Source organism: Ruegeria sp. AB5, from assembly GCF_056542645.1.
In genome coordinates this window covers 1-56,856 of record NZ_JBQGAE010000017.1, presented here as the reverse complement: position 1 = coordinate 56,856, position 56,856 = coordinate 1, and the positions used below count along the sequence as shown (strand labels likewise).

Sequence of the window (56,856 nt, the reverse complement as noted above, 5' to 3'; positions counted from 1 at the left end):
GCAACTCGTTGTTTGCAACATCTTCCCACCAATAGCGAAAATCTTCCGAGGTAAAGGGCGACCCATCGGACCATTTGTGCCCTTCGCGCAGGTGCAGGGTGAATTTTCGATTGGCGTCAACCTCGAACGAGGCCAGCAGGTCAGGTACGATCTTGTAGTTCTCATCGAACCCGACCAGTCTGGCGTATCCATACACCACCATCTGGCGGATATCCTTGGAGCGGGTCACCATGGTCCGCAGCGTACCGCCGGGCGTTCCGAATTCCCGTCCTTTGGCGACCAGATCAACGACCAAAGGTTCTTTGGGCAGGCGCTCTGCCACTGGCGGAAGATCACCGGCATCCACTTCATTGGACCAGAATGCGCTTTCTTGTGGCGTAGGCGTCTCGGCATGCGCCGAAAGCGTCCAACCGAAGGCCAGCAAACTGGCCAGGATCAAAGGGCGAGTGGTCTTAAACATGGCAGCGTACCTTATGGCCCGGTTCCAATTCCACAAGCGAGGGTATCACGGTGTCAGAGAAACGGAAGGCTTCATCCCAACTGTCCGGCGCGCCGGCTCCCAGCGAGACCAGTTGAAGGTTGATCGGGCGGTTGATGTCGGGTTCGGGTTGAGCGGCAATCAGCGCCTTGGTGTAGGGATGGCGGGGATTGTAGAACAGCGTTTCGGGCGGGGCCTGTTCGACGATCAGTCCCCGACGCATCACAGCCACCTCGTCAGCGATGCGCGCGACCACGGCCAAATCGTGAGAAATGAAGAGGTAGGACAAGGTCAGGCTGTCTTGAAGATTTTCCAGCAAGGTCAGGATTTGCTCCTGTACGGAGACATCCAAAGCCGAGGTCGGTTCGTCACACACAATAAGCTGCGGGTTCAGCATCATGGCGCGAGCGATAGACAGACGCTGACGTTGCCCGCCGGAAAAAGCGTGTGGATAGCGTTTGAGCATATCTGCGTTCAAACCCACGCGTTGCAGCATCTCGGCGGCCTTGTCTCGCTGTTCGGAAACGGAACCGATCCGATGAATTTCCAACGGTTCGGTCATGGCATCCTGAATGCGCATACGGGGACTGAGCGAGCTATAGGGGTCCTGAAACACCATCTGTGCCTTGCGCTGAAACGCGGTGCGCTGCGCGCGGGTCATCTGGTGCACCGTGATCGGCGCGTCGCCTTGTGCGGTGCAAAACAGCACTTCTCCACCGGGGTCGGGCAGTTCTGCGCCCAAAGCTATTCGTGCCGCGGTGGTCTTGCCCGAGCCGCTTTCCCCTACGATCGCCAGTGTCTTGCCACGCGCGAGCTTCAGGTCGACGCCACGACAGGCGTGGATTTTCTTGTCAGACTGCCAGCCTTTGCTGGACCGCATCGTGTATGTTTTCGACACGCCCTTCATTTGCAGGATCAGGTCTTCGTCCGGCATCGGCAAGCCGACGGCGTCCTGATCCGGGATCGTTGGGGCTGCATCGAACAACTGCTGGGTATAAGGGTGTGCAGGAGCGGTCAGGATGGGCGCAGCGGGACCTGCTTCCATCACCCGGCCTTTGTGCATGACGACCACTTGCTCAGCCATATTTGCCACAACGCCCAGATCATGTGTGACAAGGATCAGGGCCATGCCGGTTTCACGCTGGAGTTCTTTGATCAGCCCCAAAACCTGCGCCTGCGTGGTTACGTCCAGCGCGGTTGTGGGCTCGTCCGCGATCAAAAGCTCTGGCCTTGCCACCATGGCCATCGCGATCATGGCGCGTTGGCGCATGCCGCCGGACAGCTCGAAAGGATAGGAGTCATAGGCGCGTTGCGGGTCCGGGAACCCGACGCGTTCGAACTGGGTCAGAACCTCCTTGCGGGCCTGCGCCTCGGACGCGCTGCGATGCAACCACAGCACTTCGCTGACCTGATTGCCGATCTTGTGAAGCGGAGAAAGCGAGCGCATCGGTTCCTGAAAGATCATCGCGATCCGGTTGCCCCGAATGCCACGCATCTCGCGCTCACCGATTTGCGTCAGATCCGCCACGCCATTGGAATCGTTCAGAGTAATCGAGCCGCTGCGAATCTGCGCGGTGCGGGGAAGAATGCGCAAGGCCGCGCGGCACGAAATCGTTTTGCCCGACCCCGACTCGCCCACCAATGCAAGCGTCTGTCCAGCCTCAACATCGAAATTCACATCTTGAACAACAGAGCTGCCCGTGCCAAAGCCGATGCTGAGGTCTCTGACGGACAACAACGCATTCATGCGGGTTTTCCACCCGTTTGGCCGCAAACTGGCATCGGCAGTGTTAGCTCCCCGTTTTTTGACACAGTGTCGCGCGGTTACACCCGACTCGTCAAATACGTTCTTAGGCTGAAATGTCGCGGCAATGTGAATCTTTCGTGTCCGAAGCTACACAATTACTTGCGTTTTTGTCATCAAGCCCTGAGCTTGCCGGTTTTATGCTGGCGCCAGGTATCAAAGAGAGAGGTCCCCGTGTCCGAAAACCAAAGCCGTCTGGATCTGTTTATCGACCGCATGGTGTCACAACGCACCTGCCTGGATTTTGCAATCGAAAAGACCGCAGGGATGGCCGGTCCGGTGTTTGAGTTGGGTTTGGGCAATGGCCGGACTTACCACCACATGATCCAGCATATTCAGAACCGCCCGGTTTTTGTGTTCGAGCGCGCAGTGGCGTCGCACCCAGACTCGACGCCGCCCGACGACCGCGTGATTCTGGGAGATGTGCGCGATACCTTGCCCGCCTCTGTGGAACGGTTTGGGGCAACTGCCAGTCTGATCCATGCCGATTTGGGTGGGCACAATCGCAAAAAGAACGATGCGTTTGCCCGCTTCGTATCGCCCCTGATCGAGCCGCTTCTGGCCCCAGGCGGGCTGATGGTGTCGAGCGACAGGATGTATTTTGACGCGCTCACCGAACTGCCCCTTCCGGAAGGGGCAGTTGAGGGGCGCTGCTTTATTTACCAGCGTTGAACCGATTGGCTTCGGCCCGGGTGATGGTGGCAGGACGACAACAACAGGAGGAACGTGATGCAGGCAATCCTGACACTGAACGCAGGCAGTTCGACCATCAAGTTCAGCGTCTATGGCGCCGGGGCCGAACCCTCATTGCTGTTGCACGGACAGGTGGACAATCTGGGTCCGGTCGCTCAGTTGGAACTGTCGGGCGACGGTCTGTCTGAAACGCGCGAGATCGGACCCGCCGACCACGCGGCCGGTGTTACGGCGATTTTGCAGGCGGTCGAGCCGTTGATACAGTCGCACCATATCGTCGGAGTGGGGCACCGCATCGTACATGGCGGTCAGACCTTCGACGGGCCCGTGGTTCTGAATGATCACGTGTTGACCCAACTTGATGCGCTGTCACCGCTGGCCCCGCTGCATCAACCCCACAATCTGGCGGCGGTGCGCGCGGCCCGCACGGCCTTTCCGAATGCGGTGCAGATCGGGTGTTTCGACACGTCCTTTCACGTCGGCCATCCTTTTGTGAATGATGCCTTTGCCATCCCGCGTCGTTTTTACGAGAAAGGCGTTCGCCGATACGGGTTTCACGGGTTGTCCTATGATTACATCACCGGAAAACTGGCTGAGGAATTCCCGGACTTGGCCGCGGGCCGGGTTGTGATTGCGCATTTGGGCAATGGGGCGTCGATGTGCGCCGTTTCCAACGGGAAAAGCATCGGCTCGACCATGGGCTTTTCCGCGCTGGACGGATTGCCAATGGGCACCCGCTGCGGTCAGCTGGATCCCGGCGTATTGCTGTACATGCTGCAACAGGGCCATAGCGTCGAGGCGGTCACACATATCCTCTACAAAAAAAGCGGTCTTCTGGGCCTGAGCGGGATCAGCCATGACATGCGTAGCTTGCTGGAAAGTGATGACCCGCATGCGCGCGAAGCCATCGCCTACTACGTCTTTCGGATCAAGCGAGAGCTGGGGGCAATGGCGGCCATTCTGGGCGGGCTGGATGCCATGGTGTTCTGTGGCGGCATCGGTGAAAATGCTGCGCCGATCCGCCAAAGCGTGCTTGAAGGGATGGAGTTCTTGAACATCCGCCTGAATGCCGATGCCAATGACAGCAATTCCACCGTGATCTCAGATGGCGGTGTGCCATTGCTTGTGATTCCAACGGACGAAGAACGGGTGATTGCGCGTGCCGTAGCCCGGGCGTTGACGTGAGTGCGCGAAAGGAGGAACCCGATGATCTTTTATGACTGCGCGACCGCTCCGAGCCCGCGCCGGGCACGTATGTTCATCGCCGAGAAGAAGTTGGACATCGAAACCCGACAGATATCCATCGCAGACGGAGAGCAACTGAGCGATGCGTTCTGCGCTGTCAATCCCAGAGCAACGCTGCCGGTTCTGGTGACGGATGAGGGCACAGTTCTGACCGAAAACCTGGGCATCGCGGCGTATTTGGAAGCGCGCTTTCCCAACCCCCAATTGATGGGGCGCACACCTGATGAGAAGGGCCTTGTCCTGATGTGGAACGCCATTGTCGAACAACACGGCGGTGCGCCCATTGCCGAAGCGCTGCGCAACGGTCATCCCGCGTTCAAGGATCGCGCTATTCCCGGCCCTGCACGTCACGCGCAAATCCCGGATCTGGCACAAAGGGGCCGGGACAGGGCGGCGGCGTTTTTCGACATGCTCGAGATGCGCCTGCAGGACAGCCCGTTTGTGGCGGGTGACATCTTTACCCTCGCGGATATTTCGACCTTTGTGTTTGTCGATTTCGCGCGCGTGATCAAAATGCGTATCCCCGAGACGCACGCGGCCACACTCGCGTGGTTCGACGGTATCAAAACCCGTCCCAGCGCCAGCCTTTGACCGGACTGCAATGCAACAGGCGGCGGTCAGCCCGTACTCGATACTGTACAGAAATGTCTAGACAGAGGTGAACAGTGCCTCTAGCGTCTCCTCAGAATCTGCTTGGGGAGGTCGGGATGAAGTCCCAGTATCGTGTCGTGATCATCGGGGGCGGCGTTGTAGGCGCCTCGGTTCTGTATCATCTGGCCAAGTTCGGCTGGTCGGATGTTGTGATGTTGGAGCGGCGGCGCCTGGCTTCGGGCTCGTCCTGGCATGCGGCGGGCGGTATTCACGCGCTGAACGCTGATCCGAACATGGCGTCGTTGCAGGCCTATACCATCGATCTACTCAGCGAGATCGAAAAGGAATCGGGTCAGAATATCGGATTGCACATGACCGGTGGCCTGACGCTGGCCGGAACGCCGGAACGCTGGGAGTGGCTGCAGGCGAACTATCGAATTTTCCAGTCCATCGGTATTGACGATTGCGAATTGCTAACACCGCAAGAGGCGCAAAAACGCTGTCCGATCATGTCGACCGACGGCGTTCTGGGTGCGATGTGGGCGGACCGTGAAGGATACATTGACACGACCGGCACCGTTCAGGCCTACGCGACGGCGGCGAAGAAACGGGGGGCTGAGTACTACGAAGAGACAAAGGTCGAAAGCCTTACGCAGACTGCGGATGGTTGGAAAGTTGTTACCGACAAAGGCACCATCACCTGCGAGCATGTGGTGAACGCAGCAGGCCTGTGGGCCAAGCAGGTCGGTCGTATGGCCGGGGTCGAGCTGCCGGTATCGCCGCTCAAGCACCATTACCTGATCACCGACAGCGTGCCCGAAGTGGCAGAAGCTGAGTTCGAGATGCCGATGACTGTGGACCTTGAAGGGTTCACCTATATGCGGCAGGACCAGAAGGGCGTTCTGGTCGGCATCTACGAGGTCGATCATGAACACTGGGCGATGGATGGTGCGCCCTGGAACTATGGTGAGGAGCTGTTTCAGGAACAGCTTGATCGGATCGAGAACGAGCTGACGCTGGGCTTTGAACGCTATCCCTCGATCCAGAACGTCGGCATCAAGACATGGGTGAATGGCGCGTTTACCTTTTCGCCCGACGGCAACCCTTTGGTCGGTCCGGTGCCCGGCAAGCGCGGCTACTGGTCGGCTTGTGCGGTTATGGCGGGCTTCCTGCAGGGTGGCGGCGTCGGCAAGACGTTGGCCGAATGGATGATCCATGGTGAACCCGAGGCCGACGCGTGGCCGATGGACGTGGCGCGCTATGGCGATTTCGCCCAGAACAAACGTTATATCCGCGAAACGACCGGCCAGTTCTATTCCCGCCGGTTCGTGATGACATACCCCAACGAACAGCTGCCCGCAGGCCGTCCGCTGAAGATGGCGCCAGCCCATGATGCGATGACCGAGGCGGGCTGCAAATGGGGTGTCAGCTGGGATCTTGAGGTGCCGCTTTACTTTGCCCCGAAAGGATTTGAAGAGACGCCGACGCTGAAACGCTCGAACGCGCACGATATCGTCGCCGAGGAATGCAAGGTGATCCGCGAAGGTGCCGGCCTTTTGGATATTTCCGGGTTCTCGCGGTTCGAGGTCAGCGGGCCGAATGCCGAAATTTGGCTGGACAAGGTCATGGCCTCGAAATTGCCCGCTCCGGGTCGTGCCAAGCTGGCCCCGATGTTGGGCGACAATGGACGGCTCAAGGGGGATCTGACCGTGCTCAACTGGGGTGATGGCACCTGGTGGATCATGGGCAGCTATTATCTGCGGGCCTGGCACATGCGGTGGTTCGACGACCATATGATTGATGGTGTGTCCCTGCGTGATCTGGGCGAGGAATACTGCGGCTTTGCCGTTGTTGGCCCTAAATCTCAGACGGTGGTCGAGAAGATGGCGGAACAGGACATCTCGGACCTGAAATTCATGGGCTGCGGTGATTTTGACATAGGTCTGGTGCGTGCTCGCGTTGCACGCATGTCGGTGACCGGTGAAAAAGGGTACGAGATCAACTGCCGCTATGGCGATCATATCCAACTGCGGCGCATGCTGCTTGAGGCCGGGGCCGAAGAAGGCATCCGCGAGTGCGGTTTCAATGCCATGTTGTCAACCCGGCTGGAAAAGAGCTTTGGCATCTGGTCGGCGGAATTCACGCAGCTTTACACGCCGGGCATGACCGGTATGGATCGCTGGATCGACTGGGACAAGGACTTCATCGGCAAAGATGTTGCTGTGGCCGAACGTGACGGCAACGGTCCCGCGCAGGTTCAAGTGACGCTGGAGGTGGACGCGCAGGACGCGGATGCCAGCGGGTATGAACCGATCTGGTCCGGAGACGAACGTGTGGGTTTCGTGACCTCGGGTGGTTACGGACACTATACTGGCAAGTCGCTGGCAATGGCGCTGGTCAACCGCGACAAGGCTGCGCCGGGGACAGAACTGACGGTGCATGTGGTTGGCGTCGAACGTCCAGCGCGAGTGGTTGCTCCGTCGCCCTACGATCCACAGGGCGCGGCGATGAGAGGCTGAGGATGATGTCGCAAACCTCTGAACGCGGGCGGCGACGGCGCCGGCGCGGGGCTGAGGCCGGGCCTCCACCCCAGCGCGATGTGAACTATCGCCAGCTCAGAAACCCATTCCCGCAGATGGAGGTGTTCCCGGCGGATCAGATCGCGGACATGCACGACACCGCGCTGAACACGCTTGAAGAGCTGGGCGTCAAGGTCTTGCTGCCGGAAGCCCGGGTTCTGTTTGCCAAAGGGGGCGCACGGGTCGACGAAGACAGTGAGATGGTCTTCATCGGGCGCGACATGGTCGAGGCAGCAGTGGCCTCGGCTCCGAAATCTATTGCCTGCAGGGCTGGCGCGCGCCGTCGCGATTTCACGCTGGAACTGGGCAGCCTCGTGTTCCAGCCCGGGGCCGGAGCCCCAAACGCCACCGATCTGGAACGGGGCCGACGTCCCGCAACCGGACAGGACTATCTGGAGTTCCTGAAGCTCACGCATCATTTTGACGTTTTCCAGATGATCTCACCACAGGTCGAACCGCAGGATGTGCCAACCCATCTGCGCCACTACTTTACGACCAAAGCGCAGATGGAGTTGACGGACAAATTTCCGTTCTTTTTCTCGCGCGGGACGCCGCAGGTGATGGACTGCTTTGAGATGCTGGCAACGGCGCGCGGGTTGTCGGATGATGCGTTCCAAGCCAATCCGCACTGCTACACGATCATAAACACCAACAGCCCCCGGACGCTGGACATCCCGATGGCGCAGGGTCTGATCGACTTTGCACGTCACAGTCAGATGTCGATCATCACGCCCTTTACCCTGATGGGGGCAATGGCGCCCATCACCGTGGCCGGGGCAATCACGCTGTCTCATGCCGAGGCTCTGGCTGCCTTGACCCTGACGCAGCTTACCAACCCCGGTGCGCCGGTCTGCTACGGTACGTTCACCAGTAATGTGGACATGAAATCGGGGGCGCCTGCGTTTGGAACGCCCTCGCATTTTCAGGCTTCGCTGGCGGCAGGGCAGTTGGCTCGGCATCTGGGCCTGCCATGGCGATCTGCTGCTGGGTCGGCGTCGAACATAAATGACGTGCAGGCCGCGAATGAAAACCAGTTTGGCCTTTGGGGGTGTCTGATGGCCGGGGCGACGGTGATCATCCATTCTGCCGGGTGGCTAGAAGGTGGGCTGACCGTGTCCTTCGAAAAACTGGTCTGCGACGCCGAAGTCCTGAACATGGTCGCGGAACTCTGTGCGGGCGCGCAGGCCGGGTCCGCTGAAATCGGTTTTGATACGGCCCTGCGCGAGGTTGAGCCCAGTGGCCATTTCTTCGCCTCAAGCCAGACGATGGCGCGCTACAACACCGAGTTCTACCAACCTCACGTCCATGACTACGCCAATTTTGGCACGTGGACCGAGCGTGGGTCGGTCGATGCAAATCACCGCGCCACCGGCGTTTGGAAAGGTATTTTGAACGACTTCAAACCGCCTGCAGGCGATAGTGATCGTCTAGGTGCGTTGCACGACTTTATCGAGCGGCGTACTGCAGAAGGCGGCGCACCGCCGGAGAGTTGAATGCCTACCAAACCGATCCTGCACCGGGACGACCCCAAAGCCGAACCCTTGGTAGGCAACGTCAAGGTCACACGTGAGGACTGGCTGAACGTCGCGATGGATGTGCTGATCTCGGACGGGGTGGACCAGATCAAGGTTTTGAACCTGGCCGAGCGAATGGCCGTCTCGCGGTCGTCGTTCTACTGGTACTTCAAATCGAGACAGGAATTGCTGGACGCGTTGCTGGCGCGCTGGCAGGCCACCAATACGGCCGCCTTGATCGCACAGGCCGAAGCGCCGGCAGAAACGATAACCGGTGCGGTGTGCAATGTGCATCGGTGTGTCGTGAACACCAATCTGTTCGATACGGCGCTGGATTTTGCCATTCGGGACTGGGCTCGCAAGTCGGGCAAAGTAAGGCGTGTGCTGGATCAGTCGGATGCGCGTCGGCTTGAAGCGTTGCACGCGATGTTTGCGCGCTATGGCTATTGCGAGGCTGAAGCCGAGACCCGGGCTCGGGTGCTGTATTACATGCAGATCGGTTACGATCTGGCGCAACTCAACGAACCCATGGAAACGCGGCTGTCACTGGTGCCGCACTATTTGTACGCCTTTACCGGAGTCCAGCCCCGGGATGAAGAAATCGAAGAATTCAGCGCCTATTCAAAGCGCTATTGGGAAGGAGACACAGAATGAGCCAACCAGACGCAATCATTATCGGCACCGGTGTCATCGGTGCTGCAATCGCGTTCGAAATGGCCAAGGCGGGGTGGAAAACCCTGTCTCTGGACCGCAACAGCCAAGTCGGCCATGGCTCGACCGCCGGGTCCTGCGCGATCATCCGAATGCACTACTCGACCTTCGACGGAACAGCCTTTGCGTGGGAGGGGTATCACTACTGGCGCGATTGGGCCAAATATCTGGGCCTGCCCGCTGATGCCAATCTGGCACAGTTCCGTGAAACCGGGTGTCTGGTGATGAAGACAGATGCCAACGGGATGCTGGAAAAGCACATGAAAAACAGTGCCGATCTGGATTGCCCGTTCGAAGAATGGTCGCCCGATAAAATCACCGACCGCCTGCCAGTCTATTCTCTGGACAGTTTTACCCCGCCGAAACGCATGGATGACCCTGAGTTTGGTCAGCCAAACGGGCGCAGGATGCAGGGCGGCGTATTCTGGCCGCAGGCGGGCTATGTGACCGATCCGGCCTTGTCGGCACAAAACCTTATGGACGCTGCAAAACAGCACGGGGCCGAAGTGCGCACCGGGGCCGAGGTGGTCGAAATTCTGATCGAAAACGGGCGCGTTATGGGCGTCAAGCTGGCCTCGGGCGAAGAAATCCGGGCCAAGGTTGTGGTGAACGTTGCCGGACCGGGATCTGCCATCATCAACGGAATGGCGGGGGTTCTGGACGATATGACCATCGAAACCCGACCCCTGCGGCAGGAGGTGGTCCATGTTCCGGCGCCCGAGGGGTTCGATTTCGAAAATGACGGAACCATCGTGTCGGACAGCGATATCGCCTGCTACTGTCGCCCCGAGCATGGCAACCACATTCTGGTCGGGTCGGAAGACCCCGAATGCGATCCGCATCAATGGTGTGAAGACGACAAAAACTATAATCACGACTTTACCGATCAATGGACCACACAGGCGATGCGCTATGCGCAGCGGGTCCCCAGCCTTGGCATTCCATCCAAGACCCGTGGGGTTGTCGATCTGTATGACGCGTCGACCGACTGGATTCCGATCTATGATAAATCCAGCCTACCAGGCTTTTACATGGCCTGCGGAACCAGCGGGAACCAGTATAAGAATGCGCCGATCGCAGGCAAGATGATGGCGGCCCTAATCGACTATTGCGAAAGTGGCGCGGATCACGACACCCAGCCGCTGCAATTCGAATTGCCTTATATCAAGCGCATGATTGATGTAGGTTTCTATTCCCGCAATCGCCCCATCAACGAAGAAAGCAGTTTTTCGGTCTTGGGGTAGTCAATCCGCCAAATGGCCCTAACATCACGTGGACGCGCAACTGAACGGACACGTGATGACCGAATTGCAGAACCGGGTTCTGATCCTTGGCAGCGCCCCGTCCGCGCTGTGCGCACGTGATTGGGCGCGTACGCCGTTCACCCATATCGTTGCGATCAACAATGCCTGGCGCATTCGCCGGGACTGGGATTTCCTGATCCACCCCGAGGATTTCCCACAGGAGAACAAACCGCAGTCTTTGACTGCAGATCAAAAAATCATCACTGCCCTGGACTATGTCCCTCGGCAGAACGACTACGGCGGTTTTGTCTATGCGGGTGGCACCATGGCCTTCACGGCCGGGTATTGGGCGTTGTCGGTCCTGAGCCCCTCGGTCATCGCTTACTGTGGCTGCGATATGGTGTACCCGGGATCGGGCCAGACACATTTTTATGGCACTGGTGCTGCTGATCCGCTGCGGGCGGACGTCACTTTGCGATCCCTCGAGGCCAAATCCGCCCGGCTGGGTGTTTTGGCGGCGGCTCAGGGCTGTCGTACCGTGCGCCTGTCCGGTGGGGAAAGCCGATTGTTGTTTCCATCTGTTCGCGCGGATCAGATGCAAGAGGCGCCGTTGCCTCCGACAAAGGGGATGCGCGAGGCCTTGAGGATTGAGGCTGATCTTGGCTACTACGTGCCTTCAGGCCGGTATTGGGATTGTGATCAGAAATTCGATACCGGCAGAATTGATGCGTTGGACCAAATTTGGCTGTCGGCGTATCGGGGTCTTCCGCTGGATCGTGTCGCCTGAGCTACTAGACTGCAAAGGTCAGCCATGCCCAAACCATCGCGATATAGGTCAGGCTGTGCATCAACTGGTCCAGCCCGGTCGCACGCCAGAACGCTGCTTGATTGGGTTGCAGCTTTTTCTTGTCCGAATAGCTTGCCTTCGCGAAATCTATGTTGAAGTGAATGATCCATTCGAGCGCAGAAACAATCAGGATGAAGGAAAACGGTGCGCCAAACATCAGAAAAACGATAGCCGTACCCGCAACATGCACCGCAGCATGCTGCGCGCGCCCGGCGTGTAAATATTCGCCCCGCCCAGCAAGCATCTTGGGCGTCTGAAGATAAAAGTCCGCGAACATATGTTTGATCTGCAACAGGCAGAGCAACAAGAGCACGGCACCATAGCTGGCGGGCAAAAGGATCCTCCCGAAATCGTCTTACGTCGAACCTTAGGCGTTAAAAAGCGCGTAGGCAAATGAACTAGCTCACACAGGCCAAAGATTGACGTGAGGTCGGAAAATATTTGCGTATACCGGCAAGACTACTGTAAATTCAGGCTGTTAAAATTCCGTGCACCGTTTCAAAACCGGATCATTGAACAAAATCAGGGACAGGTTCCATAGAACGCACGATATTCCGATTTATCTGGAAGTATTCCAAGCGCGATCAGCTGATATTGCTGGCCGTGACGTCGACGCTGTTCCCGCTGCTGTACCTCACGCTGGAACTGCCCAAGCGCATTATCAATGACGCGATCGGGGCCACCAGCAGTATCGTTGATGTGTGGGGCTACAGCCTGCCGCAGACCAGCTTTCTGATCATTCTTTGTTTTGCATTTCTGGCCGCGGTTCTGAGCCATGGTCTGATGAAAATGCGCATCAATACGATGAAGGGCGTGCTGAGCGAACGGATGCTGCGACGGTTCCGATATCTGTTGATCAGCCGCGCCCTGCGCTTTCCGCAACCCTATTTCGAGCGGGTCAGCCAAGGCGAGATGGTGTCCATGATAACCGCCGAAAGCGAACCGATGGGCGGATTGATGGGGGATGCGATCAGCCAGCCGGTATTGCAGGCCGGGCAGATGATCACCATCCTGTCTTTCCTGTTTCTGCAAAGCGTCTGGTTCGGTTTGGCAGCCGTTGCCCTGATCCCTGTTCAGGCTTGGTTGATTCCGAAACTGCAACGTCAGATCAACCTGTTGAACAAAAAGCGTATTCAGGAAGTGCGTATTCTGGCCGCTCAGATTGGCGAGAATGCAGCCGGGGCTTCGACCCTGCGCGCAAATGGCGGGTGGCGGTATCGCCGTGCGATGGTTTCGGATCAGCTGGGGCGGCTGTTTGGTATCCGGTTCGAGATCTACCAGAAAAAGTTCTTTATGAAGTTCATAAACAACTTCATCTCGCAGTTGACGCCATTCATGTTTTATTTGGTCGGTGGTCTGTTGGTCTTGCAGGGCTCGGTTTCTTTGGGGGCATTGGTTGCGGCGCTGGCCGCATACAAGGATCTGAGTTCCCCGTGGAAGGAACTGTTGACCTACTACAACCAGACCCAGGATATGTCGTTGCGCTGGGACGTGGTGATCGAACGTTTTGCGCCGTCCGGGATGACGGATGAGACGCTGTTCGAAGGCGAGCCTGACACCCGTCCGCATTTGACCGGGGACATCGTTCTGGACAAGGTTTCAGTCCGGGATATGGATGGCAATCAGGTGCTGGATGATCTGGACCTGACCTTTCCACATGGCCAGACGATCGGCATCGCGGCACCCAGCGAAGAAGATCGCCGCGCCGTTGCGGAAATGTTGACGCGCGAGATTCTGCCCAGCGCGGGCCGCGTCAGTATCGGGGCGCAAAACCTTGCAGATCTGCATCAGGCGGTTGTTGCTTCGCGGATCGGATATGCTTCGTCGCGCCCGGTTATGTTTCAGGGGTCTTTGGGCGACAACGTGATGATGCCCATGCGCTTCAAACCGCTGTCGTCGACCTCTGAAGATCCGGATTTTGCCGAAACATTGCGGGCGGGCAACAGTGAAGACCCGTTCAAGACAGAGTGGCTGGACCCGTCTCTGGCGGGGTTGGACACTGCGGATGCCTTGCGGGACTGGTGGTTGCAACTGATCGACGGGATGGGCTCGGGGGCAGCTTTGTTCCAGCGTGGCGCAGAACAGGTGTTCGATGTGGCGTCGCATCCCGAACTGGCGCAGAAACTTGTCGAGTTGCGCCCGGTGGTACAGCAGGCGGTGCGGCAGGCGGGGCTTGAGCAACAGGCCCTGATCTTCGACAAGAATACCTATAACCCAGCCTTGCCTGTGGCTGAAAACCTGCTGTTTGCAACGCCACGCGTGCCGGTCACACAAGAGCTGCTGGCGCAGCAGACCGTCTTTCTGGGACAACTGCGCGAGCTTGGGCTGGATGAGACCCTGATCGCTCTGACGCGCGATGTGATCGATATGCTGCGGCAAATCTTCGGGCTGGACGGAACAGACCACCCGCTGTTTCGCAAGCTGGGTCTTGAGGCGCAGACTTATGAAACAGCTGTCGAACTGGTCGAACGCACGCGCAAGGAAGGGGCGCTGGGACTGGATGATCAACAGCTTGCGACCCTTCTGGCCGTGCCTTTGGTCGTGTCGGCCGAACAGATTGGGCCTGCCTTCTCGGACGAGTTGAAAGACCGCATTCTGGAGTTGCGCCATAGCCATTCCGAAAAGCTTCTGGAGCGGCTGCTGGATGTCTTCGTACCTCTTGATCCCGAGGCGGTTGCGCCCGGTTTGACCGTGATGGAAAATGCGCTGTTCGGTAAAGTCAGCCAGATCGGTGGCGCGCGTTCGGACGACGTGCGACGGCTTATTGTGGACGCATTGGCCGAGAATGGAGCCCGTCCCCTGGTGGTCGAGCTGATCTATGACGTGCCAGTGGCGCTGGGCGGCCAGAACCTTCCGGCTGTGTTTGCCGAGCCGCTGGCGTTCGTCCGCGCCACGATCAAGAAGCCCGATATTCTGATCCTCGAGAACGCTTTGGCCAGCTACGACATGCAAACCCAAGTGGCTGTTTACAAGAACCTCCGCGAATTGTTGCCCGGCACCACGGTCATCTATCTGAACGATCAGTTCGAGAACCCCGATGTGTTCGATATGTTTGTCGAAATCCGTCAGGGCCGGGTGGTTTCGGACGAAGGACCAGCGGATGTCGAAGAGGACAGCGCAGCATCCGCCGATCTGGCGCGCAAGCTGCGTGCGCTGGAACAAACCCCGTTGTTTTCTGGACTCGACCGGCGACAGCTTCGCCTGTTGGCGTTCGGGGCTCGCTGGTTCGACGCCGCTGCCGGGCAGATTGTCTTCCTCAAGGATGACCAGCCGACGGACGGTGCCTATGTCCTGCTTGACGGAGAGGCGGGGTTGTATCTTCCCAAGATCGACGCGCCCGACGAACTCATACTGCGGGTCGGGCCAGGTGCTTTGGTGGGCGAGTTGGGACTGATCCGAAAAGAGCCACGCGCGCTGAGTATGGTGGCTGAAACCGACCTGTCCTGCCTGCGTATCGGGGAAGAGGAGTTTCTGGCTGTTGTGGAAAACGACGCTGCGACGGCTTTCAAACTGTTGCAGGTTGTTGCGGGGTATGTCTCGAACTAGAGCCAGGCGGCGTGTGAAAGCGTTTTCAGAAACGCAGCGGCACCGGTGGTATATGTTTCGTACGCGCCAAAGCGTCCGATGCAGTGGGTCGCGCAGAGCTGATTGCCAGTCTCAACCCAAGTCATGTCATCACTCTTCGGTCGCCGGAGCACCGCCCTGAAACGCATTGCCGTTGACGTAGTCGCAGGGCTCTTCCTGCATCTGAAGGTGCAGCCCATCACCGGCATACGGATGCGCCCGGGCCAGCGCCTCGTCCACGTCGATCCCTAGACCGGGCGCGGTCGGTGGCGTCACGAAGCCGTCCTTGACCTGTATCGAGCCTTTGATCAGTTGGTCATGGAACGGGGTTTCAATGGTTTCCAGCAGCAACAGGTTGGGGATGGAGGCCGCCAGATGGATATTCGCGGCCCATTCCACCGGCCCGGCGTAAAGATGTGGGGCCATCTGCGCGTTGAACACCTCGGCCATCGCGGCGACCTTTTTCATTTCCCATATTCCGCCCGCGCGGCCCAACGCCGGTTGCAGGATTTCTGCAGCGCCCGCGCGCAGAACAGCGCCGAATTCAGCCTTTGTAGTCATGCGCTCTCCGGTGGCGACGGGGATGCGGACGTTGCGGGCGACGCGGGCCATATCCTCGATCATGTCCGGGGGCGTCGGTTCCTCAAACCAAAGCGGTGCGTAGGGTTCCAGTGCCTGACCCAACCGGATGGCCCCAGCGGTGTTGAACTGGCCGTGGGTTCCAAACAGCAGGTCGGCCCTGTCGCCGACCGCCTCTCGGATCGCCTTGCAAAAAGCCACGGACAAAGAGATGTCGGACATCGCAGGCATATGACCGCCCCTAATCGTATAGGGGCCGGCGGGGTCGAATTTGACGGCGGTATAGCCGCGATTGACTGCGGCGGCGGCGGCTTCGGCTGCTTTTTCCGGGGATGTCCAGAAATCACTCAGATCATGTTGGGGCAGGGGATAAAGGTAGGTATAGGCGCGAATGCGTTCGTTCACCTGCCCGCCCAAAAGCGCATAAACCGGGCGGTCGCGATCCTTGCCCAAAATGTCCCAACAGGCGATTTCCAGCCCTGAGAACGCACCCATCACAGTCAAATCCGGGCGCTGAGTGAAGCCGGAAGAATAGGCGCGGCGGAACATCAGTTCGATGTTTTCGGGGTTCTCGCCCTGCATGTGGCGTTCAAACACGTCCTTGATCACATGGCGCATGGCGTCGGGACCGACGGATGAGGCATAGCACTCTCCCCAGCCGGTGATGCCCGTGTTCGTGGTGAGCTTAACCAAAATCCAATAGCGCCCGCCCCAGCCCGGCGCAGGCGGGGCAGTGACGATGATGTCTAGTTCCTGCAGTTTCATCGAATGCCCCCTTGGTCAGTCCCGGTTGAACAGGATCACGTTGCGTTTGGCCGATCCGGTTTTGGTATCTGCTATCGCCTCGTTGATCTGATCCAGGGACCAGCGACCCGAGATCAGCTCATCTAGTTTCAGGCGTCCTTGCTCATAAAGGTCGATCATCCACGGTATGTCCCGCTGGATGACCACATCACCCATTTTCGATCCCACGAGCCCTTGACCCAAAGCGGCGAGGATCACCGGCTCATAGCGGGCCTCATCCCCGGAATGTGGCATCCCGATCATGACGGCCCTGCCACCCGGCCCCAGATACCGGGGGGCCTGATCATATGCTGGTATTGCACCAACGGTGATCAGGGCTGCGTCGGCACCGCGCCCTCCCAGCGCCTGATGTGCGGCTTTCCAAGGCTCGCCCTGACTGGCGAGCACGCCATGTGTTGCGCCGAACTCTTTGGCGATATCCAGCTTCTCCTCGGTCATGTCCACGGCCACGATGCGCCGCGCGCCTGCGATCCGGGCGCCCTGTATGGCGTTTAGACCAACACCCCCCGCACCGATCACCACGACGTCCTGGCCGGGGCGCAGACCAGCGGCGTTGATCGCCGCGCCGACGCCGGTAATCACGCCGCAGGACAAAAGGCTGGCCAGCTCTTTGGGCAGGCTCTCGGGTATCCGAACGATCTGCCTGTGGCTGACAACAACCTTTTCGGCGAACCCACCGCATGCCATGGCCTGTTCCAGAGGACCACCGTCACCGGTACGCAAAGGACCCTTGACCGTGTCATAGGGTGTCTCGCAGGTTGTCGGCTTGCCGCCTGCGCAGGATGGGCAAGACCCGCAGGCACGAATCAGGGTCACGACGACCGGATCACCTACCTGGAAATCCCCTGCCGCGTCGCCCACAGCGCTGACCACTCCGGCGGCCTCATGGCCGTAGACGGCAGGCAAGAACCCGCCCCACGCGCCCTCTGCATACGAGATGTCAGAGTGGCAGATGGCAACGGCGTCCAGCGTGACCTCGACCTCACCTGTGCCGGGGGCTGCCAGCTGTATCTCTTCGATGACCAGAGGTTCCCCGAACGCCCGGCACACCGCAGCTTTGATGGTTTGCATGTTTTCCCTCGTTCCGTTTGCGCCACGGTGGCGCGGGAAGAAAATTCTCGCAAGGCGGAAACCGCCATGATGATGTCGTTGTTACGCCACGGTAGCGCGCGGACGCAGGAAAAGAACCAACCCCGCTGCCATCAGGATCAGCGCCAACAGGAAAGGCGCTCCGGGTAGATAGAGCGGCGTTTCGGGACGGATGAACCATGCAAAAACGCTGGTCATGAACAGAGGTGAGATCACCATGGACAATGCATGAAGCGAGGTCAGGACGCCCTGTAGTTCACCTTGTTGCGAATCCGGCGTTGCGCGCGATGTCAGGGCTTGAAGGGCAGGTGTGATGACAGCCCCCAGCGCAGTGATCGGGATAAGCATCAGGGCAATCGTACCGCTGGTCAGGAATGCGAGCAGGGCGAAGCTGATGATCTCGAAGACCATGCCACAGACGATAGTCACCCGTTCACCAAGATACCGAGTTGCGGGGCGGATCAGACCGCCCTGAACAGCTGCCATGGCGATACCGTAAACGCCCAGCGATAGCCCGATCATCTGCGGGGACCAGCCAAAACGCTCGGTCGTGAAATAGGACCAGATTGCAGGGTAGACATAGATCGAGACCGAATAGAGGAAGTAAACGACCAACAGAGGTCGAATCCCGGGCAGGGCCGCCACGGCGCGCAGTGAGTTGACCGGGTTGGCACGGCGCACGCTAAAGGCGCGTCTGGTTTTGTCCGTGACCGTCTCGGGCATCACGAGCAGGCCGAGGCCGAATGTTGACGCAGAGAGCGCAGCGGCGGCCCAGAAAGGCGCGCGCGTGCCGTATTCGCTGAGCAACCCGCCCATGACCGGCCCCAGCACAAAGCCCATGCCAAAGGCTGCGCCAAGCAGGCCGAAATTGGCGGCTTTTTCATGCGGTTTCGAAACATCCGCCACAAAGGCAGCGGCCGTGGCATGGGTTGCGGCGGTGACGCCCCCGACAAGCCGCCCGAGCAGCAACAGCCAGATACTGCCCGCTATCGCCATGACCACATAGTCCAGCGCCATCACGAACAGCGACACCAACAGCACAACCCGGCGACCATACGCATCCGACAGGTTGCCAAGGATCGGTCCAAAGACAAACTGCATCGCCGCAAAGGCGGTGCTGAGCACGCCGCCCCAGACGGCTGCATTGGCCAGCGTTCCGCCCTGCACGTCGACGATAAGCTGAGGCATGATCGGCAGCACAAGGCCGATCCCCATCGCGTCAATCATGACGGTGCCAAGAACAAAGACAAAAGGCAGACGCATGGAACCTGCTTGAGTAACCCGTTGCGCGCAGACTAGTGGCCTATGGCGTGTCTGGAAAGAGATCAGACACTCCAGCTTGCCTGACGTTTCGTCATGGGTAAGAGCGGTTTACAGCTTTTCTGCAAGCTCACTCAGCAATCGGGCCAGTTGGTGTGGATGTGAAAAAAATGCCGAGTGCGAACTGTCAATTGTTCGGCGCATCTCGGGTGGGATCAGGTCGCTCATCTCCTCCTGATACGCGGTCGGGACGGTTCGGTCATCGGTACTGCGGATATAGGCTTTGGGAATATGGGCGAAGCGGTCGCCAAGCGGCAAAGGCGTGTTCTGAGGTCTGATGGCTTGCGGGCAGAGCCGGGCCAGCGCATAAGGCACGATTTCAGGCGCGCAATCATGGTAGAACAGCTTTTGAACGTGGTTGGGATGGACGGTGTAAGACAACCCGTCCAGAGACTTTTCGACCGCGTCGACGATGGTTTGTACCGGGCCGCGCTTGCGCATCTCGACCATCGACAATCCGTCATGCGGGACATAGGCGCTCAGATAAATCAGGGCGCGCATTCCCTTTGGGTTCGCCTCGGCTGCGGCGCTGATCGGATAGCCACCCCAGGAATGACCCACGACAATAGAATTTGGCGTGGCCGCAGCCAGAACAGCATCGCGGCAGGACCCCAGCGTAACATCGCGGATAGGAGTTGGATCAGACCCGTGGCTGGGCATGTCAATGGCGCGCGCGGTGTGGCCCAAGGCCTCAAGTGCAGGTTGCAGGTCGCGCCAGCACCAGGCGCCGTGACAGGATCCATGAACCAATAGGAATTCGGCCAAGGGAAGGCTCCTTCAGATATGACCGATTTCGGTCAGAAACTGCCGTAGAAGGGCGGCGTATTCGACGGGTTTTTCGACGCAGGGCAAATGACCCGCCCGGCGCATCAGTTCGAAGCGTGAGCCGGGAATCAATTCAACCGTCTCGCGCACCAGATCCGGCGGAGTCGAGCCATCCTCGCTGCCCGCAATGCCCAGAGCAGGCAGGCGCAGGCCGCTGGTGGGGGTGTAGAAATCCGTGCCCGCAATGGCTGCGCAGCAACCCAGATATCCCTCGACCGGCTGGCGGACCATCATCTCGCGCCACGCAAGATGATGGTTGGCGGCCCGGAAATCGCGTGAGAACCAGCGCTCCATTGTGGCATCGGCGAGGGCGTCGATACCGCCTTTGCGTACAGCGTCCATGCGCTCTTGCCAGAGCGGCGGCGTGCCAATCTTGGCAGCCGTGTTCGACAGCACCACGGCCCGGACCTGATCCATCCGTTTCACGGCAAGCCCCTGCGCAATCATGCCACCGATGGACAGGCCGACAAAAACGCAATCGCGTATGTCCAGATGGTCCAGCAACGCTTCGGCATCGCGGATCAGGGCACCCATCGAATAAGGCGCAGGCGGGACCGAGGATTGGCCGTGTCCACGCTTGTCATAACGTATGATCCGCAACCCCTCGGGCAGGTGCGGCATCACAGCGTCCCACAGATGCAGGTCGGTGCCCAGAGAATTGGCAAAGACAATGGGCGCGCCGTCTGTCGCACCATCGATCCGGTAGTGCAGCTGAACGCCGCCCAGATCAGCGATCTTCATGACGTGTTTCCTTGCTAGACTTCAAGTGCAGTGTGCACGGGTCCGATATGGGTGTCAGGTCAGGAATTCCAACGCGCGGGCAAAGTCTATTGGATCGACATTTCCCCCCGAGGCTACAACGACCACATCCCTGCCTTCAATTTCGTCCGAGCGGAACAGAGCCGAAGCCAATGCCACCGCGCCGCCGGGTTCCAGCACGATTTTGAGGCGCAGAAATGCCAAGGCCATCGCGCGCAGCGCTTCTTTTTCGGTCACCGACAACCCGGGGCCGCAGAGGCGATGCAGGATCGGGAAGGTTATGGCACCGGGTTGCGGGGTCAGAATCGCGTCGCAAATATTGCCCGAGCTTTCTGCGTTGCTCTGAATCCGACCCGTAGCCAAAGAGCGTTTGACGTCGTCGAACCCGTCCGGTTCGCAGGGGCGGGCCCGCAGACCCGGAGCGTGGGCCTCAAGCGCCAACGCGATTCCGGATGTCAGCCCGCCGCCGCCGCAGCATACCAAAACATCGGCGTCGGTCACGCCCATAGCCGCGGCCTGTCGCGCGATCTCCAACCCGGCAGTGCCTTGCCCGGCAATGACCTGCGGTTCGTCGTAGGGGCGGATCAGGCTCAGGCCGCGTTCTGATGCCAACGCTTCACCAATTTCTTCGCGGCTTTCCGTGGCGCGGTCGTACAAAACGACTTCGCCGCCCAAAGTGCGCGTGTTGTCGATCTTCAGCTGCGGCGCATCCGAGGGCATGATGATGACCGACGATACGCCATGTCTCGCCGCCGCCAAGGCAATGCCCTGCGCGTGATTGCCCGAGGAATACGCGATCACGCCACGCTGCCGGTCTGCTGCGCTCAGCGCCGAGATCGCCGACCATGCGCCGCGGAACTTGAAACTGCCGGTATGTTGCAGACATTCGGGTTTTACCAGCACCCGCCGACCTGCAAGCTCGTCCAGAAACGGTGACGTCAAAAGGGGCGTTTCAACAACATGCCCATCTAGTCGTTCAGCGGCGGCTTCGATCAGGTCTATCGTGCTCATACTGTGTCCAGAATTTTGCGGATGATGTTTAACGACTGTGGTTCGTCCAGAAAAGGGGCGTGGCCGCGGTCGGGGACTTCCGCCGAGATCAGATTGGCATGACGGGTGTGCATTTCAGCGCATGTTTCGGGGCTGAGAATGTCGGAATTCGCTCCACGCAGAACGCCGGTCGGGATGTCGCGAAGCGCCTCGAAGAAGGGCCACAAATCCGGGACCTCACCGGATGCGGCTTGGTCCAGCAGTGCTGTGCGCAGCGCAGGGTCATAGCGCAATGCCAATCGATCAGGGTGTTCTTCGTACTGGTTTTCCGCCTGCACGCGCCAAACTTCCAAAGGAACACCGGGGAAATGCGGCTCCATCACCGCTTTCAGGGCAGCAGCTGCCTGGTCATAGGTTTTTGCAGTAGGTGGTGCGCCAACATACTCCATGATCCGCGCGATACCTGCCGGTTCAATCACTGGACCCACGTCATTCAACACAACACCCGCCAGCCGGTCAGGATGGCTGGTGGCCAAGGTCATTGCCAGCATCCCTCCGCGCGACGTTCCCAATACCACCGCTTTGTCCAGGTTCAGGTGATCCAGCAATTCCAGGGCATCCAGAGATTCGCGCAGAACGTTGTAGTTCGTGTAATCAGGATCGTGGTCTGACCGCCCGCGTCCCCGCGCATCCAATGCGATCACGCGCACATCTGTCATATGTGGCGCAAGCAGCGAGAAATCGCGGCTGTTGCGGGTCAGCCCGGCCAGACACAGAACGGGCGTGCCCGCGCCAGAGTCTTCGAAGTAGAGGCGCTTGCCGTCAGACGTCGTGAAATCAGCCATCAAAGCCCGGCCAGCTTGGGGATCGAGGTCAGATCGGACAACACATGGGCAGGTGTCCATGGCAGCCGATCCATCGGCTCACCCATCCGATTGACCCAGGCCGTGACAAAGCCGTATCCGCTGGCTCCTGCGGCGTCCCAGCCATTGGAACTGACGAACAGCACCTGATCGCGGGCGCAGCCGAATCTCTGCTGTACCAGATCATAGACCTTGGCATTTGGCTTGAAGATACCGACGCTTTCCACCGACAGCACATCGTCCAACACGTTGCCGATGCCTGCCGATTGCACCGCGCCATCCAGCATGGGCGGTGATCCATTCGACAGAATTGCTGTTTGCAGACCGCCCTGTTTCAGAGCCTGCAGCATCTCGGGCACTTCCGGGTAGGCCCGTAGTTCCCAGTAGAGGTCCAGCAGCCGTTGGCGCAGTTTGGGATCGCGCTGCAAACCCGTTGCCTCCAACGCCCAGTCCAGCCCGTCCTGCGTGACATCCCAGAAATCGGCATGCGCGTCAGCCACGGCCCGCAACCATGTGTATTGAAGCTGCTTCAGGCGCCAGTGGCTGGCCAGTTCGGGCCATGTGTCCCGAAGTGCCTCGAACCCTGGCTCGCCAGCCGCCTGACGCGCGGCGGCTGCCACGTCGAATAGCGTGCCATAGGCGTCGAAGACGCAGGTTGTGATTGCCATCTGCTCTCTCCTCTGTTCCGGTCGCAAGGTTGCACAGGAACCCGGGACGTAAAAGGCCCAAGACTTTACAACACCGTGTGAGGTCCTAGGGTTGGCCGCTATAGCTTTCAACGGGCAGGAGGCCCCCATGACCGAAATCAAGCAAGGCGACACGGTTCGCATTCACTATACCGGCACGCTGTTGGACGAGACGGTCTTTGACAGCTCGGAAGGGCGCGATCCGCTGGAGTTTGTTGTCGGCTCGGGACAGATAATCCCTGGTCTTGATGGCGCCATGCCGGGTCTGATTGTCGGAGACAAGAAACGGGTCGAAATCGCCTGTGTGGATGCTTACGGCCCGATCAACCCCGCGATGCGGCAGGATATCCCGCGTGAAGGCATTCCGGATGACATTCCATTGGAACCAGGCACGCAATTGCAGATGCAAACGCCCGACGGTCAGGCCATGCCCGTGATCGTCGTCGAAGCAAATGAGGCAACGGTAACGCTGGATGCCAATCATCCTCTGGCCGGGCAGGACCTGATCTTCGATATCGAGGTTGTCTCGGTAAACTGAGTATTGGGGGCCGGTAGACCGGCCCTTATCCCAAAAGCCCGTCCAGTGCGGCGCGCACCTGTGGCTGTGTGAATATTACAAACACCACAAGCAGTGTTGTCAGGGTCAGCAGAAGGATACGGGCGCGGGGGCTCAGAAAGCCTGTCTTCCGTTTGCTCTGAAAGCTGCGCGCGTTGCTGGCAATGATCTGGTCGGTTTTGCTCATGCCGATATCCCTGACGCTGAAAAATGGTCAAATCTTGGCGGCGTCAGGGAAAGATATGGTCACATGAAATCCGGCTGTGGCATTCCGAGCACGTGGAAGCCCCCATCTACACGAATAATCTCGCCCGAGGTGCACGCACCGGCGTCCGAGGCCAGGTAGACGGCTGTGCCGCCGACGGCCTCAAGCGTGGCATTCGACCGCATTGGCGCATTCTGATCGCAGAATTTGTAGGTCCGGCGCGCACCGCCAATAGCGGCCCCCGCCAGTGTCTTCATCGGTCCCGGCGAGATGGCGTTGACGCGAATGCCTTCGGGACCAAGATCATTGGCCAGATAGCGGGTCGCGGATTCCAAGGCGGCCTTGGCCACGCCCATGACGTTGTAGTTTGGAACAACCCGGTTGGACCCCTGATAGGTCAGGGTCAGAATAGTCCCGCCATTGTCTTTCATCATCGGATGAGCCCGGCGCGCGACCTCGACAAGTGAATAGGCTGAAACATCCATCGAGTGCTTGAAATTGGCGCGGCTGGTGTCCAGAAAGCGGCCCGCCAGTTCGGATTTGTCCGAATATGCGATTGCGTGAACGACAAAGTCGATCGTCGGCCAGCGCGCGACCAGCTCCGAGAATGCGCGATCCAGCGACGCATCATCGGTGACATCCGCATCCACCATGAAATCACTACCAAGACTTTGGGCCAGCGGTTCCAACCGCTTGCCGAATGCCTCGCCCTGATAGGTGAATGCCAGTTCTGCGCCCGCTTCGTGCATGGCTTTGGCTATACCCCAGGCGATTGAGCGGTCATTGGCCACGCCCATGATCAGGCCGCGTTTCCCTTTGAGAAGTTCCGACATCTTATTCACCCGTATACTTGGACAGAACCATGGATCCGTTCGTGCCGCCAAAACCGAAGCTATTGGTCATCACGCTGTCCAATCCTGCTTTTTCGACAACTTGAGTTGCGATTTCACCGGGCAGGATGCCTTCGGCAAGAGTGTCGACATTGATCGACGGTGTAATGAAGTCATTGTCCAGCATCAGCAGGCAGAAGATAGCCTCCAACGCGCCAGCCGCCCCTTGTGCATGTCCGGTCATCGACTTGGTCGAGGAAATCGGGGGCACATTGCCTTCACCAAAGATGCGGCGAACGGCTTCGACTTCACCGACGTCGCCAACCGGGGTCGACGTGCCGTGGGCGTTGATGTAACCGACTTTTCGACCTTTCGGAATTGTCGACAGAGCCAGACGCATGGCGCGCTCACCGCCTTCGCCGGACGGGGCCACCATGTCATGGCCATCCGACGTTGCGGCGTAGCCGGTGACTTCGGCATAGATCTTGGCGCCGCGGGCCAGCGCATGGTCCAGATCCTCAAGCACGACGATGCCGCCGCCTCCCGAAATCACGAACCCGTCGCGATCCTGATCGAATGCGCGCGAGGCTTTCTCGGGAGTGTCGTTGTATTTGGACGACATTGCGCCCATCGCGTCGAACAGGCAGGACAGGGTCCAGTCCAGTTCTTCTCCGCCACCCGCGAACATCACGTCCTGCTTGCCGAGCATGATCTGTTCCGCCGCGTTGCCGATGCAGTGCAGCGACGTCGAGCAGGCCGATGTGATCGAGTAGTTGATACCCTTGATCTTGTATGCGGTCGCCAGATTCGCGGAAATCGTCGAACACATGCATTTGGGGACAGCAAACGGTCCGATGCGCTTGGTTGCGCCGTTTTTCAGCACTGTCTGATGTGCGGTCAGCATGGCGCTGGTCGATGGACCGCCCGATCCCGCCACAAGGCCGGTCCGGGGGTTGACCACCTGTTCTTCAGTCAGACCGGAATCTTCAATCGCCTGGCCCATCGCGATATGAGCATAGGCAGCACCAGGCCCCATGAAGCGCAGGGTGCGTTTGTCCACGTGTTCGGACACGTCGATCTTGAGCGTTCCGGCAATCCGGCTGCGAAAGCCGTGTTCAACCATCTGCTCATTGGCCTCGATGCCGGATTTGCCTGCTTTGAGCGAGGCGAGAACCTCTTCGGCATTGTTCCCGATCGAGGAAACGATCCCCAGACCGGTGACGACGACGCGACGCATATGCGTACTCCTGTGTTCCGTTCCCTATTGCTTGACGTCAGCTGGGGTCAGCTTTCCGACAATGCAACCTTCATGTCCTTGACTTGATAGATCACTTCACCATCAGCTTCGACCCGACCCTCGGCCACGCCCATTGTCAGGCGGCGGGTTTGCACAGCCTTGGTGAAGTCCACGTAATAGGTCAGCATCTTGCGATCAGGGCGCACCATACCAGTCAGTTTGACCTCACCCACGCCCAGGGCATAGCCGCGCCCTTGCCATCCGCGCCAGCCGAGATTGAACCCGGTCAATTGCCACAGACCATCCAGACCCAGACAGCCCGGCATGATCGGATTTCCCGGAAAATGGCAGTCAAAGAACCAAAGCTCAGGCGTGATGTCGAATTCGGCGACCACATGGCCTTTGCCATGGCTGCCACCATCGCCCGAGATGTCGGTGATCCGGTCCATCATCAGCATCGGCGGAGCAGGCAACTGAGCGTTACCGGGGCCAAAAAGTTCGCCTCGGGCGCATTTCAGCAGATCATCTTTGTCAAAGCTGCTCGGGAATTGGGCCATTCTTGCCGCCTCTCCTGCCTGGGTCCGTTCGTTATATCTGGCCTCACCTAGCACCCGTATGCAAGGTCCTGCAAGAGCAGCGATAGGTAGATGTTGCAGGCTAACCGTCTTTGCGAATGAATTTCATTTGAAATTCCCCATGCAGCGACCCTATATATATCAACAGCACATATGGGTATCGGATTCATGACACCTCAAAGCCGGAATATCGCAACCAACTGGTTGGAAAACGCAGGTTTGCGCCCCACGCGCCAACGGGTGGCGCTGGCCGAGCTGTTGGTGGGCGACGGACGCCATCGTCACGTGACGGCTGAAAGCCTGTTTGAATCTGCCAAAACCAACGGTGATGCTGTCTCGCTGGCGACGGTCTATAACACATTGCGCGCGTTCTGCGATGCGGGTGTTTTACAGGAAATCACGGTGGATGGCTCGAAAAGCTATTTCGACACCAACACACATGACCATCCGCATTTCTTCTGGGAAGATGAAGGGCGGGTCAGTGATGCGCCGTCTGAAGAGTTGGTCATTCAGCGCCTTCCCGAGGCACCGGAAGGTGTCGAAATCGCATCTGTTGATGTGGTTATTCGCCTTCGCAAGAAGCCGTAGGCCCGGGTCCTGAGAAATAGTCGAAAAGAATGGCTTCTGCTGAGCCAGTGGTCGCGTCCACGGGACCTGTGCCATGTCGCGCAAGCACGACAGCTTCTGCTGCGTCGTCATTGTTGATGGGCAAGCTTACCAGTTCTTTCCGGTCATAGCTGAATGTGTTTGGAGGACTGGCATAGCTGATGGCGATCCCTTCTCCATGGGCAGCCAGGCTGCGCTGTATCTCCAACGTCGCTGCACGGTGAGCGACCTTTGGGTTCAATCCGTTCCGCCGGAACAGATTCAGGACATGCTGCGCAGAGAGACCTTCCTTTGAAAGGATGAGAGGGTCGTCTTGAAGATCGGACAGCGCAACGTTGTTTGCGACTGCGAGCCTATGGTCAGGCGCGACCAGAGCGCGCGGGACACTATCGAAAAGCCGTTGCCGGGCAAAGCCGGCATCCATACCCAGATCATAGGTCATGGCAATATCGACCTGACCCTCGACGAGAGCGTCCAGCAGACCCTCAAAGCTGTCGACATGGTAGGAGACCAAGGTATCTGGCAGCGCGTTGCGCAGGCAATGCAGGGCAGATGCCAAAAGAAACGGGGCAAGATCGACAAAGCAGCCCAGTCGCAGTTGGCTTGAACCATGCCGGGTGCGCGACGGATGTTCGATTTGAGCGGCGGTATTGAGCAATCCGTCGGCCTGTTCAATAAAGCGCCGGCCCTGGGGAGTCAGCGCCATGGCGGCCCCGCGGCGACGAACGAACAGCGGATAGCCGAGAACCGATTCGACCCGTGTGAGAGCGGTCGACAGTGCCGGTTGCGAAACATTCAAAGCCTGGGCCGCTGCGGACAGGCTGCCGTGACGACCGATCGCACACACATATTCGTACTGGCGCAAGGAAATATATAACATGAGGTTAATTATTGCTTCGAAAGATATGATTTGAATAGAAGGCATGGATGGCATCTAAACGACGCAGGCACAAGGAGACTGACATGCCCCATCCCCTCGTTTCTCAGGACATGATCGACACTTATCAGGCAGATGGGGTTGTTCTGATCAAAGGTCTTTTCTCCGATCACGTTGACCAATTGCGCGAGGGCGTGGCGGCAAATATGGCTGACCCCGGACCCTATGCCTCGGACAACAAGAAGGAAGGTCAGACGGGTCTGTTCTTTGATGATTATTGCAACTGGACCCGCATCCCCCAGTTTCGCGAAGTGATCCAGACATCGCCGGTGGCAGAGGTTGCCGCAGATCTGATGCGGTCGCAAAGCGTGCAGATGTTTCATGATCATGTGTTGGTCAAAGAACCCGGTACTTCGTTGGCGACGCCATGGCATCAGGATGGGCCATACTACTTTGTCGAAGGGCAGCAGACGATCAGTTTCTGGTCGCCGTTGGACCCGGTGAAACAGGCCACGTTGCGCTGTGTTGCCGGGTCACACCGATGGGAGAAAGAGGTCCTGCCGACCCGCTGGGTAAGCGAAGAGGGGTTCTTTCCGGATGAAGGTCAATACATTCCGGTGCCCGACCCGGATGCCGAAGGTATGCGTGTGGTTGAGTTCGAGATGGAACCGGGTGATGCCGTGGCCTTCAACTATCGCACCCTGCATGGGGCGCGCGGCAATCAATCAGACAGCCGCCGCCGCGCCTTTTCCTTGCGCCTGGTCGGCGACGACGCGCGCTATGTCGAGCGTCCGGGGCGCACGTCGCCGCCGTTTCCGGGGCATGAGATGACACCGGGGCAGCGTTTGCGGGAAGACTGGTTTCCAATGCTACTGCGGCGATAGGGGGCTCTGCCCCCTGCGCGGCGTTGCCGCACCTCCCCCGGGATATTTTTGGCCAGATGAAGTGAGGATCAGAACCATTGGCCGGGTTCTATGAGCCCCAGATCGAGCAATTGGCGGGAATTCCATTCAAACGAAACGGAATTGCACCAGCGAAAGCTGGAGATGTCGAAAGTTGACCCTGCATTGTTCTTTAGGGCTTTTGCCGCCCGGAATGAGCAGATCGCGGCCGTCAGATTGTGGTGCCACGGGCAGGAATAGGTGTTGTACTCGGCCTCGTTGAAGGTGTGATCGGCTTGCAAGGACAGATCCTTTTGCGCCTTGAACAGGGCAATCCTGTCGATCCGGCGGCGCTCATATGGGATGTGATCTTCGAACCTCCAGCGCAGACCGCCAGACATGTCCAGCTGCCGCTCGACCGGACGGCCCGAGGCGTCATGGCGCGTATGGGCGTAGTACCCGGCGCGGTCCAGCATCGCGTGATCCGGGGCGACACCATTGGGAAAACGTGTCAGATCGTCTGCATACAGATCAATCACCTGGCACAGCATGGCGTCGCGGCGTTCCTCGGTATGGAAGGCCAGCATCTCAGCTATGCTGCGGGTTTCACAGAACGGATAGAACAGGAATTCGGCGTTGTAGCAGTAATAGAACCAAATGCTTGGTGCCGTCTGGATGATCCGATTGACCGTGTCGAACACAACAGATCGGGGCGCGCATTTCAGGGCCACGCGGTGCACCCGGTCGTGCAGGTCTGCGCCCAGTGCAAACTCGGTGGGCATGAATGCAACGACTGACTTGAACCCAAGCGTCAGGTGGTGGTGCAGTGTACTTTCGACTTCAACGTCATCTTCTGCGAATATTAGGGCGACGGGGCCGGTCTTCAGGGCGGCCTGACCCGTTTTGAGGAAGATGTCGAGGGATTCGTATTGCATTGCCGGTTTTCGTTCGCGTCTTGCTGGAAAGTCCCGCCAAATTCGGGTAATTGCGCCCGCATTGCAAGCGGCGTTCTAAGTATATAAGTGATGCCGGTCTCGCGAATGCAAAGGCCCGATCCATGTCCGAACCAAAGAAGCTGTTTATCAAGACCTATGGCTGTCAGATGAATGTCTATGACAGCGAGCGCATGGCGGAAACGCTGGGCGGGCAAGGCTATGTCGAGACCAAATCAGCTGATGACGCGGACATGATTCTGCTGAACACCTGCCACATCCGGGAAAAGGCGGCCGAGAAAGTCTATTCCGAGCTTGGCAGGTTCAAAGGGCTGAAGGCCGAGAAACCGGACCTGAAAATCGGTGTGGCGGGATGTGTTGCACAGGCCGAAGGTGAAGAGATCATGCGCCGTCAACCGCTGGTCGATCTGGTCGTAGGCCCACAAAGCTACCACCGCTTGCCCGAGATGGAGGCCAAAACCCGTACTGGGGCAAAGGCGCTTGATACGGATTTTCCGGAAGAGGACAAGTTCGAAAAGCTCAAGAACCGCCCCAAGGCCAAGCGTGGCCCGACGGCATTTTTGACCGTACAGGAAGGCTGCGACAAGTTCTGCGCCTTCTGTGTGGTGCCTTACACCCGAGGGGCCGAGGTCAGCCGCCCCGCGGATCGCATCATCCGCGAGGCTCAGGATCTGGTTGAGCGCGGTGTACGCGAGATCACTCTGTTGGGGCAGAACGTCAACGCCTATCACGGTGCGGGTCCGAACGGGGATATGACACTGGCGGGTCTGATCTGGGCGTTGAACAAGGTTGACGGATTGGAACGCATCCGTTTCACAACCTCGCATCCGAACGATATGGCCGATGATCTGATCGAGGCGCATGGAACCTGCGAAAAGCTGATGCCCTATCTGCACTTGCCGGTGCAATCGGGCTCGGACCGCATCCTCAAGCGGATGAATCGCAGTCACACGGCGGACAGCTATTTGCGCCTGATCGAACGTATCCGCGCGGCGCGCCCGGATATCGTGATGTCGGGTGACTTTATTGTCGGCTTTCCGGAAGAGACCGAAGAAGATTTTCAGGCCACGCTGGATTTGGTCGAGCAGGTCAAGTACGGCTACGCCTATTCCTTCAAGTACTCGACGCGCCCCGGTACACCAGCAGCGGAACGGGCGCAGGTTGACCCGGATGCGGCAGATGACCGGCTGCAGCGGCTACAGGCGCTGATCACCCGACACCAGCGCGAAATCCAGGATGCAATGGTGGGCCGCACAGTCCGGGTTCTGTTCGAAAAACCCGGCCGCCTGGATGGGCAGATGGTCGGCAAGTCTGAATACCTCCATTCCGTACATGTGATGGGGCCTGACGTTGCGGTCGGAGAATTGCGTGAGGTACGGATCACCGAATCCGGCACCAACTCTTTGGCTGGAGAGGTGCTGTAACAGGGCGGCTATTCGCCCTCTGAAGAGCGCAATTGGCCTTTAATTCCAAATTTACCCTTGATTTATCGTTTGGAACTATGTTCCGAGAGAGGTCAGATTTTTCTGACGTCCGTTCCGGGCCAACAGGACAATCGGTTTGCGCTGACCCGACTACAGGCGCGATGGAGGGTATCGAGTGACGATTTTAACGCGATTGAGTTGTTCCGGCTTCTGGCGGACCGTTCCAGTCGCCTCTGTGGTGGCGGTTCTGGGGAGCGCGACAATTGCCAGTGATCTGGACGGGGAAATAACCGATGCCCCTGTGGTCAGCCCCAAACGATTCAGCGATGACGTCAGCGCATTCTATCTTGGCCTTACGGCGGGATATGGCGGCGGCGGGGATGACCGGTTTGGTCTGACGACGCCGGCAGGGACGTTTGCAATCGGCGATCAGGACCTGAGCGGTGCGTATGGCGGGTTGCGCGGCGGATGGCGCGGTGTGCTGCCGGCCCAAGGCGGTCGCGACTATATCTACGGGTTTGAACTGGGCTATGATTTCGGATCGCTGGACGACAGTGTAACGACGCAGATCGGTACGGATACGGTCCGGGGCGGCTCGGACGTTTCGGATGTTTTGTCGGTGCGTTTCAGAAATGGCCTGACCAATCGCAGCGGGCGAATCCTGTATTTCGTCAGCGTGGGGTATCTTTGGGGCGATGTGGAAACAACCAACAGTATCACATCTCCTACTACGGGTACGCAGTCGCTCGAGGCCTCTGATCGCCGCGGTGGGTTCTCGCTCAGCATCGGAGCAGAGCACTATCTGGACGAAAATTGGTCGATCACCGGCGAATATGAATATGTGCAATTCCAGTCGAAAACCATCGAGTTCTCAAATGGGTTTTCAACAAAATCCACCCCGAACTACCGCGGCCTGCGGTTCGGCTTGAACTACAAGTTTTGAATGGCGGAAAACTTTTATGTCGGCGGTAATGCCATCGGTGCGTTTATTTTTCAAACTGTGGCTTGCGCCCAGTTGGAATTCCTGTCTACGCTTGGGGTGTAACGCCAAGACAGGAGAACGGATTGGCCATCGGTGCCCTTACCCCACCGCAAGATCAGATGCCCCAGCGCGAGGCGTTAGTTGAATTTCCCGACAACCGGTTGTTGATTGATTTATGCGGCGAATATGACCGCAATCTGACCGAGATCGAGCAGAAGCTCTCGGTGCAGATTGTGCGTCGCGGCAATCAGCTGGTTGTTATGGGCGACGAGGAGTCGCAGAAAAACGCCATTGAGGTTCTGCAGGCTCTGTACACGCGCCTCGAAGGTGGGCGCGATGTTGAAGCGGCCGATGTCGACCGCGAGCTGCGCATGGGCGGGTCTGAGCAGGGCACAGGCAGCCGGGATGGCGATCAGCTTGAGATGTTCAAAGGCGGCACGGTCGAAATCAAGACGCGCAAGAAACTGGTCGAGCCGCGCACTGACGCGCAGAAGGCTTATGTACAGTCGCTGTTTCAGAACGAACTCGCCTTTGGCATCGGACCGGCGGGTACGGGCAAGACCTATCTGGCCGTTGCGGTCGGGGTGTCGATGTTCATCGGCGGGCATGTGGATCGCATCATCCTCAGCCGACCCGCGGTCGAGGCCGGGGAAAAGCTGGGTTACTTGCCGGGCGACATGAAAGACAAGGTCGATCCTTATATGCAGCCGCTCTATGACGCGCTGAACGATTTCCTGCCCGGTAAGCAGTTGGCCAAACTGATTGAAGAGAAGCGAATCGAAATCGCTCCGCTGGCCTTCATGCGGGGCAGAACCCTTGCGAATGCCTTTGTGGTGCTGGACGAGGCGCAGAATGCGACGACCATGCAGATGAAGATGTTCCTGACCCGTCTGGGTGAGGGCAGCCGTATGGTCATCACAGGCGATCGGTCGCAGGTTGATCTGCCGCGTGGGGTACAATCCGGGCTGGCCGATGCCGAACGCCTGCTGAACACGATCCCGAATATCAGTTTCAACTACTTCACCTCAAAGGATGTAGTGCGACACCCGCTTGTGGCCGCAATCATCGAGGCGTATGAGGCCGACGCGGGGCGCGAAACGGGGTAACTCAAAGTCTCGAACGGGGCTTTGAGGCGGTAACATGAACCTTGAACTGACTGTGGAAGACGACCGCTGGAAGGAACTGGAGCCTTTGGCACTGGGGGCAATTGGGGCAGTCCTGCGCCATTGCGGACTGGACCCGGACCTGTGCGAGGTCAGCCTGCTGGCCTGCGACGACACACGCATTGCCGAGTTGAATGCTGAGTTTCGGGAGAAACCAACCCCGACCAATGTGCTCAGCTGGCCTGCGGAAGACCTGGCGACGGGCATAGCAGGTGAGGTCCCGCACCTGCCTCAACCGGATTTCACAGGCGAGATCGCGCTAGGAGATATCGCGATTTCATACGACACCTGCGCGCGTGAGGCAGAAGAGGCGGGAAAGCCCATGGCTGAACACGTGACGCATTTGATCATTCATGGCACGCTGCATCTGCTCGGTTATGACCACATTCGTGACTTCGACGCCACCTTGATGGAAGGGATCGAAGTCAAGATACTTGGCAAACTGGGTATCGATGACCCATATAATAAGTGAAGCGGGTTATTTCACCCGATCAATTGGAACAGGATAATGGGCGACACAGACGGCAGTTCTAGGGCGGCGCAAAGCGCGCAGTCTGAGGATTTCAAAATAGAAGAGAAAAGCGGTTTCTTTTCGCGAATTTTCGATTCTTTCTCGGGGGCCGAGGAAGAACAAAACACTCCGGTTAACGGACATGAGATGGAGACCAGCCAACATCGTGGCATGGTGAACCTGCGTCGGATGCGCGTCGAGGATGTGGCGATTCCGACCGTGGAAATCGTTTCGGTTCCCTCGACGATTTCCAAGGATGAACTGGCGCAGGTGTTTCGCGAAAGCGGCCTGTCGCGCATTCCTGTCTATGAAGGCACACTGGATACCCCGCTGGGCTTCGTGCACCTAAAGGATTTTGCCCTGACCCACGGGTTCAACGGCGGTTCTGCCGAGTTTGATCTGGTCTCGATGCTGCGCACCTTGCTGTTCGTGCCGCCGTCGATGCCTATCGGCGTGTTGCTGACCAAGATGCAAACCGAACGGCGCCATATGGCCTTGGTGATTGATGAATATGGCGGCGTCGACGGTTTGTTGACAATCGAGGACCTGATCGAACAGGTCGTGGGCGAGATCGCGGATGAGCATGATGCGCACGAAGATCAGCTTTGGATACAGGAGAAGCCCGGCTGTTACGTGGTGCAGGCCCGGGTCCCGTTGCAGGAGTTTGAGGCCGAGATTGGGCGCTCTCTGACAAGTCACGAGGATGTGGACGAGGAAGAGATCGAAACGCTGGGCGGTCTGGTTTTCATGCTGTCGGGTCGGGTCCCCGCACGAGGTGAAGTTGTGCTGCATCCCGAAGGGCCGGAGTTCGAGGTGATCGACGCCGACCCCCGCCGCATCAAACGTTTGCGTGTCATGTTGCCGGACGTCATTGCATGATCTCTGTCCAGGGCTGGCCGTTCTGGGCGAGGCTTGGATCTGCGGCAGCGCTTGGGGCACTGGGGGCCTATGGGTTGGCGCCCTTTGGCTACTGGCCCCTGGGCCTGATTGCGTTGGTTTTGATCGCGCCGTTGTTTTTGGCCTGTGAAACCCGTGCTCGTGCGGCGGTGTTGGGATGGGCTTTTGCGACTGGCTATTTTGCCCATGCTCTCAGTTGGATACTTGAGCCGTTCCAAGTCGATGCCGAACGCCATGCCTGGATGGCGCCGTTTGCGTTGGTTTTCATGGCGGGTGGGCTGGCCTTGTTCTGGGCGGCGGCTTTCTGGGTCGCGCGGCGGCCCGGAGCGTCAGCCCTTCGGCAGGCTGTCTTTTTGAGCGTGGCACTGTCACTGGTGGAATTCGGTCGCGGGTATTTGCTGACGGGCTTTCCCTGGGCAGGGGTGGCGCAGATCTGGGTGGACACGCCGGTCGCGCAGCTTTTGTCTTTGCTTGGCCCCTATGGCCTTGGCGCATTGACTTTGGGTCTGACAGTGCCGCTGGGTGCGGCGTTGTCACAGCGCGGCTCGTCTCGTCCATTGATTGTGTCTGTGGTTTGTCTGGTTGGGGCGACGGTTTTAGCGCTTGTCTATGCTGCGACACGGCCCGGCGTGGAACAGAGTGCCAGCGTCGTCCGTTTGGTCCAGCCGAATGCGCCACAGCACCAGAAATGGGATCCCGACTACGCGCCGTTGTTCTTTGCGCGCCAGATTGAGTTCACCGCAGCCTCTCCGCGGCCCGATCTGATAGTTTGGCCTGAGACCGCTGTGCCTGCCTGGCTGAGCAGTGCAGAACCTTATCTGGACGCCATTGCCGATGTTGCCCAGGGTGTTCCCGTGGTGCTGGGAATTCAGCGCGGCGACGGGCCACGCATTTTCAATTCAATGATCTATCTGGACGAAACCGGGCAGCAGACGGGTCTGTATGACAAACATCACCTTGCTCCTTTTGGCGAGTATGTTCCGTTCGGGAATCTGATGGCGCGGTTCGGTATTCATGGAATGGCGACGACTGCGGGCCATGGGTTCAGCTCTGGGCCCGGGCCGGCACTGATGCAGGTTGGCAAGTTGGGTATGGCGCTGCCGCTGATCTGTTATGAGGCCGTTTTTCCACAAGACGTGAATGGCGCGCCGGGTCGGGCGGACTTTATTTTGCAGATCACCAATGATGCCTGGTTCGGAACGCGGTCGGGCCCATTCCAGCATTTGGCACAGGCCCGGATGCGGGCGATCGAGCAGGGGCTGCCCCTCATGCGCGCGGCCAACACCGGCGTGTCCGGGATGATCGACCCCTTGGGACGGCTTACCGCGTCTTTGCCTTTGGGCCAGGCGGGGTATGTGGATGCGGTTCTGCCGTTGCCATTTGCGCCGACGGTTTATTCCCGGATGGGCGACATCCCAGTGTTTGGGGCCTTATTGTTCGTGTTTGCTGTGCTTTGGTTTCGGATCCGGCGGCTCGAGGATTAGATTCCGATTGACCCGGACTCTCAACGCGCGTATTGCCTGCGTCGCTTGTCACAACGGCTTCCTGGCGTGGCAGAAGAACCTTAATGGAGCGCATTTATGTCCCGACAGAACTACACTTTTACTTCGGAATCAGTTTCCGAAGGGCACCCGGATAAGGTCTGTGACCGGATTTCCGATGCCGTCCTTGACGCCTTTCTGAATGAAGAACCTGAGGCACGTGTTGCGTGCGAAACCTTCGCCACGACCAATCGGGTTGTGATCGGTGGAGAGGTAGGTCTGTCTGATCAGGAAAAACTGCACGATTACATGGGTCGCATCGACGAGATCGCCCGCGCCTGTATCAAGGATATCGGCTACGAGCAGGACAAGTTCCACCATGACACCGTCGAGGTGACAAACCTGCTGCATGAACAGTCTGCCCATATCGCGCAGGGCGTGGATGCAGCCGCGGACAAGGATGAAGGCGCTGGTGATCAGGGCATCATGTTTGGTTACGCAACCACCGAGACCCCGGCTCTGATGCCCGCTCCGATCCAGTATTCCCATGCAATCCTGCGCCGTCTGGCCGAGGTGCGCAAGAACGGGTCTGAACCTGCGCTTGGTCCCGACGCAAAGTCCCAGCTTTCGGTCTTGTACCGTGATGGGACGCCGGTTGGTATCAGTTCAATCGTGCTGTCCACTCAACACTTGGATGAGGCGCTGAGCTCGGATGACATCCGTTCGATTGTCGAGCCCTACATTCGCGAAACACTGCCGGACGGTTGGATCACGGCCGAGACGGAATGGCACGTGAACCCCACAGGTAAGTTCGTGATCGGCGGTCCCGACGGCGACGCTGGTTTGACCGGGCGCAAGATCATCGTCGACACCTATGGCGGTGCCGCCCCGCATGGCGGCGGCGCGTTTTCGGGCAAAGATCCGACCAAGGTCGACCGTTCTGCCGCCTACGCGGCGCGCTATCTGGCAAAGAACGTCGTTGCAGCGGGGATGGCCGACCGCTGCACCATCCAGTTGAGCTATGCCATCGGGGTGTCGAAGCCGTTGTCGATCTACGCCAATACCCATGGCTCGGGCCAGGTTTCAGATGCCGAGGTTGAAAAAGCTGTTGGTCAGGTGATGGATCTGACCCCGCGCGGCATCCGCGAGCATCTCCAATTGAACAAGCCGATCTATCAGCGCACTGCGGCATACGGACACTTTGGGCGTGAGCCTGATGCTGATGGCGGTTTCAGTTGGGAGCGCACCGATCTGGCTGACGCTTTGAAATCAGCGGTCTGATCAGTCCATAAACAAAAGGTGCGCCCTTGCGGGCGCGCTCTCTTTTTCGCGAATGCGCTTGTGGTGAGGCGTTGCATTTTGCAACGCCCTTGCCTCGGCATCAGCCGCGCAGTATGGGCACGGTCATGAGTACCCAGACGCCCCAACGCCCCCGCAGGAACTTCTATGGACGTTTCAAGGGAAAGACCCTGAAACAAAGCCAGAAGACGTATCTGAACGAAGACCTCGATGCCCTGTCGCCGGGCGCGGTGGATTGGGAAAGCAACCCAGAACGTCACCCGTTGGACCTTGAGACGTTGTTTGGCGGAAAAGATGTCTGGCTTGAGGTCGGTTTTGGTGGCGGCGAACACCTGGTACATCAGGCCGCACGCAATCCCGAAATCGGCATCATCGGAGCCGAGCCGTACATCAACGGCGTTGCGATGTTGTTGGGTAAAATCCGGCAGGCCGGGGTCGAGAACCTCGCCGTGCATCCCGGCGATGCGCGTGATCTGTTCGATGTGTTGCCGAAGCAAAGCATCTCGCGCGCATTTCTTCTCTATCCCGATCCATGGCCCAAAACGCGGCATCACCGCCGCCGTTTCGTAACACCGGAACACCTGGAGCCGCTCGCCCGGGCCCTGAAGCCGGGCGCTATCTTTCGCGTTGCCACGGATATTCCCGACTATGTCCGGCAAACGCTGGAGGAGGTTCCGCGCGCCGGGTTCGAGTGGTTGGCCGAGCGCCCGTCGGATTGGCGCGAACCGTGGGACGACTGGATTTCCACCCGATACGAACAAAAAGCATTGCGCGAAGGGCGCAAGCCTCACTATCTGACCTTCCGCCGCAAAGGCTGATTGCCGCTGGACCATCTGCCCCCAATTCGCTAATCGGCTTGAGCACTGATAGCGAAAACAGGAGCCCCCATGTCCGGACACGGCACGCCCATCCCGATGACCTCGCATCCCTGCGGCCCGTTGACCGGCACGGCAGAGGTGCCGGGCGACAAATCGATCTCGCATCGGTCGTTGATCCTGGGCGCATTGGCCGTTGGAGAAACCAGAATCTCGGGTCTTCTGGAAGGTGAGGATGTTCTGGACACCGCCAAGGCCATGCGCGCGTTTGGGGCGGACGTCACCGACCATGGCGGCGGTGAGTGGACGGTACATGGTGTGGGCGTGGGCGGTTTTGCCGAGCCCGATCAGGTGATCGACTGCGGAAACTCTGGCACCGGTGTTCGATTGATAATGGGGGCGATGGCCACGTCTCCGATTTCGGCGACGTTCACTGGGGATGCCAGCCTGAACAAACGCCCGATGGCGCGGGTCACCGACCCGCTGGCGCTGTTTGGAACGCAAGCAGTAGGCCGGTCCGGTGGGCGGCTGCCGATGACTATTGTCGGCGCAACAGACCCTGTGCCGATATGCTATGAGGTGCCCGTGCCCTCGGCTCAGGTGAAATCTGCTGTTCTGCTGGCTGGTCTCAACGCACCCGGCAAAACCGTGGTGATCGAAAAGGAGGCCACCCGCGACCATTCAGAACGGATGCTCGCGGGGTTCGGCGCCGAGATTGCCGTTGAGGATACGGATGAAGGTCGGGTGATCACTTTGACCGGTCGCCCCGAATTGAAACCCCAGGTCATCGCTGTTCCGCGCGACCCGTCCAGCGCAGCATTTCCTGTGTGTGCGGCGCTGATCACACCCGGCTCGGACGTTCTGGTGCCTGGGATTGGCCTGAATCCGACCCGCGCAGGCCTGTTTACCACGCTGCGCGAGATGGGTGCCGTCCTGAGCTATGAAAACGAACGCGAGGAAGGCGGCGAACCGGTTGCTGATCTGCGCGCGAAATACTCGCCCAATATGAAGGGCATCGAGGTGCCGCCAGACCGCGCCGCCTCGATGATTGACGAATACCCCGTTCTGTCCGTTGTCGCAGCCAATGCCACAGGTACAACAATGATGGGCGGCGTGAAAGAGCTGCGGGTCAAGGAAAGCGACCGGATCGATGCGATGGCCAAGGGTCTGCGCGCCAATGGTGTGACTGTGGATGAGGGCGACGATTGGTGGTCGGTTGACGGGCTGGGCATCGGAAACATTCCCGGCGCGGGCACTTGCCAAAGCTTTCTGGATCACCGCATCGCCATGTCCTTCATGATCCTGGGCATGGGCGCGAAGCAGCCGGTAACGGTAGACGATGCTGGCCCCATAGCCACGTCTTTTCCGATCTTCGAGCCACTGATGGCGCGTCTTGGGGCGCAGCTGATCAGAAACAACCGGTAAATCGGACGATGACGCACAGCTTTACCGTTGCAATAGATGGCCCGGCAGCGGCCGGGAAAGGAACAATCTCAAAAGCCGTCGCGGCGCATTTCGGGTTTGCGCATCTGGACACCGGACTTCTTTACCGCGCGGTCGGACGGCGCACATTGAACGGTGTGGATGCGATAGAGGCTGCGCAATCCTTGACGGCTGAGGAACTGGATCACGGTGATTTGCGCACCGCAGAGATCGCTCAGGCGGCGTCGAAAGTGGCTGCTATTCCCGAGGTGCGCGCGGCTTTGGTAGACTTTCAGCGTGCTTTCGCCCGTCGAGCCGGTGGTGCAGTTCTGGATGGACGTGACATCGGGACGGTGATCTGCCCGCAGGCCGACGTAAAGCTGTTCGTTACCGCCAGCCCCGAGGTTCGGGCCGAGCGCCGGTATCTGGAACTTGAGGCCAAAGGCGGGGACGTTACGCGGGATCAGGTCCTTGCCGATGTCCGCGAACGCGACGCGCGTGATGCCGAACGCAGCACGGCGCCGATGAAACCGGCGGACGATTCCGTCCTGCTGGACACTTCGGACCTGAGTGTCGATGCGGCGCTGGCACAGGCCCTGGCCATCATTGAAAGCAAACGCCCCGAATTTGGGTAGTGCTGCGGTGCTGTCGGTTCAAGTTCGCCAAAGCGATGCATTTTATGTTGGTCCATTGATCGTCATTGATTTTCGAATGCCCGCCAAGCCAAGGCAGTTTCGCGGAGAAGTAGGCTTCGAACACATCACGGTTGGCGGCGGTGGCAAAGCATTGGGACGCGTCGTCACAGGTTGCGGAATAGTCTGAAAGATTTCAACCGTGTTGCCCTGATTGTTCAGCAGCCAGACAGACGCTATGCGCACGCCAGGTCGGGGTATCGTTCGAGACATGGATCTTATCCGCTGAAAAGTCAGAGCGGCAATCAGGGGCAGGGCAGGATTCTTCCTTTGGATTTCTTCGGTGTTTCGACTTGGATCAGCGAAAAGTCCTGTCTTCGAAAATAAACCACGCCAGAGATTTTGATCACACGATCTCAACCAGTCCAGAAAACCGTGCGGGTCGTCCAGTGTCTGGATGAGACAGCGCATGGACTTCACCAAGCTTTGTTTGGTCACGCAGGTTGTGGGCGCTTAAGGTTGTTTCGAAGCCTGTTGGAGAGAAGACATGATCCGAAGAGCCCTATTGCTGATTTTTCTGGCTGGGAGTGTTGCCGCTCAGGACGCGCCCGAGGCTGAGCCTCCGATGGACTATGAAAGGCTTGGCAAAATCCTGTTTGCACTTGATCCCGAGGCGCAACCGCGCGGTCCGGGATTTCAGCTGACCGTTTCGGACGTCCCGGTTCTGGTGATCACCGATGTCAATGCCGACCGGATGCGCGCGATGGTGCCGATCAGAAATGCCCAGGACCTGTCGACTGAAGACCTCCGGCGCATGATGCAGGCCAATTTCGATTCTGCCTTGGATGCGCGCTATGCGATTGCAAACGGAATGCTCTGGGCTGCGTTCATTCACCCGCTCTCGCCTCTGGAAAAGGATCAACTGATCTCGGGGCTGGCGCAGACGGTGAATATCGCCAAGACCTACGGGTCGCTTTATTCAGGCGGGGCGCAGCAGTTCGGGGGCGGAGACAGCGGCAACCTTCAACGCGAACTGATCGATGAACTGCTGAAGAAAGGGGAAGAGATTTGAGCCTGTTGATTGTGCCTATACCGGTACAGATACTGGCGTTCGGTCGCCCAGCAGATAGCGCAAAACGTCCGCATAGTCGAAGGCCAGAGAAATCACGATGGTCATCAGGACAAAGCGGATGATCCATCTGGGAGCTTCAGCTATGTCTGCGCGTGCCTGCTGCCGCCAAAGGTACCAGGCAAGCGGCGTCCAGAACACGGCATGGCCGAGCCCCATCAACCGAACATATCCAAGTTGGCTGAAGATCAGCAGAACACCTGCAGCCCCAAGTCCGCTGCCGATCACGGTGATCAGCGCGGTCAGGCGGGTCTGTCGCCAGATCAGTAGAGAGACCGGCAAAAGGAACGCGCCAAAGCTCAGGACGTTCATCCAGATCTGAACCCACTGGGGCTGCTGTGCAACGATCAGGTTAAACTCTTCCAAAGTCTGACACCTCTTGTTTCTGCGTCCGAGCACACTGGTGCCGCTTTAGCATCAGGGACGCAACAGACGCCCCCGGTATATCAACGGAATGTGACATCAGTGGTTTTGTCTGGAATCTGCGCCAAGGCGCTTTCGACTTGCGGGTCCGAAGCCAAACCGTTATAGAGCACGCGTCTCAACAAGGGCGGTTAACGTCCGGATGACGTATCTGAGCAGGGCCGGGTCACCTCGGCCCTTTGTGTTTGTGTAGTCAGATGCGTTCCGGATCACGCCTGTGGACATCATGAAACAAGACCGGCGGAGACAACCGCTCGGCCAGCAAAAACGTACTGTAAAGGAAAACAACGCCACATGGCTAATACATCCATGGAGGAATTCGAAGCCCTCCTGAACGAAAGCTTCGAAATGGACACGCCCGAAGAGGGTTCTGTTGTCAAAGGTAAGGTTCTGGCGATCGAAGCCGGCCAAGCCATCATCGACGTCGGCTATAAAATGGAAGGCCGCGTTGATCTGAAAGAATTCGCAAATCCTGGCGAAGCCCCTGAAATCGCTGTTGGTGACGAGGTCGAAGTCTACCTGCGCGCCGCAGAAAACGCCCGTGGCGAAGCTGTCATCTCACGCGAGATGGCCCGCCGTGAAGAGGCATGGGACCGTCTGGAAAAAGCATATGCCGACGACCAGCGCGTCGAAGGTGCAATCTTTGGTCGCGTCAAAGGTGGCTTCACCGTCGATCTGGGTGGCGCAGTAGCGTTCCTGCCCGGCTCGCAGGTTGACGTCCGCCCCGTGCGCGACGCTGGCCCTCTGATGGGTCTGAAGCAGCCGTTCCAGATTCTGAAAATGGACCGCCGCCGTGGCAACATCGTTGTGTCGCGCCGCGCAATCCTGGAAGAATCGCGTGCCGAACAGCGCGCTGAAGTCATCGGCAACCTGACCGAAGGTCAGACCGTCGAAGGCGTCGTCAAGAACATCACCGAATACGGTGCGTTTGTTGACCTGGGCGGCGTTGACGGCCTGCTGCACGTCACCGACATGGCATGGCGCCGTGTGAACCACCCGTCCGAGATCCTGACGATTGGCGAAACCATCAAGGTTCAGGTCATCAAGATCAACAAAGAAACCCACCGCATCAGCCTGGGCATGAAGCAGCTGCAGGAAGATCCGTGGGATCTGGTTGCTGCCAAGTACCCGCTGGGCTCGGTTCATCAGGGTCGCGTCACCAACATCACCGACTACGGCGCGTTCGTCGAGCTGGAAGCCGGTGTCGAAGGTCTGGTGCACGTGTCCGAGATGTCCTGGACCAAGAAAAACGTCCACCCCGGCAAGATCGTTTCGACCAGCCAGGAAGTCGATGTCATGGTTCTGGAAATCGACGGCGCCAAGCGCCGCGTGTCTCTGGGCCTGAAGCAGACCCAGCGCAACCCATGGGAAGTGTTTGCAGAAACACACCCCGAGGGCACCGAGGTCGAGGGTGAAGTCAAGAACATCACCGAATTCGGACTGTTCATTGGCCTCGAAGGCGACATCGACGGCATGGTTCACCTGTCGGACCTGTCCTGGGACGAGCGTGGCGAGGATGCGATCCAGAACTACCGCAAAGGCGATATGGTTTCGGCCGTTGTCTCGGAAGTTGATGTCGAAAAAGAGCGTATCTCGCTGTCGATCAAAGCCCTGGGCGGTGACAAGTTCGCCGAAGCCGTGGGCGGCGTGAAGCGTGGCTCGGTCATCACCGTCGAAGTCACCGCGATCGAAGATGGCGGCATTGAAGTCGAATACGAAGGCATGAAGTCGTTCATCCGTCGTTCGGACCTGTCGCGTGATCGTGCCGAGCAGCGTCCCGAGCGTTTCTCGACCGGTGACAAGGTCGACGTTCGCGTCACCAATGTCGACAGCAAGACCCGTCGTCTGGGCCTGTCGATCAAGGCACGCGAGATCGCCGAAGAGAAAGAGGCCGTGGAACAGTACGGTTCCTCCGACTCGGGCGCATCGCTGGGCGATATCCTGGGTGCAGCGTTGAAGTCGGGCGACTAAGCCCGCGACACATCGCTAGCTTGAATTTCGGCCTCGCACATTCGTGCGGGGCCGTTTTTGTTGCGAATCAACGTCTTCCAAACAACCGGCTTGATTTGAGTTCATTCGCGCTTGAAGTGTACAAATCCGGTCTTCGGCTAAAATTTCACCTGAGATTGCCCTAAAATGCCGACTTTGCCCGCAGAGACTCCGTTCCCCCGATCCGGGTTTTTTCCTATACTGTCAGAACAGTAGACCTGTCACATCGTCCGCCTGGGAGGGTATAGCGAATGATCCGTTCAGAATTGATTCAGAAAATTGCCGACGAAAACCCGCATCTCTATCAACGCGACGTCGAGCGGATTGTGAATACCGTCTTTGAGGAAGTGACAGACGCTATGGCCCGGGGTGACCGGGTTGAGCTGCGCGGTTTTGGCGCGTTTTCGGTGAAAAAGCGCGACGCCCGTGTGGGTCGAAACCCGCGTACTGGCGAGACCGTGCAGGTCGAAGAAAAATGTGTACCGTTTTTTAAAACAGGCAAGTTGCTAAGGGACCGATTGAACGGTAAAGCCTGAACCCATGATGCGCTACCTTCGATACGCTTTTCTTGGGACTCTCGGGATTATCCTGATCTCGATTTCTCTGGCCAATATTCAATCGGTTGAACTCAAGCTGATGCCGGATCCAGTTGCCGAACTGTTGGGCTTCAACCTGACGGCCACATTGCCGCTGTTTCTGGTGGTTTTGGGCGGGGTTGTGGCTGGCCTGATCATCGGGTTCCTGTGGGAATGGCTGCGCGAGCACAAGCATCGCCGCGACGCGACAGTAAAGAAAGGCGAAGTGCGCAAGCTTGAGCGTGAGGTCAAGAAGCTCAAGAAAAAGCAGAATGAAGGCAAGGACGAGGTTCTCGCCATTCTGGATGAGGCAAGCTGAGCCAAAGCAATGCCTGATGTAGCTGTCAAAATCTGCGGTCTGACCGCACCGGATCACGTGCGCGCTGCGGTGGACGCTGGTGCGCGATATCTGGGGTTTAACTTTTTTCCCAAGTCGCCCCGATATGTCTCGGCCATGCAAGCGGCAGAATTGGCGTCTCATGTTCCGTTGGGCGTGGCCAAGGTGGCTTTGGTTGTGAATGCGACGAATGAGTTGCTGGACAGTATCACGCAGACCGCGCCATTTGACATGCTGCAATTGCACGGGGCCGAAACGGTTGAACGCGTGCAGGACGTCAAAGATCGGTATGGCTTGCCCGTCATGAAAGTCATTGGTGTTGCCGATGCCGAAGATTTGGCTGCGATTGACACGTACAGCGACGTTGCCGATCAGTTGCTGATCGATGCCAAGGCCCCCAAGAACGCAGTATTGCCAGGTGGAAACGGGCTGGCATTTGATTGGCGCCTGTTGGCAGGGCGCAAATACTGGCGCAAGCCGTGGATGTTGGCCGGTGGGTTGAACCCGGAAAACGTGGCCGAGGCGATCCGTATGACCGGGGCACGTCAGGTCGATGTGGCCTCAGGCGTGGAAAGTGCGCCGGGGGTCAAGGATGCGGCGTTGATCCGGGCCTTTGTCGACGCTGCGGTTCACGCGGGCTGACACGTCACAAGTGGCGGCACCTGGGTGCGTTTTGCCATGGCAAATCCTGCCGCTACCTCCTATGAACAACGGGTATGACGAGGGAGACACCCATGGCCAACGATCTTTTCAATTCCTTCATGTCCGGCCCGGATGAACAGGGCCGTTTCGGCATCTTTGGCGGACGGTTTGTCAGCGAAACACTGATGCCGCTGATCCTGGCGCTGGAAGAGGAATATGAAAAGGCCAAGGATGATGCCTCTTTCTGGGCCGAGATGGATGATCTGTGGGCCAACTATGTCGGACGCCCCTCGCCGCTGTATTACGCGGAGCGCCTGACCGAGCATCTGGGTGGTGCCAAGATCTATCTCAAACGCGATGAGTTGAACCATACCGGCGCGCATAAGATCAACAACGTGCTGGGCCAGATCATTCTGGCGCGGCGCATGTGCAAGACCCGCATCATCGCGGAAACCGGGGCAGGGCAGCATGGCGTGGCCACTGCCACCGTCTGCGCCAAGTTCGGTTTGAAATGCGTGGTCTATATGGGCGCGCATGACGTGCAGCGTCAGGCCCCGAACGTATTCCGCATGCGCCTGCTTGGGGCCGAGGTCATCCCTGTGACGTCGGGCCGTGGCACCCTGAAAGATGCGATGAACGACGCGCTGCGCGACTGGGTGACCAACGTGCGCGATACGTTCTATTGCATTGGCACCGTGGCTGGCCCACACCCGTACCCGGCGATGGTGCGCGATTTTCAGTCGATCATCGGCAAGGAAGCCAAGGAACAGATGCACAAGGCCGAGGGCCGTTTGCCCGACACGATCATCGCCGCCATCGGTGGTGGATCGAACGCGATGGGTCTGTTCTACCCGTTCCTTGACGACAAATCCGTCAACATCATCGGTGTTGAGGCCGGTGGTAAGGGTGTGAACGAAAAGATGGAACATTGCGCCTCGCTCACCGGCGGACGCCCCGGTGTTCTGCATGGCAATCGCACCTATCTGCTGCAGGATGATGACGGTCAAATTCTTGAGGGCTATTCGATCTCGGCGGGTCTGGATTACCCGGGCATCGGCCCCGAACATTCGTGGCTGAACGATATCGGCCGCGCGCAATATGTCTCGATCACCGACAAAGAGGCGCTTGAGGCGTTCCAGCTGTGCTGCGCCACCGAAGGCATCATCCCGGCGCTAGAGCCCAGCCACGCGCTGGCGCATGTGATGAAGATCGCGCCGGAGCTGCCCAAGGACCACTTGATCTGCATGAACATGTGCGGACGTGGTGACAAGGACGTGCAGACCGTGGCGAAATATCTGAACTTCGACATGTCGGATACCGAAGGCCGCAGCGCCGATTGACCATGCGATAAAATTTGAAATTTCTGACAAGTGCGGCGCGCCTTTTAACGGTGTGCCGCTTTTGTTTTGGGCCTGTGGCTTTTCGAATGTTGCGCAACTGGGTAATTTTGTTGCGTGATCGCCACAGTTGCGTTTCTGAACCTCAGAAATTTATTGAGCGAATCCAGCCGCTTCGCCTAAACCCGCCGTTACCGGTCACGACGGGCCGGACCCTAGCGGGCAGAGGTGATCACTCTCTCGGTGCGGACGGCGCTGCCGAAACCGTATGCCAGGGCCGAAACCGGGGATTGGTACATGCTTTGTAGCTCAGCTGGATAGAGCAACAGATTCAGGTTCTGTGAGCGAAGGTTCGATCCCTTCCAAAGCCGCAAATGTAGCTCAATGGTAGAGTAATCGACTGCGAATCGATGTGTTGCGGGTTCGAATCCCGTCATTTGACAAACGCTGTTAGGTCAGCACCGGCCTTCAACGCCGGCCCGTGAAAACGGTCCAAAACATATGGGTCCGGGTGTTCGCCAGCAGGGGCGGCACCGCGCAACGTCAGGCTTTGGCCGGGCGGGGCAGGGGCCTTCGCTGCTCTGGCCTTGGGCCGGAGGACGGATGACGGTGTCGCCGGATCGGCGCCCCGCCTAGCCCCAAAGGGGAAGGCGGCGCATCGGTCCTGCGCCCCTCTCTCTGACCCTCCCGTACAGGGGCATGGCGCGGGGGATACTCGGGTCTTTCCCGCCTTCATCCGAAGGCCTCACACCTGTCACCCAACCGGGGTGCAACTCACTGAAAACATGAAAAGGAGTTCGCTTTTGCGACGACGATAGAGCGAGACGAAAAGGAGATATGAAATGACACTGTTCCAAGATCTGATGGACCGGCTGACCGGCCACCGGCGGCTGACCCTGACCGAGACCCAGCGGATGCTGGTCCTGCGCAATGGGGTGTTTGATGCAATCCTGGGGGCCGGGAAACACCGGCTGCCGCGCAAGGATGTGCTGACCGAATTGCACGATCTGGAGACCCTCTTTTTCGTGTCGCCCTATGAGCGGGCGCTGATGCAGAACCGGCCTGAACTGGCCAGCGCGCATCTGACCGAGTTTCGGGCCGAACCTGATGAAATTCTGGTTCTGCTGCGGGATGGCGTCCCGGTTCGGGTACTGAACCCCGAAGCACGGGCACTTGCCTGGAAAGCGGCAGGCCCCTGGCAGGTCGAAAACCATGCGCTGACTGAGACCATGGTTGTGCCCAAGGCGCTCGCTCAGCGGCTGGTCCGGGCCGGGCTGCGGCTGAGCCTGACACAGGTTGAGATTGCCGAAGGGCATGTCGGTCTGTTGAGTGTGGATGGCGTGCTGGTGGATCAGCTGAACCCTGGCGCTCATGCCTTCTGGAAAGTGGGCCGGAACCTCGAGGTCAAGCAGATCGACCTGCGGCAACGGACCCATGAGGTGACGGGTCAAGAGATCCTGACCAAGGACCGGGTGACCATCCGGGTCAACCTCAGCGCCGATTACCGGGTTGTCGATCCGGTCAAGGCGATGGGGGCGGTCAAGGATTTCGATCAGGCCCTGCACCGGGCGCTGCAACTGGCGTTCCGGAAGACCCTTGGCGCGATGACACTTGACCGGCTGCTGGCCGAGAAGGTGACTGTCGACACCGAGGCCGCCGATCGGGTGCGGACGCAAATGGCCGGGATCGGTATCGAAGTCGGTGAGATCGCACTGAAAGACGTGATCCTGCCCGGCGAGATGCGGGAAATCCTGACCGCCGTGGTCGCCGCCGAGAAACAGGCTGAGGCCAACGTCATCCGGCGGAGGGAAGAAACCAACGCCACGCGGTCTCTGCTGAACACCGCAAAGGTGATGGCGGAAAACCCGGTCATGCTGCGGCTGAAAGAGCTGGAAGCTCTGGAAACCATCGCGGGCAAGGTTGAGCGGCTGACGGTCCACAACGGGACCGAGGGTCTGATGTCTGACCTTGTGAAACTGCGGGAGTAGCGCCGCGAAAAGCAAAGGGCCGATCCGGTGACCATCCGGGTCGGCCCATTTTTTAGTCTTCGTGCAGAACGGTTTCGAACCCTTCGAACTGGGGTGGACCCATCAGCGCATACTGCGTTTTGCCTTTGCCCGCATTCTTGTGCGCATCACGGAACTGGCGGGACTTGGTCCAGGCCTCAAAGTCCGCACGGCTGTCCCAGACCACATGGCTGGAGTAGAGGCGATAGCCATCTCCTTCGGGACCCTTGAGCAACCTGAACTCGCGAAAGCCGGACACTTCGCTCAGGCGGCTTTGACGCTCTTTCCAGACGGTTTCAAACTCGGCTTCGCTGCCCAGGCAGACTTGAAAGCGGTTCATTGCAATGAAGCTCAAGACGGTCTCCAATTGATCGTGATGCAGGCTGGCGAAATGCAATGTCGGCTGGCCGTTGACAAAAAGTGTTTTGCGCGGTCGCCGTCAATTCGCGCGGGCTGCATGGCGTTGCAGAACTTCCAGCGGGACAATTTCCAACGCGCGCTGGTGGGTGGCGGCCAGATGAACCTTGGGCGCACAGCCTTCTTCATGGGCTTGCAGGAACCGACCGGCGCACAGGCACCAACTGTCTCCGGGGTTCAGGCCTGGAAAGTTGAACTCAGGCCGTGCTGTGCTCAGATCGTTGCCGACATATTTTGAATAGGCCAGAAACTCGGCGGTCATGATGGCGCACACGGTGTGGCTGCCCTGATCCTCGGCGCAGGTGTTGCAGGCTCCATCGCGGAAGAACCCGGTCAATGGATCACGCGAGCAGGGGGCAAGGACGCCGCCGAGAACATTGATGCTGTCTTCTTTCTGCATAGGCTCACCTTACAGGCTTTGGGCAATACTGCGGAACACTTCGACATTCTGTTCGTTCACACCCGGATCACGGAAATTGCGATCCGCGCCGGTCGTCATGATCAGAACACCGCGGGGTTGGTCGAAATACATATATTGCCCATAGACGCCTCGAGCCAGGAATTCTCCTTCATGCGCCCCTACGGGTATCCACCATTGATAGCCATAACCGATCTTTCCCGGCTCTGTTGGGGCACTGGGCCATGTCGATTCCTTGATCCAGTCTGCGGGGACCAGTTCTTTGCCATCGTGTTTTCCATCCTGAAGGATCATCTGACCGAAACGCGCGAAATCGCGGGTGGTAAAATTCAGACCGCCCAACACAAAGGCCACGCCAGCCCCATCGGTGATATAGTATCCGTCGCGCTCCAACCCCAAAGGCTGAACGATCTTTTCGGTCATCAATTCTGTAACGCTGCGCCCGGTGGCACCTCGGATGACCATTCCGATGACATGGGTGTCGATCGACACATACTGCCAGGTTTCGCCGGGCTGGGTGAAACTGTCCTGCAATGCGATGGTGAAGTCATCCAGTTCCCCACCCAGAGCGACAACACGGCCCATCCTGTTGATGTCGGACTTGGGGTCAAAGTAGTCCTCGTTGAACGTCACCCCACTGGCCATATTCAGAACGTTGCGGATTGAGGTCGCCTCATAGGCGCTGCCGGTCAGGTTTGGCGCGTATTTCACCACGGGATCTTCCAACGAGGCAATGGCACCTTCGTCCAGCAAAATCCCAAACAGGGCCGAGAGATAGCTTTTGGCAACCGACCATGAAATCCGCCGGTCGTCGGGGCCTGTGCCAAGATAGTATTCCTCGAAACGGATCTGCCCGTCCTGCATCACCAGCAGAGATGTCACGGCGCGGTCTTCGATCCAGGCATCTGTTCCGTCCGGCAGGTCAAAGCCGGGTCCGTAGGGCAGCTCCCATGTAGGTCCGTTGCCGCGGGACAGATTGGCGGTCAGGAAGGCCTCATCCATATGCGAAAAGTTGTGAACGATCTTTTCGGCCGAGAACAGGGAATTCACCGCCATCAGACGCTGTAATTCTTCCCGTTTCCAAAAACCGACAACCACCGCGGCCAGCACCAGCGCCAGAGTGATCCGCAGGACCCATTTAAGCAGTTTCTTCATCGATGCCTCCCTCTTGAGCGGCATTTGAGCGTGTGATGGCGCGATCCGCAATCAAGACCCTACGGCACGCAGCGCGAGGTTTATTTGAACTTGTCCAACAGCTTTTGCATGGCCGACCGATTGTCGGGTTCAGGCTCGGATCTGGCGGCTGGTTGTGAGGCCGGTTGCGTTGCATCCGGTGATTTTGATGATCGGGGCGGCGCTGTCCGCAATGCGACGGCGTTCATGAATTTACCGTTGTCGCCATCTGCAAGATGCCCGGCACCCTCAGAGACGCCGCGCAGCACATCGTCCAGCCATTCGGCCTCGGTTTTGGCAAAATCACCAAGGACATACGGAGAGACCATCTCTTTCCGTCCCGGATGACCGATTCCAAGCCTGACCCGGTCGTAGGCGGGGCTGATATGTTCATGGATCGAACGCAGACCATTGTGTCCGGCATGACCACCGCCCGCCTTGACACGTACCTTTCCGGGGGCGAGGTCCAACTCGTCGTGGAAGACGATGACGTCTGTCGAGTCGAGTTTGTAAAACCGCATTGCTTCACCCACGGATTGACCCGAACGGTTCATGAACGTTTGTGGTTTGATCAGCAGAACTTTCTGACACCCCAGGCGCCCTTCGGCGACCTCGGCCTGGAACTTGGTTTTCCAGGGGCCAAAGCCGTGATCGTCGGCAATCCGGTCCACAGCCATGAACCCGATGTTGTGCCGGTTGCGGGCATATTTCGACCCGGGATTCCCCAATCCGACAAACAGTTTCATTCTCATGTCCTTGTACAGCACGCATCCAACGCAATGGGTTGATGGCACGAAAGGCCACCCGCTTTCCAGCCCGATACCAAAAGAAAACGGGGCCCAATCGTGGGCCCCGTCGCATCAGTCCAAAAAACTGAACTCGGACTTATTCTTCGGCTTCTTCCTGGCCGACGACTTCAACTTCGTCCGCAGCCACTTCTTCGCCGTCTTCATCGTCGCTGGTCGACAGACCTGTCGGTGCCGATACGTTGGCGATCACGAAATCACGGTCGATGGTCGGCTTGGTCCCTGCGGGCAGGTCAACCGACGAGATGGTGACAACGTCGTTGATCTCCATGCCGGTCAGATCAACGGTGATCTTCTCGGGAATGTCGCCAGCGGTACACATCAATTCGACTTCCGGGCGAACAACAGTCAGAACGCCGCCTTTTTTGATGCCGGGGGCTTCTTCTTCGTTGATGAACTCTACCGGGATGAACAGAGCGATCTTGGTGGTCCGACGCAGGCGCATCAGGTCCAGGTGGGTCGGAAGATCTTTGACGACGTCACGCTGAACGTCGCGGCAGATGACGCGAACGTCTTCGTGGCCGTCAACCTTCAGGTTCCACAGGGTCGACTTGAACCGGCCTGCTTTCAGGCGCTTGAACAGAACGTTGAACGGGATCTGAATGGGTAGCGGTTCTTTGTCGCCACCAAAAACAATGCCCGGAACCATGCCGTCGCGGCGTGCCTGACGAGCGGCGCCCTTGCCTGTCCCCGTCCGTTCCAGAGCTACGAGATCAGGAATCTCACCAGCCATGATATATTCTCCAAAGTTAGGGCGGGCATCCTCCAAGGCTGTATGCCCGCGTGAAGCCGCGTCCTTATATCGATTCATTGGGTTTGGAAAGGAGTTTTTGGCAGATTGCCACTTTGCGAGGCTCTGCCTCGCGCTCCGGGATATTTTTAGCCAGATGAATGAAGGATCCCATGCTTCATCTGGCCGCAAATATCCTGGGGGAGGCGCCCAAAGGGCGGCGGGGGCAGGGCCCCCGTTTTTTCCGTCAGTTTTGCCACCGCCCGCCGAAATCCTCAGGCACCAGAAGGTTGTGGCGCCCCAGATCAGCGATCTTGCGCTCGCCGCACAAAGCCATTGTGGTGTCGAGTTCTCTTTGAATGACATCCAGCGCCGTCGCCACGCCCTTTTGCCCCATTGCACCCAGACCATAAACAAAGGCGCGGCCGATATAGGTCCCTTTGGCCCCAAGCGCCAAGGCCTTCAGGACGTCCTGGCCAGAGCGGATGCCGCTGTCCAGATGAACCTCGACATCTCCGCCCACCGCATCCATGATTTCGGGCAGCATACGGATCGAACTGAGCGCGCCGTCCAGTTGACGACCGCCGTGGTTCGACACAACGATTGCGTCTGCGCCCAGTTTGGCGGCCATTCTGGCATCCTCGACGTCGAGTATGCCTTTCAGGATCACCTTGCCGCCCCATTGTTCCATCAATCTTTCGACCTTTTTCCAATCAAGGCTGGGGTCGAATTGCTCAGCGGTCCATGCGCCCAGAGATGACGCGTCGGAAATGCCTTCGACATGGCCAACGATATTGCCGAATTCACGACGTTTTGCCCTCAGCATCTCAAGCCCCCAGGACCACTTGGTCATCAGGTTGGCGATGGTTTTTGCTGTCAGCTTCGGCGGCGCGGACAGGCCGTTTTTCAGGTCTTTGTGGCGTTGACCCAGAATTTGCAGATCCAGCGTAATCACCAGCGCCGAACATTTGGCCTCTTTGGCGCGCTGGATCAGACGGCTGACATAGTCTTGATCCTTCATGGTGTAGAGCTGAAACCAGAAGGGTTTGCTGGTGTGCGCGGCCACATCCTCGATCGAGTTGATGGACATGGTCGAGAGGGTGAACGGCACACCGAACTCTTCTGCGGCCTTGGCAGCTTTCATCTCGCCGTCGGCGTGCTGCATGCCTGTCAGCCCAACAGGGGCCAGCGCAACCGGCAACGTGACATCCTCACCAATCATCTGAGACGTGGTCGAGCGGCCTGACATATCCACGGCCACCCGTTGTCTAAGGCGGATTTTTTCAAAGTCGGTGCTGTTTTCACGAAAGGTCTGCTCGGTCCAACTGCCGCTTTCGGCGTAGTCGTAGAACATGCGCGGCACACGTCGTTCGTAGATCTGCCGCAGGTCTTCAATCGTCGTAATCACGGGCATGTCCGGAAACCTTCGTTCAGTTGTCCCGCACTGTGTAACCGGCGCAAGGACGGTTTCGCAACGCTGTCCCGATAACAAAAAACGCGGGCGTTCCGGGCCAACCGCGTTTCAAAAACGATCCCGATGATCGGGACTTATGCCGAATGAGCGCCGTCAGATAAGGATTTCACGAAATCCAACACTTCGGCCACTGGCTTGCCCGCGCCGATCTGGCTGACAATGGCCGACCCGACAACTGCGCCATCCGCGACCGAGGCGATGGCTTGCGACTTCTCGGGCGTGTTTATGCCAAAGCCGACGATCACGGGTAGGTCGGTTGCCGATTTGATCCGAGCGACTTCGGGGCCGACATTGGTCGCCTGTGCTTCGGCGGCTCCGGTGATCCCGGTAATCGAGACGTAGTAGACAAAGCCCGACGTGTTCTGCAGCACGCGCGGCAGGCGCTTGTCGTCGGTCGTTGGCGTCGCAAGGCGGATGAAATTCAAGCCCGCAGCCTGCGCTGGCAAGCACAGTTCCTCATCTTCTTCCGGCGGCAGATCGACAACGATCAGCCCGTCAATTCCCGCCGCCTTGGCATCCGTCAGGAATGTCTCGACCCCCCGGTTGTAGATCGGGTTGTAGTACCCCATCAACACGATTGGCGTCGTGTCATCGGTTTCACGAAAGGCCCGCGCCAAATCCAGAGTGCGCTGCAAGGTCATACCCCCATCCAGCGCACGTTGACCTGCGAGCTGGATCGTAGGCCCGTCCGCCATCGGGTCGGTAAAGGGCAGGCCAAGTTCAATGACATCCACACCTGCACCCGGCAGTCCCTTTACGACCTCCAGCGAGGTCTCATAGTCGGGATCGCCCGCCATCACATAGGCGACAAAGGCCTTCTTCCCCTCGGCTTTCAGGGCGGCGAACTTGGCGTCGATACGGGTCATTGGATGTCCTTGCAGTCGGGTCTGGACCTGATGTGCAGAAACTTTCGCCGAAAATCAATCCCACCGCGCGACGAAAGCCTCAGAACGCGAAGTGATAGCGAAAGAGCACCGCATTGACGCCGGGGTTTTCTTCCTGCGTGCTGGCATTGGATTTATGAGTGACTGCAAGCGAAGTTTTGTTGCCACTGTCCAGCGTAAATCCCAGCGCCAGAAGGCTGCGGATCTGAAAGCTGCCGCCCAGATCGTTCAACGCGTTGGACTCGGAGAAGATACCCGGCATGACGCTTGCCTCGACGAACCAGCGCTCGTTCAGCGAATAGACACCAACAAGGCCCGCACCGAAATGGGAATCTCCGTCTTCGTCAACGGATAGCGCTGCCCCCCAGGTGGCGCTGAACCGCCGGGATTGGTGGAACGGACGGTGCTGATACTCCAGCGCAAAGATAGCCTGATCCGCGGACGCGTTGTCCGAGAAATCCGCAAATCCGGCTCCCGGAATGATGGATTGGGCTTGGGCTGTGGTGGCAGCAAGGACCTGCGTGGCAATGAGAACAAGGGATTTATGCATCAGATTGCAGTCGTGTTGTTGTCTTTTGTGCGAACCAAGTGCTTACTGCTAAGCCCCATTTTCAACGCACGCCGTTTCACGATGTTGGCATAATCTCGTGAAAAGCCGCTGTTGTGCAGGCTTGTCGCTTTGCCCGCATTGGCTTGCGCATTTACCCCGACGCGCCTAGAAGCAGCCGCGAATGGCATCAGGAGACCGTCATGGGCTTTAAAATGGGAATCGTGGGTTTGCCGAATGTGGGCAAGTCGACCCTCTTCAATGCGCTGACCAAAACCGCAGCCGCGCAGGCCGCAAATTTCCCGTTCTGCACCATCGAGCCCAATGTAGGCGACGTGGCCGTTCCTGATGATCGGCTGGACAAGCTTGCGGCGATAGCATTGTCCAAGCAGGTCATTCCGACGCGAATGACCTTTGTCGACATCGCCGGGCTGGTCAAAGGCGCATCCAAGGGCGAAGGGTTGGGTAACCAGTTTCTGGCCAATATCCGCGAGACCGACGCCATCGCCCATGTGCTGCGCTGTTTCGAAGACGGTGACGTCACGCACGTGGATGGCCGGGTCGATCCGGTGGCCGATGCCGATACGATTGAGACCGAGCTGATGCTGGCCGATCTGGAAAGCATCGAAAAGCGCCGCGCCAATCTGGTGCGCAAGCTGAAGGGCAACGACAAAGAGGCGCAGCAGCAGGAACGCTTGTTGGCCGAAGCGCAGGCGATGCTGGAAAACGGCAAGCCCGCGCGTCTGGTCGAGGTCAGCGAAGAAGACGCCAAGGCATGGAAGATGCTGCAACTGCTGACCACCAAGCCGGTGCTTTATGTCTGCAACGTCTCGGAAGAAGAGGCTGCCGAGGGCAATGAGTATTCCGCCCGTGTGGCCGAAATGGCCGCAGCGCAAGGCAACTCGCACGTCATCATCAGCGCCAAGATCGAAGAAGAGATCAGCCTGCTGGAAGAGGACGAAGCGCAGATGTTCCTCGAGGAAATGGGGCTGGAAGAGCCCGGCCTCGACCGTTTGATCCGCGCAGGTTACGATCTGTTGAAGCTGGAAACCTATTTCACCGTCGGCCCGAAAGAGGCCCGCGCCTGGACCATCCGCACCGGCACCGCCGCGCCGCAGGCTGCTGGCGTGATCCATGGCGATTTCGAAAAAGGCTTCATCCGGGCTGAGACCATCGCCTATGACGATTATATCGCCGCCAATGGCGAGCAGGGGGCGAAAGAGGCGGGCAAGATGCGGGCTGAAGGCAAGGGCTACATCGTGAAGGATGGCGATGTGATGCACTTTTTGTTTAACACGTGAGTGTATTGCGATTGATGTGTTGAAAATCGAGGTGTGTGTAGACAGGGTCCGTTTCTCCAATTGGGTGTTTGGGTCAAGCTCGTTTTCTTTCATTGTATCGGATCACTGTCGCTCATCCGGGTCACGCTTCTCTTCGC

Annotated in this window: 56 protein-coding genes, 1 tRNA gene and 1 riboswitch (1 of these 58 only partly in view); of the genes, 31 read left to right on the top strand and 26 right to left on the bottom strand. The window is 58.6% G+C overall.

Annotation, left to right across the window (positions count from 1 at the left end; translation table 11 throughout):
- Window positions 1-460, bottom strand: partial view of an ABC transporter substrate-binding protein gene (locus ACR0L4_RS20565; protein WP_480514865.1) — the beginning only. The gene continues 1,451 nt to the left of window position 1, outside the view; only the first 460 of its 1,911 coding nucleotides appear in the window; the start codon lies at window positions 458-460; its stop codon lies off the left edge, out of view.
- Window positions 453-2,225, bottom strand: coding sequence for an ABC transporter ATP-binding protein (locus tag ACR0L4_RS20560; RefSeq protein ID WP_480514864.1), 1,773 nt, complete (start codon window positions 2,223-2,225; stop codon window positions 453-455). Before ACR0L4_RS20560 ends, ACR0L4_RS20565 begins: the two co-directional genes overlap by 8 nt.
- A 231-nt stretch (window positions 2,226-2,456) precedes the next feature.
- On the opposite strand from ACR0L4_RS20560, the gene ACR0L4_RS20555 reads away from it, so the two are divergent.
- The 8 genes from ACR0L4_RS20555 to ACR0L4_RS20520 all read left to right on the top strand — a co-directional run bounded on the left by ACR0L4_RS20555 (window position 2,457) and on the right by ACR0L4_RS20520 (window position 11,646).
- Window positions 2,457-2,954 (top strand): class I SAM-dependent methyltransferase, encoded by a 498-nt coding sequence (locus tag ACR0L4_RS20555; RefSeq protein ID WP_480514863.1) that lies wholly within the window; start codon window positions 2,457-2,459, stop codon window positions 2,952-2,954.
- Window positions 2,955-3,011: 57 nt separating this feature from the next.
- Entirely contained in the window at window positions 3,012-4,160 is a 1,149-nt protein-coding gene (locus ACR0L4_RS20550) for an acetate/propionate family kinase (RefSeq protein WP_170754030.1), read from the top strand.
- Window positions 4,161-4,181: 21 nt separating this feature from the next.
- A complete protein-coding gene (locus tag ACR0L4_RS20545) occupies window positions 4,182-4,811 on the top strand; it encodes a glutathione S-transferase (RefSeq protein WP_480514862.1) in 630 nt (209 codons plus the stop codon).
- Between the two features lie 116 nt (window positions 4,812-4,927).
- Window positions 4,928-7,330: a GcvT family protein gene (locus tag ACR0L4_RS20540; RefSeq protein WP_480514861.1), complete on the top strand. Its 2,403-nt coding sequence runs from the start codon at window positions 4,928-4,930 to the stop codon at window positions 7,328-7,330.
- Window positions 7,331-7,332: 2 nt separating this feature from the next.
- A complete protein-coding gene (locus ACR0L4_RS20535; protein WP_480514860.1) occupies window positions 7,333-8,883 on the top strand; it encodes a trimethylamine methyltransferase family protein in 1,551 nt (516 codons plus the stop codon).
- Window positions 8,884-9,558 carry a TetR/AcrR family transcriptional regulator gene (locus ACR0L4_RS20530; RefSeq protein WP_480514859.1) on the top strand — a complete coding sequence of 225 codons (675 nt, stop codon included), beginning with the start codon at window positions 8,884-8,886 and terminating at the stop codon, window positions 9,556-9,558. It begins immediately after the preceding gene.
- Window positions 9,555-10,859 carry an NAD(P)/FAD-dependent oxidoreductase gene (locus ACR0L4_RS20525; RefSeq protein WP_480514858.1) on the top strand — a complete coding sequence of 435 codons (1,305 nt, stop codon included), beginning with the start codon at window positions 9,555-9,557 and terminating at the stop codon, window positions 10,857-10,859. The genes ACR0L4_RS20530 and ACR0L4_RS20525 overlap by 4 nt, the downstream gene beginning before the upstream one ends.
- A 55-nt stretch (window positions 10,860-10,914) precedes the next feature.
- A complete protein-coding gene (locus ACR0L4_RS20520; protein ID WP_480514857.1) occupies window positions 10,915-11,646 on the top strand; it encodes a hypothetical protein in 732 nt (243 codons plus the stop codon).
- Between the two features lie 4 nt (window positions 11,647-11,650).
- Here the strand turns inward: ACR0L4_RS20520 and ACR0L4_RS20515 are convergent, their stop codons facing one another.
- Window positions 11,651-12,040 (bottom strand): DUF3307 domain-containing protein, encoded by a 390-nt coding sequence (locus ACR0L4_RS20515; RefSeq protein ID WP_170754017.1) that lies wholly within the window; start codon window positions 12,038-12,040, stop codon window positions 11,651-11,653.
- 215 nt (window positions 12,041-12,255) lie between these two features.
- Between ACR0L4_RS20515 and ACR0L4_RS20510 the strand changes: the two genes are divergently transcribed.
- Window positions 12,256-15,252: an ABC transporter transmembrane domain-containing protein gene (locus tag ACR0L4_RS20510; protein ID WP_480514882.1), complete on the top strand. Its 2,997-nt coding sequence runs from the start codon at window positions 12,256-12,258 to the stop codon at window positions 15,250-15,252.
- Between the two features lie 129 nt (window positions 15,253-15,381).
- Here the strand turns inward: ACR0L4_RS20510 and ACR0L4_RS20505 are convergent, their stop codons facing one another.
- The 8 genes from ACR0L4_RS20505 to ACR0L4_RS20470 form a co-directional block, all read right to left on the bottom strand.
- A complete protein-coding gene (locus ACR0L4_RS20505; RefSeq protein ID WP_480514856.1) occupies window positions 15,382-16,614 on the bottom strand; it encodes a mandelate racemase/muconate lactonizing enzyme family protein in 1,233 nt (410 codons plus the stop codon).
- Window positions 16,615-16,629: 15 nt separating this feature from the next.
- Complete coding sequence (locus ACR0L4_RS20500; protein ID WP_170754013.1) at window positions 16,630-17,724, bottom strand: Zn-dependent alcohol dehydrogenase; 1,095 nt, start codon at window positions 17,722-17,724, stop codon at window positions 16,630-16,632.
- An 81-nt stretch (window positions 17,725-17,805) separates the two neighbouring features.
- On the bottom strand, window positions 17,806-19,005 hold the full coding sequence (locus tag ACR0L4_RS20495; RefSeq protein WP_480514855.1) for a TCR/Tet family MFS transporter: 1,200 nt from the start codon (window positions 19,003-19,005) through the stop codon (window positions 17,806-17,808).
- 108 nt (window positions 19,006-19,113) lie between these two features.
- Window positions 19,114-19,827: an alpha/beta fold hydrolase gene (locus tag ACR0L4_RS20490; protein WP_480514854.1), complete on the bottom strand. Its 714-nt coding sequence runs from the start codon at window positions 19,825-19,827 to the stop codon at window positions 19,114-19,116.
- A 12-nt stretch (window positions 19,828-19,839) separates the two neighbouring features.
- Window positions 19,840-20,628 (bottom strand): 3-oxoadipate enol-lactonase, encoded by a 789-nt coding sequence (pcaD, locus tag ACR0L4_RS20485; RefSeq protein ID WP_480514853.1) that lies wholly within the window; start codon window positions 20,626-20,628, stop codon window positions 19,840-19,842.
- 54 nt (window positions 20,629-20,682) lie between these two features.
- Window positions 20,683-21,657 carry a threonine ammonia-lyase gene (locus ACR0L4_RS20480; protein ID WP_480514852.1) on the bottom strand — a complete coding sequence of 325 codons (975 nt, stop codon included), beginning with the start codon at window positions 21,655-21,657 and terminating at the stop codon, window positions 20,683-20,685.
- Complete coding sequence (locus ACR0L4_RS20475; RefSeq protein ID WP_480514851.1) at window positions 21,654-22,481, bottom strand: alpha/beta fold hydrolase; 828 nt, start codon at window positions 22,479-22,481, stop codon at window positions 21,654-21,656. The genes ACR0L4_RS20480 and ACR0L4_RS20475 overlap by 4 nt, the downstream gene beginning before the upstream one ends.
- Window positions 22,481-23,167 carry a haloacid dehalogenase type II gene (locus ACR0L4_RS20470; protein ID WP_480514850.1) on the bottom strand — a complete coding sequence of 229 codons (687 nt, stop codon included), beginning with the start codon at window positions 23,165-23,167 and terminating at the stop codon, window positions 22,481-22,483. Before ACR0L4_RS20470 ends, ACR0L4_RS20475 begins: the two co-directional genes overlap by 1 nt.
- A 127-nt stretch (window positions 23,168-23,294) precedes the next feature.
- Between ACR0L4_RS20470 and ACR0L4_RS20465 the strand changes: the two genes are divergently transcribed.
- Window positions 23,295-23,723 (top strand): FKBP-type peptidyl-prolyl cis-trans isomerase, encoded by a 429-nt coding sequence (locus ACR0L4_RS20465; protein ID WP_170754000.1) that lies wholly within the window; start codon window positions 23,295-23,297, stop codon window positions 23,721-23,723.
- Between the two features lie 25 nt (window positions 23,724-23,748).
- Here the strand turns inward: ACR0L4_RS20465 and ACR0L4_RS20460 are convergent, their stop codons facing one another.
- Genes ACR0L4_RS20460 through fabA form a run of 4 tightly spaced genes read right to left on the bottom strand, consistent with a single transcriptional unit; the run spans window position 23,749 to window position 26,570 of the window.
- Entirely contained in the window at window positions 23,749-23,928 is a 180-nt protein-coding gene (locus ACR0L4_RS20460) for a hypothetical protein (RefSeq protein ID WP_170753998.1), read from the bottom strand.
- 59 nt (window positions 23,929-23,987) lie between these two features.
- Entirely contained in the window at window positions 23,988-24,779 is a 792-nt protein-coding gene (locus ACR0L4_RS20455; protein ID WP_480514849.1) for an enoyl-ACP reductase FabI, read from the bottom strand.
- A 1-nt stretch (window position 24,780) separates the two neighbouring features.
- On the bottom strand, window positions 24,781-26,013 hold the full coding sequence (fabB, locus tag ACR0L4_RS20450) for a beta-ketoacyl-ACP synthase I (protein ID WP_480514848.1): 1,233 nt from the start codon (window positions 26,011-26,013) through the stop codon (window positions 24,781-24,783).
- A gap of 47 nt (window positions 26,014-26,060) precedes the next feature.
- Window positions 26,061-26,570, bottom strand: a complete 510-nt coding sequence (fabA, locus tag ACR0L4_RS20445) for a bifunctional 3-hydroxydecanoyl-ACP dehydratase/trans-2-decenoyl-ACP isomerase (protein ID WP_480514847.1) — start codon at window positions 26,568-26,570, stop codon at window positions 26,061-26,063.
- 186 nt (window positions 26,571-26,756) lie between these two features.
- Here fabA and irrA point away from each other — a divergent pair, with 186 nt between their 5' ends.
- Entirely contained in the window at window positions 26,757-27,176 is a 420-nt protein-coding gene (gene irrA, locus ACR0L4_RS20440; protein WP_170754076.1) for an iron response transcriptional regulator IrrA, read from the top strand.
- Here irrA and ACR0L4_RS20435 read toward each other — a convergent pair.
- A complete protein-coding gene (locus tag ACR0L4_RS20435) occupies window positions 27,151-28,074 on the bottom strand; it encodes a LysR family transcriptional regulator (protein WP_170753991.1) in 924 nt (307 codons plus the stop codon). The genes irrA and ACR0L4_RS20435 overlap by 26 nt on opposite strands.
- A gap of 83 nt (window positions 28,075-28,157) precedes the next feature.
- Between ACR0L4_RS20435 and ACR0L4_RS20430 the strand changes: the two genes are divergently transcribed.
- On the top strand, window positions 28,158-28,955 hold the full coding sequence (locus ACR0L4_RS20430; protein ID WP_480514846.1) for a phytanoyl-CoA dioxygenase family protein: 798 nt from the start codon (window positions 28,158-28,160) through the stop codon (window positions 28,953-28,955).
- 68 nt (window positions 28,956-29,023) lie between these two features.
- Here ACR0L4_RS20430 and ACR0L4_RS20425 read toward each other — a convergent pair whose 3' ends face one another.
- Window positions 29,024-29,887 (bottom strand): hypothetical protein, encoded by an 864-nt coding sequence (locus ACR0L4_RS20425; protein WP_480514845.1) that lies wholly within the window; start codon window positions 29,885-29,887, stop codon window positions 29,024-29,026.
- Between the two features lie 122 nt (window positions 29,888-30,009).
- On the opposite strand from ACR0L4_RS20425, the gene miaB reads away from it, so the two are divergent.
- The 11 genes from miaB (at window position 30,010) to ACR0L4_RS20370 (ending at window position 41,603) form a co-directional block, all read left to right on the top strand.
- Window positions 30,010-31,329 carry a tRNA (N6-isopentenyl adenosine(37)-C2)-methylthiotransferase MiaB gene (gene miaB, locus ACR0L4_RS20420; protein ID WP_170753987.1) on the top strand — a complete coding sequence of 440 codons (1,320 nt, stop codon included), beginning with the start codon at window positions 30,010-30,012 and terminating at the stop codon, window positions 31,327-31,329.
- A 175-nt stretch (window positions 31,330-31,504) separates the two neighbouring features.
- Window positions 31,505-32,272 (top strand): outer membrane protein, encoded by a 768-nt coding sequence (locus ACR0L4_RS20415; RefSeq protein WP_480514844.1) that lies wholly within the window; start codon window positions 31,505-31,507, stop codon window positions 32,270-32,272.
- 122 nt (window positions 32,273-32,394) lie between these two features.
- Window positions 32,395-33,417 (top strand): PhoH family protein, encoded by a 1,023-nt coding sequence (locus tag ACR0L4_RS20410; RefSeq protein WP_170753985.1) that lies wholly within the window; start codon window positions 32,395-32,397, stop codon window positions 33,415-33,417.
- A 34-nt stretch (window positions 33,418-33,451) separates the two neighbouring features.
- Window positions 33,452-33,946: an rRNA maturation RNase YbeY gene (gene ybeY, locus ACR0L4_RS20405; RefSeq protein WP_480514843.1), complete on the top strand. Its 495-nt coding sequence runs from the start codon at window positions 33,452-33,454 to the stop codon at window positions 33,944-33,946.
- A 36-nt stretch (window positions 33,947-33,982) separates the two neighbouring features.
- Window positions 33,983-34,864, top strand: coding sequence for a hemolysin family protein (locus ACR0L4_RS20400; protein ID WP_170753983.1), 882 nt, complete (start codon window positions 33,983-33,985; stop codon window positions 34,862-34,864).
- Window positions 34,861-36,366: an apolipoprotein N-acyltransferase gene (gene lnt, locus ACR0L4_RS20395; protein ID WP_480514842.1), complete on the top strand. Its 1,506-nt coding sequence runs from the start codon at window positions 34,861-34,863 to the stop codon at window positions 36,364-36,366. Before ACR0L4_RS20400 ends, lnt begins: the two co-directional genes overlap by 4 nt.
- Window positions 36,367-36,408: 42 nt before the next feature.
- A riboswitch (SAM-SAH riboswitch) is annotated at window positions 36,409-36,457 on the top strand.
- A gap of 5 nt (window positions 36,458-36,462) precedes the next feature.
- Window positions 36,463-37,644, top strand: coding sequence for a methionine adenosyltransferase (metK, locus tag ACR0L4_RS20390; protein WP_170753981.1), 1,182 nt, complete (start codon window positions 36,463-36,465; stop codon window positions 37,642-37,644).
- 125 nt (window positions 37,645-37,769) lie between these two features.
- The gene (gene trmB / locus ACR0L4_RS20385; protein WP_170753980.1) at window positions 37,770-38,480 is read left to right on the top strand and encodes a tRNA (guanine(46)-N(7))-methyltransferase TrmB; all 711 of its coding nucleotides are present in this window, start codon (window positions 37,770-37,772) and stop codon (window positions 38,478-38,480) included.
- A gap of 69 nt (window positions 38,481-38,549) precedes the next feature.
- Window positions 38,550-39,902 carry a 3-phosphoshikimate 1-carboxyvinyltransferase gene (gene aroA / locus ACR0L4_RS20380; RefSeq protein ID WP_170753979.1) on the top strand — a complete coding sequence of 451 codons (1,353 nt, stop codon included), beginning with the start codon at window positions 38,550-38,552 and terminating at the stop codon, window positions 39,900-39,902.
- 8 nt (window positions 39,903-39,910) lie between these two features.
- Window positions 39,911-40,534, top strand: coding sequence for a (d)CMP kinase (locus ACR0L4_RS20375; protein ID WP_480514841.1), 624 nt, complete (start codon window positions 39,911-39,913; stop codon window positions 40,532-40,534).
- A 544-nt stretch (window positions 40,535-41,078) separates the two neighbouring features.
- Window positions 41,079-41,603 (top strand): hypothetical protein, encoded by a 525-nt coding sequence (locus tag ACR0L4_RS20370; protein ID WP_480514840.1) that lies wholly within the window; start codon window positions 41,079-41,081, stop codon window positions 41,601-41,603.
- Between the two features lie 15 nt (window positions 41,604-41,618).
- Here ACR0L4_RS20370 and ACR0L4_RS20365 read toward each other — a convergent pair whose 3' ends face one another.
- Window positions 41,619-42,026 carry a hypothetical protein gene (locus ACR0L4_RS20365; protein ID WP_480514839.1) on the bottom strand — a complete coding sequence of 136 codons (408 nt, stop codon included), beginning with the start codon at window positions 42,024-42,026 and terminating at the stop codon, window positions 41,619-41,621.
- Between the two features lie 351 nt (window positions 42,027-42,377).
- Between ACR0L4_RS20365 and rpsA the strand changes: the two genes are divergently transcribed.
- From rpsA to ACR0L4_RS20330, 7 genes are all read left to right on the top strand, one after another.
- Window positions 42,378-44,054: a 30S ribosomal protein S1 gene (gene rpsA, locus ACR0L4_RS20360; RefSeq protein ID WP_480514838.1), complete on the top strand. Its 1,677-nt coding sequence runs from the start codon at window positions 42,378-42,380 to the stop codon at window positions 44,052-44,054.
- A gap of 269 nt (window positions 44,055-44,323) precedes the next feature.
- Complete coding sequence (gene ihfB, locus ACR0L4_RS20355; RefSeq protein WP_050603110.1) at window positions 44,324-44,608, top strand: integration host factor subunit beta; 285 nt, start codon at window positions 44,324-44,326, stop codon at window positions 44,606-44,608.
- 7 nt (window positions 44,609-44,615) lie between these two features.
- Window positions 44,616-44,966, top strand: a complete 351-nt coding sequence (locus ACR0L4_RS20350) for a LapA family protein (RefSeq protein WP_170754074.1) — start codon at window positions 44,616-44,618, stop codon at window positions 44,964-44,966.
- Window positions 44,967-44,975: 9 nt separating this feature from the next.
- Entirely contained in the window at window positions 44,976-45,626 is a 651-nt protein-coding gene (locus ACR0L4_RS20345; protein ID WP_480514837.1) for a phosphoribosylanthranilate isomerase, read from the top strand.
- Window positions 45,627-45,718: 92 nt separating this feature from the next.
- Window positions 45,719-46,966, top strand: a complete 1,248-nt coding sequence (gene trpB, locus ACR0L4_RS20340; RefSeq protein ID WP_480514836.1) for a tryptophan synthase subunit beta — start codon at window positions 45,719-45,721, stop codon at window positions 46,964-46,966.
- A 367-nt stretch (window positions 46,967-47,333) separates the two neighbouring features.
- A tRNA-Arg gene (locus tag ACR0L4_RS20335) sits at window positions 47,334-47,406 on the top strand.
- A 399-nt stretch (window positions 47,407-47,805) separates the two neighbouring features.
- A complete protein-coding gene (locus tag ACR0L4_RS20330; RefSeq protein ID WP_170753973.1) occupies window positions 47,806-48,951 on the top strand; it encodes a slipin family protein in 1,146 nt (381 codons plus the stop codon).
- Between the two features lie 52 nt (window positions 48,952-49,003).
- On the opposite strand, the gene hmuQ is transcribed toward ACR0L4_RS20330, so the two are convergent.
- From hmuQ to ACR0L4_RS20290, 8 genes are all read right to left on the bottom strand, one after another.
- Complete coding sequence (gene hmuQ, locus ACR0L4_RS20325; protein WP_480514835.1) at window positions 49,004-49,324, bottom strand: heme-degrading protein HmuQ; 321 nt, start codon at window positions 49,322-49,324, stop codon at window positions 49,004-49,006.
- An 84-nt stretch (window positions 49,325-49,408) separates the two neighbouring features.
- A complete protein-coding gene (locus ACR0L4_RS20320) occupies window positions 49,409-49,786 on the bottom strand; it encodes a DUF2237 family protein (RefSeq protein WP_480514834.1) in 378 nt (125 codons plus the stop codon).
- 9 nt (window positions 49,787-49,795) lie between these two features.
- Window positions 49,796-50,959: a serine hydrolase domain-containing protein gene (locus tag ACR0L4_RS20315; RefSeq protein ID WP_480514833.1), complete on the bottom strand. Its 1,164-nt coding sequence runs from the start codon at window positions 50,957-50,959 to the stop codon at window positions 49,796-49,798.
- A gap of 80 nt (window positions 50,960-51,039) precedes the next feature.
- The gene (gene pth / locus ACR0L4_RS20310) at window positions 51,040-51,723 is read right to left on the bottom strand and encodes an aminoacyl-tRNA hydrolase (RefSeq protein WP_480514832.1); all 684 of its coding nucleotides are present in this window, start codon (window positions 51,721-51,723) and stop codon (window positions 51,040-51,042) included.
- A 139-nt stretch (window positions 51,724-51,862) separates the two neighbouring features.
- The gene (locus ACR0L4_RS20305; protein WP_170753969.1) at window positions 51,863-52,516 is read right to left on the bottom strand and encodes a 50S ribosomal protein L25/general stress protein Ctc; all 654 of its coding nucleotides are present in this window, start codon (window positions 52,514-52,516) and stop codon (window positions 51,863-51,865) included.
- A 244-nt stretch (window positions 52,517-52,760) separates the two neighbouring features.
- Window positions 52,761-53,927, bottom strand: coding sequence for an alpha-hydroxy acid oxidase (locus ACR0L4_RS20300; RefSeq protein WP_480514831.1), 1,167 nt, complete (start codon window positions 53,925-53,927; stop codon window positions 52,761-52,763).
- Window positions 53,928-54,061: 134 nt separating this feature from the next.
- The gene (gene trpA / locus ACR0L4_RS20295) at window positions 54,062-54,853 is read right to left on the bottom strand and encodes a tryptophan synthase subunit alpha (protein WP_480514830.1); all 792 of its coding nucleotides are present in this window, start codon (window positions 54,851-54,853) and stop codon (window positions 54,062-54,064) included.
- Window positions 54,854-54,932: 79 nt separating this feature from the next.
- The gene (locus tag ACR0L4_RS20290) at window positions 54,933-55,421 is read right to left on the bottom strand and encodes an acyloxyacyl hydrolase (protein WP_480514829.1); all 489 of its coding nucleotides are present in this window, start codon (window positions 55,419-55,421) and stop codon (window positions 54,933-54,935) included.
- Window positions 55,422-55,621: 200 nt separating this feature from the next.
- Between ACR0L4_RS20290 and ychF the strand changes: the two genes are divergently transcribed.
- Window positions 55,622-56,719, top strand: a complete 1,098-nt coding sequence (gene ychF, locus ACR0L4_RS20285; protein ID WP_480514828.1) for a redox-regulated ATPase YchF — start codon at window positions 55,622-55,624, stop codon at window positions 56,717-56,719.
- Window positions 56,720-56,856: the final 137 nt, after the last annotated feature.

Coding starts and splice junctions, on each gene's coding strand:
- pcaD (WP_480514853.1), bottom strand. CDS start 20,628: ATGAAGATCGCTGATCTGGGCGGCGTTCAGCTGCACTACCGGATCGAT.
- lnt (WP_480514842.1), top strand. CDS start 34,861: ATGATCTCTGTCCAGGGCTGGCCGTTCTGGGCGAGGCTTGGATCTGCG.
- ACR0L4_RS20400 (WP_170753983.1), top strand. CDS start 33,983: ATGGGCGACACAGACGGCAGTTCTAGGGCGGCGCAAAGCGCGCAGTCT.
- ACR0L4_RS20545 (WP_480514862.1), top strand. CDS start 4,182: ATGATCTTTTATGACTGCGCGACCGCTCCGAGCCCGCGCCGGGCACGT.
- ACR0L4_RS20560 (WP_480514864.1), bottom strand. CDS start 2,225: ATGAATGCGTTGTTGTCCGTCAGAGACCTCAGCATCGGCTTTGGCACG.
- rpsA (WP_480514838.1), top strand. CDS start 42,378: ATGGCTAATACATCCATGGAGGAATTCGAAGCCCTCCTGAACGAAAGC.
- ACR0L4_RS20480 (WP_480514852.1), bottom strand. CDS start 21,657: ATGAGCACGATAGACCTGATCGAAGCCGCCGCTGAACGACTAGATGGG.
- ACR0L4_RS20525 (WP_480514858.1), top strand. CDS start 9,555: ATGAGCCAACCAGACGCAATCATTATCGGCACCGGTGTCATCGGTGCT.
- ACR0L4_RS20530 (WP_480514859.1), top strand. CDS start 8,884: ATGCCTACCAAACCGATCCTGCACCGGGACGACCCCAAAGCCGAACCC.
- ACR0L4_RS20465 (WP_170754000.1), top strand. CDS start 23,295: ATGACCGAAATCAAGCAAGGCGACACGGTTCGCATTCACTATACCGGC.
- miaB (WP_170753987.1), top strand. CDS start 30,010: ATGTCCGAACCAAAGAAGCTGTTTATCAAGACCTATGGCTGTCAGATG.
- ychF (WP_480514828.1), top strand. CDS start 55,622: ATGGGCTTTAAAATGGGAATCGTGGGTTTGCCGAATGTGGGCAAGTCG.
- ACR0L4_RS20430 (WP_480514846.1), top strand. CDS start 28,158: ATGCCCCATCCCCTCGTTTCTCAGGACATGATCGACACTTATCAGGCA.
- ACR0L4_RS20470 (WP_480514850.1), bottom strand. CDS start 23,167: ATGGCAATCACAACCTGCGTCTTCGACGCCTATGGCACGCTATTCGAC.
- ACR0L4_RS20460 (WP_170753998.1), bottom strand. CDS start 23,928: ATGAGCAAAACCGACCAGATCATTGCCAGCAACGCGCGCAGCTTTCAG.
- aroA (WP_170753979.1), top strand. CDS start 38,550: ATGTCCGGACACGGCACGCCCATCCCGATGACCTCGCATCCCTGCGGC.
- ACR0L4_RS20315 (WP_480514833.1), bottom strand. CDS start 50,959: ATGAAGAAACTGCTTAAATGGGTCCTGCGGATCACTCTGGCGCTGGTG.
- metK (WP_170753981.1), top strand. CDS start 36,463: ATGTCCCGACAGAACTACACTTTTACTTCGGAATCAGTTTCCGAAGGG.
- ACR0L4_RS20320 (WP_480514834.1), bottom strand. CDS start 49,786: ATGCAGAAAGAAGACAGCATCAATGTTCTCGGCGGCGTCCTTGCCCCC.
- ACR0L4_RS20350 (WP_170754074.1), top strand. CDS start 44,616: ATGCGCTACCTTCGATACGCTTTTCTTGGGACTCTCGGGATTATCCTG.
- ACR0L4_RS20435 (WP_170753991.1), bottom strand. CDS start 28,074: ATGTTATATATTTCCTTGCGCCAGTACGAATATGTGTGTGCGATCGGT.
- ACR0L4_RS20305 (WP_170753969.1), bottom strand. CDS start 52,516: ATGGCTGGTGAGATTCCTGATCTCGTAGCTCTGGAACGGACGGGGACA.
- ACR0L4_RS20300 (WP_480514831.1), bottom strand. CDS start 53,927: ATGCCCGTGATTACGACGATTGAAGACCTGCGGCAGATCTACGAACGA.
- fabB (WP_480514848.1), bottom strand. CDS start 26,013: ATGCGTCGCGTCGTCGTCACCGGTCTGGGGATCGTTTCCTCGATCGGG.
- ACR0L4_RS20455 (WP_480514849.1), bottom strand. CDS start 24,779: ATGTCGGAACTTCTCAAAGGGAAACGCGGCCTGATCATGGGCGTGGCC.
- trpB (WP_480514836.1), top strand. CDS start 45,719: ATGGCCAACGATCTTTTCAATTCCTTCATGTCCGGCCCGGATGAACAG.
- pth (WP_480514832.1), bottom strand. CDS start 51,723: ATGAAACTGTTTGTCGGATTGGGGAATCCCGGGTCGAAATATGCCCGC.
- ACR0L4_RS20345 (WP_480514837.1), top strand. CDS start 44,976: ATGCCTGATGTAGCTGTCAAAATCTGCGGTCTGACCGCACCGGATCAC.
- ACR0L4_RS20330 (WP_170753973.1), top strand. CDS start 47,806: ATGACACTGTTCCAAGATCTGATGGACCGGCTGACCGGCCACCGGCGG.
- ACR0L4_RS20425 (WP_480514845.1), bottom strand. CDS start 29,887: ATGCAATACGAATCCCTCGACATCTTCCTCAAAACGGGTCAGGCCGCC.
- ACR0L4_RS20495 (WP_480514855.1), bottom strand. CDS start 19,005: ATGCGTCTGCCTTTTGTCTTTGTTCTTGGCACCGTCATGATTGACGCG.
- trmB (WP_170753980.1), top strand. CDS start 37,770: ATGAGTACCCAGACGCCCCAACGCCCCCGCAGGAACTTCTATGGACGT.
- trpA (WP_480514830.1), bottom strand. CDS start 54,853: ATGACCCGTATCGACGCCAAGTTCGCCGCCCTGAAAGCCGAGGGGAAG.
- ACR0L4_RS20535 (WP_480514860.1), top strand. CDS start 7,333: ATGATGTCGCAAACCTCTGAACGCGGGCGGCGACGGCGCCGGCGCGGG.
- ACR0L4_RS20290 (WP_480514829.1), bottom strand. CDS start 55,421: ATGCATAAATCCCTTGTTCTCATTGCCACGCAGGTCCTTGCTGCCACC.
- ihfB (WP_050603110.1), top strand. CDS start 44,324: ATGATCCGTTCAGAATTGATTCAGAAAATTGCCGACGAAAACCCGCAT.
- ACR0L4_RS20370 (WP_480514840.1), top strand. CDS start 41,079: ATGATCCGAAGAGCCCTATTGCTGATTTTTCTGGCTGGGAGTGTTGCC.
- irrA (WP_170754076.1), top strand. CDS start 26,757: ATGACACCTCAAAGCCGGAATATCGCAACCAACTGGTTGGAAAACGCA.
- ACR0L4_RS20550 (WP_170754030.1), top strand. CDS start 3,012: ATGCAGGCAATCCTGACACTGAACGCAGGCAGTTCGACCATCAAGTTC.
- fabA (WP_480514847.1), bottom strand. CDS start 26,570: ATGGCCCAATTCCCGAGCAGCTTTGACAAAGATGATCTGCTGAAATGC.
- ACR0L4_RS20540 (WP_480514861.1), top strand. CDS start 4,928: ATGAAGTCCCAGTATCGTGTCGTGATCATCGGGGGCGGCGTTGTAGGC.
- ybeY (WP_480514843.1), top strand. CDS start 33,452: ATGAACCTTGAACTGACTGTGGAAGACGACCGCTGGAAGGAACTGGAG.
- ACR0L4_RS20520 (WP_480514857.1), top strand. CDS start 10,915: ATGACCGAATTGCAGAACCGGGTTCTGATCCTTGGCAGCGCCCCGTCC.
- ACR0L4_RS20375 (WP_480514841.1), top strand. CDS start 39,911: ATGACGCACAGCTTTACCGTTGCAATAGATGGCCCGGCAGCGGCCGGG.
- ACR0L4_RS20475 (WP_480514851.1), bottom strand. CDS start 22,481: ATGGCTGATTTCACGACGTCTGACGGCAAGCGCCTCTACTTCGAAGAC.
- ACR0L4_RS20500 (WP_170754013.1), bottom strand. CDS start 17,724: ATGCAAACCATCAAAGCTGCGGTGTGCCGGGCGTTCGGGGAACCTCTG.
- ACR0L4_RS20505 (WP_480514856.1), bottom strand. CDS start 16,614: ATGAAACTGCAGGAACTAGACATCATCGTCACTGCCCCGCCTGCGCCG.